Genomic DNA, 49,711 nt, shown 5'->3' on the forward strand with positions numbered 1-49,711 from the left:
ACCGCGCGCAGGCCCGTGCGGCGCACGCCCTCGGCCAGCTGCATCAGGTCGGCCAAGGCCTGCGCACGGCCGACCAGCGGGGCCAGGAAGCGGCGGCGCGCCAACGGGCCGGCGGCCGAATCCTGCAGGCTGCCCACCAGTTCATGGATGTCGACCGGCGCGTCGAAGCCGCGCAGGTTGAACGGGCCGAGTGCGCGCGTCTCGAGCTGTCCGTGCAGCAGCTGCAGCGTGTTGCCGCTGATGTAGGTGCTGGCCGGCGGCGCCAGTTTTTCCAGGCGCGAAGCCAGGTGCACGGGCGCCCCGTCCACGCGGTAGCTGGTCGCGAGATGGCCGCTGCCGGGGCCTGCGATCACCTCGCCCGAATCGATGCCGATGCGCACCGCCATGGGCGCTTGGGCGGAACTTTGCGCCTTCATCGCCTCGGCCATGGCGATGGCGGCCAGACAGGCGCGCAGCGCGTGGTCTTCCTGGGCCACCGGCGCGCCGAACAGCGCCAGCAGCTCGTCGCCCCGCCATTGGACCTGGGTGCCGCCATAGGCATTGACGGCTTCGGACATGAGGCGAAGCGCCTCGTCGAGATAGGCCTGTCCGCCTTCGGCATCGGTGCGCACCACCTGCTCGGTGGAGCCGCACAGGTCGGCCAGCAGCACGGTGACCTGCTTGAGTTCGCGCTGCGCGTCGAGGCGGGCACCGCAGTTGGGACAGAAGCGATGGCTGGCTTCGCGCGCCGCGCCGCAGTTGGGACAGGCGCTCATGGACAGCCTCTTGGGGACAAGCCGTTCGAGCGTGGCGGCACCAGATTTCTCACGTTCTTCTGCTCGAGCAGGGGGCCGGTGGAGGCGGAAACGGCCTAGGCGAATTGTTGCAAATAGTGGCGAGAATGCCAGATGAAGGTTTACATGCGCAAGGCGTCCCACCCGGGAGGATGTTGCGCGGCAACACCTTTCGCTTTTCGGCTACCAGCGCGCCGGCAGGTCGCGCATCAGCACCAGGTGCCGGTCCACCACCGCCAGGTAGCGGCCCGCCTCCAGGTCCTTCAGCAGCCGGCTCACCATTTCACGCGAGCATCCGATTTCGCTGGCGATGGCCTGGTGCGTCAGGCGCTCGGCGACCAGGCGGGTGCCGTCGGCCTGCGGCTGGGCCCGGCGCTCGAGCATGGCGCGCAGACGGCTGTACACGTCCAGCAGGGCGATGCTGCGGGCGCTTTCGGTTGCCAGGCGGGCGCGGCGGATCAGGCGCTGGATCAGGCCCTGGGCGAATTCCGGGTCGTCGCTCACATGCCGCAGCACGGTTTCGCGGGTGACCACCGAGCACACCGTGGGCTCCACCGCCTGCACGCTGGCCGAGCGCAAGCCGCCATCCAGCGACATCTCGCCCACGTACTCGCCCGGCCCGTGAAGGCCCAGCGTGACCTCGCGGCCGCGCGAGTCCGAGACATAGGCGCGCAGTTGGCCGGACACGACGATGTAGATGGAATCGCCCGAGTCGCCCTCCTCGATCAGCACCGTGTTCTTGCGGTAGCGTCGCTGCGTGCCCAGGGCGGCCAGGCGGTCGACCTCGGGAGCGAAGACGGCAAGGTGCGCCGATGGATTCGACGCGGGGCGGCGCAGGGCGGACGACGACGGCATGCACCGACTATAAAGCCGCTCCCTTGCGCGGCCCTGTCGCCCGCGCGGCCACCAGCTTGCCCATCACCCGCGCAGGCCTAGGCGTGTTCCTGGACGCCCATGCGCACCGCCGACACCACCTGCGGCATGCGCGCCAGGCGGTGGACGATCTCGCGCACGCTGCTGGAGCCCGTCTTTTCTCGCACGCTCTTGATGTGAGTGCGCACCGTCGAGACGCGAATGCCCTGCAGCCCGGCGATCTCCTCGGCCCGGTGGCCGTCGCACAGCTGGCGCAGCACGTTCTGCTCGGCGCGGGTCAGGCGGTTGGCGCGGGCGAACATCTGCATGGTCAGGGTGGCGCAGTTCTGGCGCTTGCTGCACATGATCAGCACCGTGTCGATGCGTCCGCCCGGCAGCGAGGCCATGGGGATGAAAGCGAGCGACAGCGGCGTCTCCTGGTGCTCCAGCTCGACGATGCTGCGGCCATCGTGCGCCGCGTCCTTCAGGGCCTGGCGGATCTGGCGGTGGCGGTTGTCGTCGCTGCCCCACAGCATGCCGTCGCGCTCGCACAGCGCCTGGGCCGACGCCAGCTCGAAGCGGGCCGGGTGGTTGGCATGCAGGATCCGGCCGGTCAGGTCGACCAGCACCAGGCCATGGTCGATCTCGTCGAGCACCCGGGCCAGCATGGCGGCCTGCAGTCCATCGGGCGGCGGTGCGGTGACCTTCCCCAGCCCGAATGCCGCGCGGGAGACTTCGATCACGCTCTTTGCTTCCATCACGTTCTCCTCATCCATCTAGATGAGGAAAGTATGGAAATTTGCTGTTCTAGTTGGCGGTAAGTATTGCCGCGAGTTTTGTGATCTATTTACATTCCGCGCGCAACCGTCAACCGACCGGAGCCCGCCTCAGGCGGTCAGGCGCTGCAGGGCTTCGCGGTACTTGGCAGCCGTCTTCTCGATCACCTCGGCCGGCAGTCGCGGCGCCGGCGGGGTCTTGTCCCAGGGCTTGCCGTGGATGCGCACGGCCTCCAGCCAGTCGCGCACGAACTGCTTGTCGTAGCTGGGCGGGTTGGCGCCCTGGGCCAGGGCCTCTTGATAGCCTTCCACCGGCCAGTAGCGCGAGCTGTCGGGGGTGAGCACCTCGTCCATCAGCACCAGCTGGTTGTTCTCGTCCAGGCCGAACTCGAACTTGGTGTCGGCAATGATCATGCCCTTTTGCAACGCGATGGCCGCGGCCGCCTCGTAGATGGCGATGCTGGTCTCGCGGATCTGCTGCGCCAGTTCCGGCCCGACGATCTCCACCACGCGCTCGTAGGGGATGTTCTCGTCATGCTCGCCGGCCTGGGCCTTGGCCGCCGGCGTGAAGATGGGGCGCGGCAGCTTGGCCGCATTGGTCAGGCCTTCGGGCAGCGGCACGCCGCACACCGATCGGCTTTCCTGGTATTCCTTCCAGCCGCTGCCGGCCAGGTAGCCGCGCACCACCGCCTCCACCGGCACGGGCTTCAGGCGCTTGACGAGCATGGAGCGCCCCTGCACCTGCGCCACCTCCTCCGGCTGCACCACGCTTTCGGGCGCTTCGCCGGTCAGGTGGTTGGGGCACAGGTGGCCCAGGCGCTCGAACCACCACAGCGCCATCTTCGTCAGGATCTCGCCCTTGCCGGGAATGGGCTCGCCCATGATCACGTCGAAGGCCGAGAGCCGGTCGCTGGCCACCATCAGGATGCGGTCATTGCCCACCGCGTAGTTGTCGCGCACCTTGCCGCGCGCGAGGAGGGGCAGGCTCTGGATGGAGGAGGTGTGGACGGTGGTCATCAAACCACTTCTTGGGCCAGCTCGCCCTTGGCGTACTTGGCGGCCACGACCTGCAGGCTGTCGCCCTTGATCTTGCCGGCCTGGCCTTCGCAGCCGAACTCGATGTAGCGCTGCTTGCAGATCTGCTTGGCCGCTTCGCGGGCGGGCTTGAGCCACTCGCGGGCGTCGAACTTGTCGGGGTTCTCGGCCAGGAACTTGCGCACCGCGCCGGTCATGGCCAGGCGGATGTCGGTGTCGATGTTGATCTTGCGCACGCCATGCTTGATGGCTTCCTGGATCTCTTCCACCGGCACGCCGTAGGTTTCCTTCATCTTGCCGCCGTACTGGTTGATGATGGCCAGCAGGTCCTGCGGCACCGACGAGGAGCCGTGCATCACCAGGTGGGTGTTGGGCAGGCGCGCGTGGATTTCCTTCACGCGCGAGATCGAGAGGATGTCGCCGGTGGGCTTGCGGCTGAACTTGTAGGCGCCGTGGCTGGTGCCGATGGCGATGGCCAGCGCGTCCAGCTGCGTGGCCTTGACGAATTGCGCGGCCTCTTCGGGGTCGGTCAGCAGGGCCGAGTGGTCCAGCTTGCCTTCGGCGCCGATGCCGTCTTCCTCGCCGGCCATGCCGGTTTCCAGCGAACCCAGGCAGCCCAGTTCGCCCTCGACCGTGACGCCCACCTTGTGCGCCAGCTCGACCACCTTGCGGGTGACGTCGACGTTGTAGTCGAACGATGCCGGCGTCTTGCCGTCTTCCTTGAGCGAGCCGTCCATCATCACCGAGGAGAAGCCCAGGTCGATGGCGCCCTGGCAGATGGCCGGGCTCTGGCCGTGGTCCTGGTGCATCACCAGCGGGATGTTCGGGTAGGCCTCGATGGCGGCGGAGATCAGGTGCTTGATGAAGGATTCGCCGGCGTACTTGCGGGCGCCCGCGCTGGCCTGCAGGATCACCGGCGCGCCGGTTTCCTTGGCCGCTTCCATCACCGCCTGGACCTGTTCGAGGTTGTTGACGTTGAAAGCCGGAATGCCGTAGCCGTTGGCGGCGGCGTGGTCGAGCAGTTCGCGCATCGAAACGAGTGCCATGGGAATACCTCGCGGGGAAATGGTGAAAAGACAGGAAAAACTGTCTCGATTCTACCGAGGGGCCTGCGCAGCAGCCCTCAATGACCACCCCGGCAAGGCAAGCACCGGCCCCGCACTACGCGCTTTCGCGCGCTTCGACTACAGGCGAAGTGGGCTGGCCGGGCGCCCGCCGGGCCCTTGGCTGGCAAGAGCCGCTCAGGCCACCTTGCAGATCTTGAGCATGTTGGTGCCGCCCGGCTCGCCCATCGGCTCGCCGCAGGTGATGGCGTAGATGTCGCCGGTCTGCACGATGCCGCGGCGCTTGAGGTGCGCCTCGGCCTGCGCCAGTGCCGTGTCGCGGTCGGTTTCCGAGTCCATCAGCAGCGGGCGCACGTTGCGGTACAGCGCCATCTTGCGCTGCGTGGCCAGGCGCGAGGTCAGCGCGTACATGGGAATGTGGGCGCGGTGGCGGCTCATCCACAGCGGGGTCGAGCCCGACTCGGTGAGCGCCACGATCGCCTTGGCGCCCAGGTGATGGGCGGTGAACAGCGCGCCCATGGCAATGGACTGGTCGATGCGGCTGTAGCTGCCGGAGAAGTCGGCGTCCAGGCGCTTGTCTTCGGCGGATTCGGCCGCCTCGCAGATGCGGCTCATCTCCTGCACCGTCTCGAGCGGGAACTTGCCCGAGGCGGTCTCGGCGGAGGTCATCACGGCGTCGGTGCCGTCCAGCACGGCGTTGGCCACGTCGCTCACCTCGGCGCGGGTGGGCACCGGGTTGTTGATCATGGACTCCATCATCTGCGTGGCGGTGATGGTGATCTTGTCCATCTCGCGCGCCATGCGGATCATCTTCTTCTGCAGCGCCGGCACCGCGGCGTTGCCCACTTCCACCGCCAGGTCGCCGCGCGCGACCATGATGCCGTCGCTGGCGGCCAGGATCTCTTCCAGGTTGGGAATGGCTTCGGCCCGCTCGATCTTGGCGATCAGGCCGGGACGGTGGCCGAACTCGGCGGCGGCCACGTTGCACAGCTGGCGCGCCATTTCCATGTCGGTGCCGTTCTTGGGGAAGCTCACGGCCACGTAGTCGGCCTGGAAACTCATCGCGGTCTTGATGTCTTCCATGTCCTTGGCGGTGAGGGCCGGGGCCGTCAGGCCGCCGCCCTGCTTGTTGATGCCCTTGTTGTTGGACAGCACGCCGCCCAGGCGCACGGTGGTGTGCACGGCGTCGCCCTTGACGGCGTCCACGCTGAGCACGATCAGGCCGTCGTTGAGCAGCAGGCGGTCGCCGGGCTTCACGTCGCGCGGCAGGTCCTTGTAGTCCAGGCCCACGGCGTTGACGTCGCCCGGCTCGGTGCGGGCGGCATCCAGGATGAACTTGGCGCCGGCCTCCAGGTGCACCCGGCCTTCGGCGAACTTGCCCACGCGGATCTTCGGACCCTGCAGGTCGGCCATGATCGCGACCTCGCGGCCGGCGCGGCGTGCCGCCTCGCGGATCATGGCGGCGCGGTCGATGTGGTCCTGCGCCGTGCCGTGGCTGAAGTTGAGCCGCATGCAGCTCACCTTGTGGTGGATCATCTGCTCGATCAGCTCCATCGTGCTGGTGGAGGGGCCGAGCGTGGCGACGATCTTGGTGGCGTGGCGGGGAAGGCGGACGGCGTCCATGGTGCGATGTCTCCTGGGTGAGTCGTTGTGGCTATCTCATATGGAAATATAGCATTGCACCATGTGAGATTCGTGACGAATAACTGAAATTCCCGCACCGAATAAAGCACCCCGGACCCGCGCAATCCGCCCCTTTTTTTAAGCGGATCGCGAAGGCCCGGCCCGCTTCACTGCGCGCGGCGCTCGAGGATCTCGAAGGCCGGCAGCTGCTTGCCTTCCAGCACCTCCAGGAAGGCGCCGCCGCCGGTGGAGATGTAGCCCACGTCCTTCTCGATGCCGTACTTGGCAATGGCCGCCAGCGTGTCGCCGCCGCCGGCAATGGAGAAGGCGCTGCTCTGCGCAATGGCGCGGGCGATGGTCTCGGTGCCGTGGGCAAAGGCCTCGAACTCGAACACGCCCACCGGGCCGTTCCAGACGATGGTGCCGGCCTGGCGCAGCTGCGCGGCCAGCAGCTCGGCCGTCTGCGGGCCGATGTCCAGGATCAGGTCGTCTTCGGCCACGTCGGCCGCCGCCTTGACGGTGGCCGGCGCATCGGCCGCGAAGGTCTTGGCGCACACCACATCCACCGGAATGGGCACTGCCGCGCCGCGCGCGCGCATGGCCTCGATCACCGACTTGGCCTGGTCCACCAGGTCCGGCTCGGCCAGCGACTTGCCGATGGGCAGGCCGGCGGCCAGCATGAAGGTATTGGCAATGCCCCCGCCCACGATGAGCTGATCCACCTTGGCGGCCAGGCTGTTGAGGATGGTCAGCTTGGTGCTGACCTTGGAGCCGGCCACGATGGCCACCAGCGGGCGCTTCGGGTCGCGCAGGGCGCGCGAGATGGCGTCGATCTCGGCGGCCAGCAAGGGGCCTGCGCAGGCGATCTTCGCGTACTGCGCGATGCCGTAGGTGGAGGCCTCGGCGCGGTGGGCGGTGCCGAAGGCGTCGTGCACGAAGATGTCGCACAGAGCCGCCATCTTCTGCGCCAGCGCCGGGTCGTTCTTCTTCTCGCCCTTGTTCAGGCGGCAGTTTTCCAGCAGCACCACCTGGCCGGGGGCCACCTGCACGCCGTTCTCGACCCAGTTGGAGACCAGCGGCACTTCGCGGCCCAGCAGTTCGCCCAGGCGGGCGGCCACCGGGGCCAGCGAATCTTCGAGCTTGAATTCGCCCTCGGTGGGGCGGCCCAGGTGGGAGGTGACCATCACGGCCGCGCCGGCATCGAGCGCCTGGCGGATGCAGGGCACCGAGGCGCGGATGCGGGTGTCTTCGGTGATGCGGCCGGCGTCGTCCTGCGGGACGTTGAGGTCGGCACGGATGAACACGCGCTGGCCGGCGGCCTTGCCTTGAGCGCACAAGTCGGTGAAGCGGAGGATTTTCATGAGGAAGGTTCTGTGGGGCTGTGGGGCCGGTAGGACCGCGCGCGGCGGGGCGCGCCAGGCCTCCATTCTAGGAGGCGCCTCACGCCGGCCAATGAAGCAACCGGTTTCGTTGAAAAACATTCGCGTTAATATGGCCGCGTGAAATTAAAGAGAGCATTTCCAATTTGCTCCTTTGCTCCGCCAAAAAGGCCTGGAATTTCACCATTGTGAATTAAATTCAATTCACAATAAATCACAAAAAGTCGTGAAAAGCGCATTTTTTCAGGGAGGAAACAATGTTGCGCAAAACTATTCTTGCCAGTGCGTTGCTCGGCCTGCTGGCCGTTGGTTGCAAGGAGGCCGTGCCTGTACAAAAGCCCGCGGCGGCGGCTCCGCCATCGATCAAGAACGAGACGCTGGTCGAGCTCAAGATCCCCGAAATCAAGTTCCTCGAGGGCAACAAGCCCTTGGATTGCCGCCTCTTCCGGCTGCGGATCCTGGATCTGGGGGCGGGCAAGAAAGTGGGCATTCACAGCCATGAAAACCGGCCGGGCGCGCTGAGCATTGCGGGCGGCAAGGGCATGACCGTGTACGCCTACAACCACCAGCCCGTCGACGTGCCCTATGGCGGCTCCTACAAGAGCTACAACGACATCGTCCACTACGCGACGAACTCGTCGGAGACCGAAGTCCTGTCGATCATGACCTCGGATTTCCTGGACGACGGCTCGCCCTGCGACGGCAAGACCTACGCGCAGCACACGCCCATCGCCGACCGGATCAAGGCGGAGAACGACCCGTTCTATGCCAACGCCCCGCAGACCGCCGAAGAGGACGAGGTCAATCACGAGTACTTCCGCACCCACCTGCGCGACCTGAAGCTGCCCGAAGGCAAGGCGCCACTGCAAAGCCGCAGCCTGCGCGTGCGCAAGGTGACCCTGGGCGAAGGCGCGGCCACCGGCGCGCAAGACTTTTCCAACCGGCCGACCTACGTCATGAACCTGCAAGGCACCACCGAGGTGAAGGACGCGAAGGCCGGCACCGCCAAGACCCTCCAGGCCAAGGAAGCGGCCAACCTGACCCAGGCGGGGCAGGTCGAAATAAGAAACGCCGGATCGGGCGAAGCCACTTATTTCCTCATTGAGCTCTGGGATCCGAACGACAAGGAAATTCTCTGATCAAGAAAGGGAGAGAAATGAAAATGAACAACGCATCGACCATCAAATTCCTGATCCTGGCCACATCGGCCCTGCTGCTGTGCAGCCCCACCACCGCGCAAGAAAAGCCCACCATGAAGCAGCAGCCCGAAATCGTCCGGAAGGCGCAAGCCAACCAGTGGAAATGGAAAAGCCCCTATTCCGTCAAGACCACGGTCGACCGGCTGCTGGCCGTGGTGAACCGCTACCCCGAGGTGCTGAAATACGACCGGATCGACCAGCAGGCCGTGGCCAAGATTTCCGGCCACGACATCCGTCCCACCGAAGTGGTGTTCTTCCAGAACAGCAAGCTGGTGGGCAAGCTGCTCACCGCCAACGTGCTGGCGGCGCGCGAGCTGCCCATCAAGACCGTGGTGTGGGAAGACGACAAGGGCCAGGTCTGGCTGCAGACCACCAACATCGACTACCTCGATTCGCACTACGGCCTCAAGGGCGGGGACGGCGCGATCCAGGCCATCTTCGACCTGCTGCCTGGCTGGGTGGAGGAAACGGTGGCCAAGTGATATGGATTCTTTATGAATCCATGAATTGATTTCGTTTGATTCATGGGCGGCTTGGTTTTCCAATGCCGCCCATGAACACCTCTCCCTCATCGCCGACCGGCTCTCCGGTTCCGGTGGGCGGCCTGCACCACTTCGCATGGCGCTGCCGCGACGCCGAGGAAACCCGGCGCTTCTACGAAGACTTGCTGGGCCTGCCGCTGGTGCATGTCATCAAGGCCGACCACGTTCCCAGCACCGGCGAGTACTGCCCTTACGTCCACATCTTCTTCCAGATGCGCGACGGCTCGTACATCGCGTTCTTCGACCTGGGAGACAACGTCAAGGCGCTGCCCTCGCCCAACACGCCGGCATGGGTCAACCACATCGCGTTGCGGGTCGATTCGGTGGACGCCCTGCTGGCTGCCAAGGCCCGGTTGGAGTCGGCCGGCGTCGAGGTGCTGGGCATCACCGACCATCACATCATCGAGTCGATCTACTTCTTCGACCCGAACGGCATCCGCCTGGAGTTGACGACGCCCACGGTGCCGCAAGCGACCATGGATGCGCATGCGGCGCGGGCCCATGCCGAGCTCGATGCGTGGATCGAGGACAAGGCGCGGCTGCTGGCCGGCCAAGGCCATGGAAAGGCACCGAGCCATGGCTGATCTGCAACTCGCCGTCATCGACGTGAAGCCCGGCGCGGCCCTGGAAAGCCAGTCGGGCCTGCAAATGCTGCGCCCGCGCATCTACGGCGCCTTCATGGCGCCGCCGGGCCCGAAGAAGGTCGCCTGCATCGTGATGCACCCGACCAGCAACTTCATGGGGCATTACCTCATCGCCCCGCTGGCCGCGCGCGGCATCTGCTGCATGGGCCTCAACTCGCGCTATGCCGGCAACGACACGGTGCTGCTGATGGAGCGCGCCATCCAGGACCTGGGCGCCGGCGTGCAGTCCCTGCGCAGCCAGGGCTACGAGAAGGTGTTCCTGGTGGGCAACTCCGGGGGCGCGGCGCTGGCGAGTTTCTACCAGGCGCAGGCCGAGAAGCTCACCGCCACCCACTTCGCCGACGGCGACCCCACGCACCTGCATCCCGCCGACCTGCCGCCGGTGGACGGCATCGCGCTGTGCGCCGCGCACCTGGGCCGCTCGCGCCTGCTGCGCGACTGGATCGACCCTTCCGTCACGGACGAGCACGATCCGCTCTCGGTCGACCCCGACCTCGACATGTACGACCCGCGCCACCGCGTGCCCTACGACAGCGATTTCCTCGCCCGCTTCTCCGCTGCGCAGAAGGCCCGGTTGGACCGCATCGAGAACTGGGCGCTGGAGCGGCTGGCCCTGCTGCGTTCCACGCCCGGGGCGCCGCGCGACCAGAGCTTCATCGTCTACCGCACGCATGCCGACCCGCGCTGCGTCGACCTGTCGCTGGACGTGAACGACCGCGCGCCCGGCAGCGTGTGGGGCGATGCGCGGGCAGTGAACTATTCGTGCAATGCCATGGGGCGCACGACGTCGCTCACCGCCTTCCTGTCGCAGTGGTCCTCGCGCTCGCAGGCCGACGGGCCCACCAACCTGGCGCGCACCTCGGTGCCGCTGCTGCTGCTCACCTACACGGCCGACCAGTCGACCTTCCCCAGCACGCGCGACGCGTGGCTGGCGGCCGGCGGTCCGCGCATCCGCAACGTGGACATCGTGGGCGGCAACCACTACCTGGCGGGCCAGCCCCACCTCGTGCCGCAGGCCGCGGAAGCCATTGCGCAATGGGCGCATGCGCTCTAGACGGACCAAGAAGAGACAAGCACAACGATGAGCGAGACCTACACCTTCGCGGCGGCGTACGAGCTGCCGCGCTGGCCCTTCGTGCCACCGCCCGAACTGGAAAGCGGCCTGACGGTTCGCCACCCCATCGTCATCGTCGGTGCCGGCCCGGCCGGGCTGACGCTGGCCTGCGACCTGGCCAGCCGCGGCGTGCGCTGCGTGCTGCTGGACGAGGACGACACCGTGGGCGTGCGCGGCGCCTCCTCGCGCGGCATCTGCTATGCACAGAAAAGCCTGGAGATCTTCGCGCGCCTGGGGCTGTACGAGCGCGTGGCGGACAAGGGCATCACCTGGTCCTTCGGGCGCACCTTCTCGGGCGAGCGCGAGGTGTACAGCTTCAACCTGAAGACCGATTCGGTCTCGCAGCAGCCGCCCTTCATCAACCTGCAGCAGTTCTATGTGGAGTGGTTCCTGGTGGACCGCATCCAGGCGCTCGGCCTCACGGACCTGCGCTGGAAGAACAAGGTGACCGGCGTCACGCCGCTGCAGGACGGCGTAAGCCTCGAGGTCGAGACGCCCGCAGGCCGCTACGCCATCGAGGCCGACCACCTCGTCGACGCCACCGGCGCCAACAGCCCCATCCGCACGCAGCTGGGCATCGACGCCCACACCTCGCGCAGCACCGACCGCTGGTGCATCAGCGACGTGCGCTTCAAGAAGCCCCTGCCGGTGGAGCGCTGGACCTGGGTCGATGCGCCTTTCAACGAGGGTCGGGGCGTGTGGCAGCACCTGATGGCCGACGGCGTCTGGCGCATCGACTACCAGATGCCCGAGGACTGCGATACCGACCACATCAGCAAGCCCGAAGTGGCCGGCGCGCGCCTGCGCGAACAGCTGGGCCCCGATGTGGAGTTCGAGTTCGTCTGGATCGGCCCCTACGGCTATCGCGACCACCTGCTCGACCAGTTCCGCCACGGCCGCATCCTCTTCATCGGCGACGCGGCGCATGTGGTGAGCCCCTTCGGCGCGCGCGGCGGCAACACCGGCATCCAGGACGCGGCCAACCTGGCCTGGAAGCTCGCGCTGGTGACGCAAGGCGTGGCACACGACTCGCTGCTGGACAGCTACCACGACGAGCGCCGGCCTGCCGCGGAGGAAAACCTGCGCGTCACCAGCCGCTCGGCCCGCTTCCTGGCGCCGCGCAGCCAGGCCGAGCACACGATGCGGCGTGCGGTGGTCGACCTGGCCGCGCGCTTTCCCTTTGCACGTGCGCTGGTCAACACCGGCCGCATGTCGGTGGCCAACGCCTACCCGAGCGGCCCGCATCTGCCCGAAGGCGCCTGCACGGTGCAGAACCTGGCGCTGGCCTGGCAGGACGGGCGCCCAACCAGCATCGCCGAGCTGCTGGGCGAAGGCGGTGGCAGCGTCTGCCTGGGCCTGTGGTTCCAGCCCACGCGCTCGCAGGCAGCTGCAGCCGCCGACCTGCCGCCGGACCTGCCATTGCGGCTGGTGGCCGTGGGCGGCGACAGCGCCCTGCCCACGCTGCGGGCCGACGACACCCTGGCCCGCCACCTTGGCAACCCGGCCCCGGGCAGCCTGGTGCTGGTGCGGCCCGACGCCTATCGCGCCGCCTGCCTGGCGCAGCCCGACGCTTCTTCCATCACCCGGCTGCTGCGCACGACCCTGGCGCTTCGCTGAACCACTTTTCCGCTGCAAGAGAACGATGATCACCGACCCCCACATTCCCGATGCCGACGGCTTCTACGACGCCTGGCTGCGTGCCCACGAGGGCCTGAGCGACACGCGGAGCGCCGACCTGAACGCCCGCCTGGTGCTGCTGCTGGCCAACCAATGCGGCGACCAGGGCGTGCTGCTGTCCTGCATTGCCGCCGCCAAGGAGGGCCTGTCCGCATGAATGCTCCCGTCTCCTTCGCCTCCGCCTCCGACACGCGCGAACAGAAGCCCCGCCTGCAGGAACTTGCACCGAACGTCTACGGCTACATCAGCGACTTCGACCCCAACTGCGGCTTCATCGTCGGCGACGACCAGGTGGTGCTGATCGACACGCGCCCCACGCCGCGCATGGCGCGCGACTTCCTCGCCGACATCCGCACGGTGACCGACAAGCCGGTGCGCACCATCGTGCTCACGCACTACCACGCGGTGCGCGTGATGGGCGCCAGCGCCTTCGCCAAGGATGCGCCCACCATCATTGCCAGCCAGGGCACCTTCGACTGGGTGCGCGAGCGCGGCCAGGCCGACTTCGACTCGGAAGTGGGCCGCTTTCCGCGCCTGTTCGCCGGCGTGGAGGAAGTGCCGGGCCTCACCGTGCCGCACATCAGCTTCGAGCGCGAGGTGAGCCTGTGGCTGAACGGACGCGAAGTGCGGCTGATGTGCCTGGGCCGCGGCCATTCGGGCGGCGACACGGTGGCCTGGTTGCCCGATTGCGGCGTGCTGTTCTCGGGCGACGTGGTGGAGAACCACTGCGGCGTGTACGCCGGCGACGCCTACATCCAGGACTGGGCCGGCACCCTCGATGCCGTCGCCGCGCTGAAGCCGCGCGTGCTGGTGCCCGGGCGCGGCGCCGTGCTGCAGGACGCCGCGGCCTGCGCCGAAGCGATCGAACTCACCAAGGCCTTCCTCGGGGCCCTGCTCGCCAGCGTGCGCGAAGGCATTGCCGCCGGCGAAGGCCTGCGCGGCTGCTTCCGGCGCGCCGAGGCAGCGATGACGCCGCGCTTCGGCCAATGGCCGGTGTTCCAGCACGTGCTGCCCTTCGACGTGGCGCGTGCCTTCGACGAACTGAGCGGCATCGAGCACCCGCGCATCTGGACGGCCGAGCGCGACCGCGAGCTCTGGCAGGTGCTCAAAGGCTGACCGCCCTCTTTCCCTTCAACCTGGAGACAAACGATGAAAAGATTCCTGCGGCTGATCGCCGCCGGCCTGACCCTGGCCGCCGCTGCCAGCCATGCGCCCGCACAGAGCAGTTATCCGACCCAGCCGGTGCGCTGGATCGTGCCGTACGTGGCCGGCGGCGGCACCGACAACCTGGCGCGCGCCCTGGCCGAGGCGATGACGCCATCGCTGGGCCAGCCCATCATCATCGACAACCGCCCCGGCGCTTCGACCAACATCGGCGTGTCGGTGATGATGCAGGCCAAGCCCGACGGCTACACCATCATGCAGGCCGAGAACGCCGCGCTGCTCTTCAACGAGCACATGTTCGCCAAGCTGCCCTACAAGCCCGCCACCGACTTCACCTACATCGGCACCATCGGGCGCTTTCCGGTGGCGCTGGTGGTGAACCCCGACTTTCCCGCCAAGACGGTGGCGGAGTTCGTGAGCTACGTGAAGGCGCACCCCGACAAGGTGAGCTACGCCTCGCCGGGCAACGGCTCGCCGCACCACATGGCCATGGAGCTGTTCAAGCAGAAGGCCGGCATCAACATCCAGCACGTGCCGTACAAGGGCGCCGCGCCGGCCATGACCGACGTGATGGGCGGGCAGGTGCCCACCATGATGCTGGACCTGGCTTCGGGCCTGCCGATCATCAAGTCGGGCAAGGTGCGCGTGCTGGCCATTGCGCTGCCGCAGCGCGCCGCCGCCGTGCCCGATGTGCCGACCTTCGCCGAGCTGGGCTACCAGGACGTGAACGCCTATGCCTTCCACGGCCTGATCGGCCCGGCCGGCATGCCGCCCGAGGCGGTGAGCCGCATCAACGGCGAACTGAAGAAGGCGATGCAGGCGCCCAAGGTGGCCAAGCTGTTTGCCGAGTTCGGCTTCGAGCCGTTGCCCGGCACGCCGCAGGACTTCTACAAGCTGTCGCGCTCCGAGAGCGAGCGCTGGGGCAAGGTCATCAAGACCGCCGGCGTGCAACTGGACTGAAAAAGGCGAAAGGCCTCAGCTACCAGGCGAATCCCAGGTGCAGGGGCAGGTACACCGCCATGCCCACCAGCATGGTGCCCAGCACGCCGCGCCGCCAGAAGTAGTAGGCGGCGCCCGCCAGCGCCGCGTAGATGCGCGCGTCGTGCAGGTTGGGCACCAGGTGGCCGCCCGTCATCACGATCTCGGGGATGACCACCGCCGCCAGCGCGGCAATGGGCGCGTAGTGCAGCGCGCGGTGCGCCCAGTCCGGCAGGCCCCAGGGCCGGTCGAGGATGAAGAAGAAGCAGCGCGTGAGCACCGTGACGCCGGCCAGGCCGACGATCACCGCCAGCGTCCACCAGTCGGTGCTGCCCGCCACCGTGTTGGCACCCGTCATGCGTCATCCTCCGTCGCCGGATTCGGCACGAAGCCCTTCTCGATCCAGAAGCACAGCAGCACCGCCACGCCGATGGCCACCACGATGTTGAGCTTGAGCGGCAGCGCAAATGCCGCCACCGCCGTCGCGCCCGCGATCAGGCCGGCCAGCACGCGCAGCCGCGACGTCGCCATCGAGCACAGGATGCCCACCAGGCTCAGCACGCCGGCAAAGCCCAGGCCCCAGCTTTGCGGAATGAGGTTGCCCAGCGCGATGCCGATCAGGCTCATGCCCATCCACGAGAACCAGGTGACGCAGTAGCCGCCCGTCAGGTAGGCCTCCTGCGCGCGGCGCTGCTCGTCGGTGGTGGCCGGCTCGGGGTAGTGGCTGGTGAACATGGCGTAGCTCATGTCGGCGGTGAGGTAGCCGTGCGTCATGCGGCGCCAGCGCGGCATGTGCATGAGGTAGGGCCGCAGGTGCAGGCTGAACACCACGAAGCGCAGGTTGACGCAGAAACCCGTGGCCAGCACCACCCAGAAGGGCGCACCGGCCACCAGCAGCGGAATGGCCGCCAGCTGCGAGCTGCCGGCATACACCAGCAGCGTCATCGCGACCGACTCGAACACGCTCATGCCCGACTTGACCATGGCCACGCCGGTCATCAGGCCCCAGGCGCCGATGCCCATGGCCACCGGCGCCATGTTGCGCACGCCCTCGCCGAAAGTCGGCTCGCGCCGGATGGAGGAAAGAAAGAACATTCGTCGGCTTCAGTTCTCGAAGACCTGTCCGGCCTTCAACTCGAAGCCGCGCAGAAATTCTGCCGCCGGCAGGCGCTTGCCGCCGGGGCGCTGCAGTTCGGTGGCCACCAGGCGCCCGCGGCCGGTGGCCACCACGATGCCCTGGGGCGAGGCCTCCAGCACGGTGCCGGGGGCGGCGCCCGCCTCGTCCGCCTGCACATGGGCGGCCCAGAGCTTGATGACCTCGCCGCCAACAGCGCTGCTCGCACCGGGAAAAGGATCGAAGGCGCGCACGCGGCGCACGAGCACTTCGGCCGGCTGGGTCCAGTCGATCTTCGCCTCGTGCTTCTCGATCTTGTGCGCGTAGGTGATGCCCTCGGCCGGCTGCTTCACCGGCTGCAGCTGGCCCGCCTGCGCCGCGCGCAGCGCATCGACGATGAGCCGCCCGCCCATGCCGGCCAGGCGGTCGTGCAGGCGCGCGGTGCTGTCGTCGCCGATGTCCAGCCGCTCTTCGAGCAGCATGTCGCCGGTGTCCAGGCCTGCGTCCATCTGCATGATGGTCACGCCGGTCTGCGCATCGCCCGCCTCGATGGCGCGGTGGATGGGCGCTGCGCCGCGCCACCTGGGCAGCAGCGACGCATGGATGTTGAGGCAGCCCAGGCGCGGCGTGTCGAGCACCCACTGCGGCAGGATGAGCCCGTAGGCCGCCACCACCATGACATCGGCCTGCGCGGCCAGCAGGGCCTCGCGCGCCGCGGCCGCCTCAGGGTATTTGCCGTCCAGCCGCAGGCTGCGCGGCTGCGCCACCGGCCAGCCGTGCGCCAGCGCGCATTGCTTGACGGGCGAGGCCTGCAGTTTCATGCCGCGGCCGGCGGGCCGGTCGGGCTGCGTGAGCACCAGCACGACGTCGAAGCCGCCGGCGGCGGCAATGGCTTCCAGCGCCGTGCGTGCGAACTCCGGCGTGCCTGCGAAAACGACTCTCACCAGCGGAACCGACGCTCGTCGTAGCGAAGATCGTCACCCACGTGGTAGCGCCGCACGACGCCCTGCGGATCGATGTAGATGTACAGGAAGCGCGGGTTGTTGATCTGCAGGTAGCGCCACGACCAGACGTTGCCGTTGAACGAGGACACCTGCGTGATTTCGTACGGCCGGCCGTAGGTGCGCACCACGTCTTCCACGCGCCACCTGTCGATCAGGATGGTCTGCGCGAAGTAGCGCTCGTCCATCTCCTGGATCACCGACACCACGCGCCCGTTGGCATCCAGGTCGACGTTGTTGACCTCGAAGCCCATCGGCGCGCGTGAGTACTGCAGGCGCTCTCCGCCTTGCGGCAGCGGATACACCGCCGTCGGCGCACCGACGCGCTGCATCACCTCGGTGCGGGTGGCGCCCAGCGGAACGTTGTAAGGGTCGCTCGCGCAGCCGGCCAGCACCGCCAGGGCGGCCGCAACGACCAGCGTGGAAGCAAGGCGCAGGCGAGTGGTCATGGCTTGGCTCCGGTCAGGCCCGGCGCGCGTCGCGCTGGTCTTCGCGCTGCTGCTTGAGCAGCTTGCTCTTGATGCGGTTGCGCTTGAGCGGCGACAGGTATTCGACGAACACCTTGCCCAGCAGGTGGTCCAGCTCGTGCTGGATGCACACCGCCAGCAGGCCCTCGGCCTCGATGTTCTGCTCGCGGCCCTCGGCGTCCAGCGCCTTGACCTTGACCAAGGTGGAGCGCTCCACGCCGTCGTAGATGCCGGGCACCGACAGGCAGCCTTCCTCGTTCACCACCTTCTCGTCGCTGGCCCAGGTGATCTCGGGGTTGATGAGCACCAGCGGCTCGTCCCGCTCTTCGGAGGTGTCGATGACGACCACGCGTTCGTGCACGTCGATCTGGGTCGCGGCCAGGCCGATGCCGTTGGCCGCGTACATGGTCTCGAGCATGTCCGCCGCCAGCGTCTTGATGCGCTGGTCGATCGCCTGCACCGGCTTGGCCACCGTGTGCAGGCGCGGATCGGGGTAACTAAGAATGTTTCGTTTCGCCATGGAAAAACTGCAGGTTGTCGCTATTTTCGCCACTTCCAGGGGTTGACGCGCCTGCCGAGGGCGATAAACGTTGCCCCCTCAAGGGCTTCAGCGCAGAATTCGTTGCAAATTGTGAGGATTTGTTCGAAGGGCAGCCCTGCCCAGCGCATGCACATCATCCCAGCCATGAAGACATTCAGCTCCGGCTCCGGCCGCCTTTCTCGACCACGCTCGCGCCCGAACCTGCTGGCCTGCCTTGCGGCGCTGGCAGTGCTCGGCGCCGGCGTGCAGGCGGCCCATGCGCAGAAGTACCCCATCACCCCGCAGCAGCGCGCCACCGCCCAGGCCACGTCCCAGGCGGGCATCCCCGTGAGCGAGCTGGCTCCCGGCGCGCCGGACGAATACACCGTCAGGCGCGGCGACACGCTGTGGGGCATTTCCGGCATGTACCTGCGCCGGCCCTGGCGCTGGCCGGAGCTGTGGGGCATGAACATGGCGGACATCAAGAATCCGCACCTGATCTACCCCGGCCAGGTTCTGTACCTGGACAAGACCGATGGGCGCGCGCGCCTGTCGACCCGCGCCGGCAGCGGCTCGGGCGGCACCATCAAGCTGTCGCCGCGCACGCGCTACGAGTCGCTGGCCGGCATGGCCCTGCCCACGCTCAAGCCCAGCCTGATCGAGCCCTTCCTGAGCGAGCCGGTCGTGGTGGACGAAAACACGCTGGCCAATGCGCCGCGCATCGTGGCGGGCAACGACAACCATGTGCTGCTGGCCCGCGGCGACCGCGCCTATGCCATCGGCGGCGCCGAGGGCGAGCTGATCGAGCAGTCCGGCCCGATCAAGCAGTTCCGCGTGTTCCGCAATGCCACGCCGCTGGTCGACCCGGCCACCGGCGAGGTGCTGGGCTACGAGGCGCAGTACCTGGGCCGCGCGCAACTGCAGCGCAGCCAGTCGATGGAATCGCAGATGCAGGACGGCAAGATGGTGACCAACGTCGTGCCGGCCACCATCGACCTCATCTCGGCCAAGGAAGAGGTCCGCGCCGGCGACCGCCTGCTGCCCGAGCCGCCGCGCCAGCTGGTGAGCTATGTGCCGCGCGCACCGGCCGGCCCGATGGATGGCGGGCGCATCATCTCGGTGTACGGCAACGCCGTGACCTTTGCGGCGCAGAACCAGGTGGTGGCCATCAACAAGGGGCTGCGCGACGGCATCGAAAGCGGCAACGTCCTGGCCATCCTGAAAAATGGCGAGGTCATCACCGACCGCACCAACGGCGGCAAGGAAACGCTCAAATTGCCCAATGAGCGCATCGGATTGCTGATGGTGTTCCGTCCCTTCGAAAAGGTGTCGTACGCTCTGGTCCTCGAGATCAGCGATGTGCCGAAAGCCGGTGACCTGCTGGTCAATCCGTAGGCACATCAATTCACCTTTCCTTGGGTTCCTTTTCCCGCGACGAACTTCAACACTGGCTGCGACTGACGCTGACCCCCGGGGTCGGCGACGGTTCATCCCGCAAGCTGCTGGCGGCCTTCGGGCTGCCTGAGGCGGTCTTCGCGCAGCCGCGCGCCGCGCTGCTGCAGGTGGTGTCGCAGGCCCAGGCCAATGCGCTGACCGAGCAACCGCCGGAGCTGGAACTGCTCACCGAGCAGACCTGGCAATGGCTGCAGGCGGCACCTGGGCGGCACCGCATCCTGACGCTGGCCGACGCCGGCTACCCCGCCTCGCTGCTCGAGACGGCCGATCCACCCCTGCTGCTCTACCTGATGGGTCCGGAACAGTTCGACCTGTCCCAACTCGGGCGCAGCCTCGCGGTGGTGGGCAGCCGCAATCCCACGCCGCAGGGCGCCGGCAATGCGCGCGCCTTCGGCCGTGCACTGGCGGAAGCCGGCGTGACGGTGGTGTCAGGCATGGCGCTGGGCATCGACGGCGCGGCGCACGAGGGCGCGCTGGAGGGCGCCGCCGGCAACGCGTCCTTCGTGGCCACAGTCGCGGTCGTCGGCACCGGGCTCGACCGGGTCTACCCCGCGCGGCATCGGCAACTGGCGCACCGCATCGCCCAGCAGGGCCTGCTGGTGAGCGAGCTGCCGCTGGGCACGCCGCCGCTCACGCAGAATTTTCCGAAGCGCAACCGGATCATCGCCGGGCTCACGCGCGGCACGCTGGTGGTGGAGGCCGCGCTGCAATCGGGCTCGCTGATCACCGCACGGCTGGCCGTCGAGCAGGGCAAGGAGGTGTTCGCCATCCCCGGCTCCATCCATGCGCCGCAGTCGCGCGGCTGCCATGCGCTGATCCGCCAGGGTGCCAAGCTGGTCGAGACGGCGAAGGACATCTTCGAGGACCTGGACCTGCGCGTCGAAACCGCACAGGTGAAACAGGCCGCTTGCGCCGATGCACAGGCCGCCCGCGAGGAAGCGCCATTGCTCGCCGCCATAGGGCACGATCCCGTCAGCCTCGACGCCCTGGTGGCCCGCACAGGCTGGCCGGCCGCGCAGCTGCAGGCGCAGTTGCTGGAGCTGGAGTTGTCCGGCGAGGTGGCACGCCTGCCGGGAGGGTTGTTTCAACGCGTCGATCACGCCTGATACCGATTGCCTCGAAACGTCACTCCGGTATATTGGGCCCATGTATGACGTGCTTGTGTTCGTTTACGAAAACTACTGGCGCGGCGACGCTTGCCCCGAGGCCGAACAGCTGGGCCGCAAGCTCAGTGCCAACGGCTTCGAGGACGAGGACATACGCGACGCGCTTCAATGGCTCGACGGGCTGAGCCTGGCGACCCAGGGCATCCAGCTCACGCGCAACGAGGACGACGGCAGCGTCACGGTCGGCGCGCCCCTGGCGCCCACCGAACTGGCCTTCGATCCGTCGCCTGACGCCATGCGCGTGTACTCGGTGGCCGAGCAGGACCACCTGGGCGCCGAGTGCCTGGGCTTCCTGACCTTCCTGGACAGCGCGCAGGCCCTGCCTGCGGGCATGCGCGAGGTGGTCATCGAACGGGCCATGGCCGCGCCGGGCGATCCGCTCGCGCTGGAAGAGCTGAAGATCATCCTGCTGATGGTGCACTGGAGCACCGGCATCGAGCCCGATGCGCTGGTGCTGGACGAACTCTGCGACGACCCCGAGGATCGCCTTCCTCACTAGCCGACTGGCTAGTCGAGCAGGCGCTCCGGGTTGGCGTCGAGCTTGGCCAGCGCCTCGCGCGTGGCGCGCGCCGTCAGCGTTTCCTCTTCGGCCGGCACCAGCAGGCCGGCCTGCAGGTAGGAGGCCAGGCGGCCAGCCTGGATGAGGAAGCTGCGCCCGCCGGGCGCGGCGAACAGATGCAGCTGCTTGCGGTCGCTGCGCCACACGAACTGCACCTGCGTCGGGCGGTTGTTGTGATCGAGCATGAACCAGTTGCCCACCTGCAGCTCATGCGCCCAGGTCAGCATCTCGTCGCTGACCTTGACGCCGGTATCGGGCACCACTTCGATGGAGGCGGCGTCCACGCCCAGCAGCAGTTCAATGCTGGCGGCGTCCAGCGGCAGGTCGGTGGCGCCTTCGTCGCTGACGAAATCTTCCAGGTTGGCCAGGCGCTTGGCCATGGCGTCGATCTGGGCCGACGGGATGGCGTCGGTCTTGGACATGAAGGCGTCGGCCAGGGTCTGGCCGATGGTCTTGATGTGCTGCTCCTGCGGATCGCCCTCGATGCCCAGCAGGGCCATGCCCTGGCGCAGGCGCTGCAGCAGGTTGGGCAGGTCCTGGATGACGCGGGCGCGGTCGTTGCGGTTGGGCTTGGCGCTGGCCGCCCACACCAGGTCGGCGGCCGCGCGCTTGAGCGTCACGGTCTGCTGGTCCTGGGCGCCGTAGCGCAGGGCCGCCAGCGCCAGCGCCTCGGCCCACACCTTGAACAGGAACTCCCGGATCTCCTCGCGCACCGGGATGTCGTTGAGCATCTTGCGCAGCTCGATGGTGTACTGGATCGCCATCGTCTCCTTCTGCTCGACCTGCTGGGCCACGCTCATCAGGCGCTGGGTGGCATCGCTTTGCGTGAGGTACTTGGAGAGGAAGGCGACGAATTCGTCGTACACCAGCTTGAACACGCGCTGGCCGGTTTCCGGGTACTGCTCGATGACCTGCACCACGCGGCGGATCTCGCCTTCGAGCGCGCTGCCGGAAATGGCCGCCGCGTCGAAGCCCATCACGCACGAGCCCATGCGGTCGATGAGCATGCGCGCCGGATGCTGCAGCGTGCCGAAGAATTCGGGCTCGGCAATGGCCACCCGCAGCACCGGCATCTGCAGGCGCGCAAACCACACGCGCGCCGAGAACGGAATGCGCTCCTCGGCCAGGATGGCCTGGAACATGAGCGCCACGATCTCCACCGTGGCCTTGTCGGCGGTGGTGGGGGCCTTTTTCTTCAGCTCGGCCGCGCGGCGGCGCATGTCGACCGCGCTTTGCTGGATGGCCGTGGCCTCGTCGCCCACCACGTATTGCGACGAGGCGGCGCGGTAGGCCACCTCGGCGTCCATGATGGCCTGCACGAATACCGGGGACGCGGCACCCGGCGCGACGCCGCGCAGGCCGCCCGCGCCGCCGCCGGCCGCATTCGCAGCCATGGCGCTGCTCCCGCCGACGAAATCGGTCCCGATGCGCGCCGTGACGAAGCGCTTGAGGCTGCTCAGCACGCCCTGCGCCCGCTGGGCCGCAATCATCAGCGGCGTGCCGATCAGGGGGAAATCGCCTGCGCCCATCGGGGCACCGGGCCGGCTGGCGCCGACCGGGTTCTGCAGGCCGATGGCCGCCGGCGCGAACCCGCCGCCGCCGTGCAGCGGTGCGTCCATCGTCATGCCGCGGCCGGTGAAGCCCATCGGCACTGACGAAGGAGCGCCGTGGGCACGCTTGACGAAGCCCTTGAGGTCGATCTCCGGCATGATGCCCCGGCTCACCAGGAACGCGTTGGCGTCCTTGTAGGCCTTCAGGATCACGTCCAGCATCTGCTGCTGCACCACGTCCTGCACCTTGGTCCACAGGGCCCGCGTGAGGCCGGCCGCCAGCCACTGGTCGACCAGCAGCTTGGACAGCACCTCGGGACGCAGCACGTCCTTGGCATTGAGTTCGCCCGTGTTCTCGAGGTACTGCATGCGCAGGCGCAGGTCGTTCAGCTCGAAGCTGGCCTTGTCCTGGATCACCAGCGCCAGGCGGGACGACAGGATGTTGTTCTCCACCACCTCGTCGCCAATGAGTTCCAGGCCGCCGCTGAGCGACTGCAGCGTGGAGCCGGTGGACTGCATGCTCTGCAGCGCCCGGCGCCAGCCCGAGGCGGTCAGGTTGACCCAGCGCGACTCCTGCTCGACGAAGGCGACGAAGTCGTCCCGGTTCTGATGCATCTCGCGGGCATTGCCGCCCTGCGAGGAAAGCGAATTGAGCCGCTCGCGGATGGCATGGGCGGTGGGCGCGATCACCCCTTCGGTGGCGGCAACGAAGCGCTCGCGCGTCTCGCGCGCGAGTTGAACGGAAGATGCGCTGGAACGCTCTGTGCTGCTCATGGAAGGTCAGGTCGGCTGGACACCGGCGACAGCGCCGAGCTTGCCCTGCGCGCGCGATCCGCACAAGTATCGCAGCATGCTCGGCAACCCCAACGTCGCGTGCGGCCCACGGCGGGTCAGACCACCGCGCCGGCGTTCGGGTCGTCCGGGTCGCCGTCCCGTTTCGTGGAACCCTTGACCAGGTCTTCGCGCTTGACGCCCAGCCACATGGCGATGGCGGCGGCCACGAAGGCGGAAGAGTAGATGCCGAACAGGATGCCGATGGTCAGCGCCAGGGCGAAGTAGTGCAGCGTCGGGCCGCCGAAGAAGAACATCGACAGCACCACCAGCTGCGTGGAGCCGTGGGTGATGATGGTGCGGCTGATGGTGGAGGTGATCGCGTTGTCGATGATCTCCACGGTGCTCATCTTGCGGTAGCGCCGGAAGTTCTCGCGGATGCGGTCGAAGATAACCACCGATTCGTTCACCGAATAGCCCAGCACCGCCAGCACCGCCGCCAGCACCGCCAGCGAGAACTCCCACTGGAAGAAGGCGAAGAAGCCCAGGATGATCACCACGTCGTGCAGGTTGGCCAGCACCGTGGCCAGGGCGAATTTCCACTCGAAGCGGAAGGCCAGGTAGATCATGATGCCCACCACCACCATGCCCAGGGCCTTCAGCCCGTTGGTGGTGAGCTCGTCGCCCACCTGCGGGCCGACGAACTCGTTGCGGCGCAGTTGAACCGACGGATCGACGGCCTTGAGCGCGTCGATCACCTGCGTGCTCTGCTGCGAAGAGCTCACGCCCTTTTGCGCGGGCAGGCGGATCATCACGTCGCGCGAGGTGCCGAAGTTCTGCACCTGCACATCCTGGAAGCCCAGCTTGCCGATGGCCTCGCGAACCTTGCCGAGGTCGGCCGTCTGCTGGTAGGCCACTTCCATGACCGTGCCGCCGGTGAACTCCACCGACAGGTGCAGCCCGCGGTGGAACAGGAAGAACACGGCCAGCACGAAGGTGATGACCGAGATGGCGTTCAGCACCAGCGCGTGGCGCATGAACGGGATGGTGCGGTGGATGCGGAAGAATTCCATGGCGCGTCCTGCCCTTCTTACTTGTTTTCCACCACGGCCGCGGTGTCAGGCCGCCACACGGTGCCGATGGACACGCTCTTGAGCTTCTTCTTGCGGCCGTACCAGAAGTTGACCAGCCCGCGCGAGAAGAACACGGCCGAGAACATCGAGGTGACGATGCCGATGCAGTGCACGACGGCAAAGCCGCGCACCGGCCCCGAGCCGAAGGCCAGCAGCGCGATGCCCGCAATGAGCGTGGTGACGTTGGAGTCCAGGATGGTGCCCCAGGCGCGGTCGTAGCCGGCGTGGATCGCCGCCTGCGGCGAGGCGCCGTTTCGCAGCTCTTCCCGCACGCGCTCGTTGATCAGCACGTTGGAGTCGATGGCCACGCCGATCGCCAGCGCCATGGCGGCAATGCCAGGCAGCGTGAGCGTCGCCTGCAGCATCGACAGGATGGCCACCAGCAGCAGCAGGTTGACGGCCAGCGCAATCGAGGAGAACAGGCCGAACAGCGCGTAGTAGGCGCACATGAAGACCATGATCGCCAGGAAGCCGTAGGCGACGCTCTTGAAGCCCTTCTCGATGTTGTCGGCGCCCAGCGTCGGGCCGATGGTGCTTTCCTCGATGATTTCCATCGGGGCGGCCAGCGAGCCGGCGCGCAGCAGCAGGGCCAGGTCGTTGGCTTCCACCACGTTCATCGAGCCGGAGATCTGGAAGCGGGTGCCCAGTTCGCCGTTGATCGAGGGCGCCGTCAGCACCTCGCCCTTGCCCTTTTCGAAGAGCAGGATGGCCATGCGCTTGCGGAAGTTCTCGCGGCTGACGTCGCGCATGATGCGGCCGCCCTTGGCGTCCACGGTCAGGTCGACCTTGGGCTGCTGGGTCTGCGAATCGAAGCCGGGCTGCGCGTCGGTCAGGTTCTCGCCGGTGATGATCACCTGCTTCTTGACGATGACGGTGCGGCCTTCGCGGTCGTTGAATTTCTCCGAGCCGAAGGGCACCGGGCCGCTGCCCGTTTCGGCGGCGCGGCCCTCGGCCGATTCATCCACCATGCGCAGCTCGAGCGTGGCGGTGCGGCCCAGGATGTCCTTGGCCTTGGCCGTGTCCTGCACGCCGGGCAGCTGCACCACGATGCGGTCGATGCCCTGCTGCTGGATCACCGGCTCGGCCACGCCCAGCTCGTTGATCCGGTTGTGCAGGGTGGTGATGTTCTGCTTGAGCGCCGCGTCCTGCAGGCGGCGGGCCGCCTCGGGCTTGAAGGTGGCGGCGAGCTTCCACTCGGCGCCGTCCTGGCTCGCGGTGGCGGCCAGGTCGGTGAACTGGTCCTGGAGGATGCGCTGGGTGGCTTCAAGAGCAGCCTGGTCGCGGAAGCGCACTTCCACCGTCTGGCCGTTGCGGCTCACCGCGGTGCCGCGGATGCCCTTGTCGCGCAGCGCCTGGCGCAGGTCGCTGGCCATGGTCTCGGCCTTCTTGTCCAGGGCGCCCTTCATGTCGACCTGCAGCATGAAGTGCACGCCGCCGCGCAGGTCCAGGCCGAGGTACATGGGGTAGGCGTGCAACGCCTTCAGCCAGTTCGGCGAGCGCGACACCAGGTTCAGCGCGACCACGTAGGGCGGATCGGTTGCGTCCGGCACCAGCGCGTGCTGCAACACGTCGCGGGCCTTGAGCTGGTCGTCGGTGCTGACGAAGCGGGCCCGCACCGAGGTGCCGTCCAGCGTGAGCATGTCGGGCTGCAGGTTGGCGGCCTTCAGGGCCGCCTCCACGCGGGTGCGGGTGCTGTCGTCCACCTTCACGGTGGATTTGGCGGCCGACACCTGCACCGCAGGCGCTTCACCGAAGAAATTGGGCAGGGCGTAGATGAGCCCCACCAGCAGCACGATCACGATGATCGCGTACTTCCAGACCGGGTAACGGTTCATGATCGCGCTCGCGCGGCGGCGTTGTCCGCCGCCGCCTCAAAAGACAAAAACTGCTTGCTTCTTACTTGACGGTGCCCTTGGGCAGGACCTGGACCACGGCGTTGCGCTGCACGCGCACGTTGACGCCGGCGGCGATTTCCAGCGTCATGTACTGGTCGCCCAGCTCGGTGATCTTGCCCAGCACGCCGCCGGCGGTGGCCACTTCGTCGCCCTTGGCCAGCGCGGCCAGCATGTTGCGGGTTTCTTTCTGGCGCTTCATCTGGGGGCGGATCATGACGAAGTACAGCACCACGAACATGAGCAGCAGCGGCAGCATGCTGCCGATGGAGGACATCATGTCGCCACCGGCTGCGGGGGCGGATTGTGCGAAGGCGGAAGAAATGAACAAGGGGGTTCTCCAACAGGGGATCGACAGGCCGCGGGCGTCGCCCGCGTTTTTCCAGGTGGCTGCCACTCGGATCGCAGCCACGCGGCGCGGACCGGAGCCCGCGCACATCAACCGCGCATTGTAGGGCGGCCCCCGCGGCCTGAAACCCGCTAACCCGGCGCCCGTACCCGGGTTTTACCCCCGGTCAAGCCGCCGCCCGAGGGGCGGCCTCGGGATGACGCCACTTTTCCATCAGCGCGCTCCAGCGCACGCGGGCTGCCGCCAGGTTGCGCTCCTTCACATGGCCGTAGCCGCGGATCTGCTCGGGCAGGCTGGCGATTTCCAGCGCCAGCGCATGGTTGCCGGCATTCAGGCCGCGCAGCACTTCCTCGATGCTGGCGCGGTATTCGCCGATGAGGGCGCGCTCGGTCTTGCGTTCCTCGGTACGGCCGAAGATGTCCAGCGCGGTGCCGCGCAGGCCCTTGAGCCTGGCCAGCAGCTTGAAGCCCTTGAGCATGGACGGGCCGAACTTCTGCTTGACCAGCTGGCCCTTCTCGTTGTGCTTGGCGATGATGGGCGGCGCCAGGTGGTAGTTGAGCTGGAAGTCCTTGCCCATCTCGCCCTCGAACATGCCGGCCACCTTGGCCAGGAAGGCCGGGTCGGCATGCAGGCGGGCCACCTCGTACTCGTCCTTGTAGGCCATCAGCTTGAACAGGTAGCGGGCCACGGCCTCGGCCATGCTGCTCTTGCCGGTGGCCTGGGCCTCGGCCTCGCGCACCTTCTCGACGAAGGTGCGGTACTGCTCGGCGTAGGCGGCGTTCTGGTAGCCGGTGAGGAACTCCACCCGGCGCGCCACCAGGCTCTGAACACTGTCCCGCTTCTTGAACTCGATCACCGTGCCGGGCGCGGCGATCTTGTTCAGCGACGCCAGGTCGTGCGCCGCGCGGCGGCCCCATTCGAAGGCGGCCTTGTTGTTCTCCACCGCCACGGCATTGAGCTCGATGGCGCGCATGAGCGACTCGTGCTCCAGCGGCACCCAGCCCTTCTGCCAGGCGTAGCCCAGGATCATCGGGTTGACATAGATGGAGTCGCCCATCAGCGCCGTGGCCAGCTGGTCGGCGTCGAAGGTACCCAGGCCCTGTTCGCCGACCGCCCTGGCGATTTCCTCGGCGCAGGCGTCCTGCGGGTTCTGCCAGTTGGCATTGCGCACGAAGGCGGCCGTGGGCGCACCGTGGCTGTTGAGGGCCACATGCGTGCGGCCTTCGCGCATGCGCGCCAGGGTTTCGGCGTTGACGGCCACCAGCGGATCGCACGCCAGGATCAGGTCGGCGGCCGCCGTGCCCACGCGGGTGGTGCGGATGTCGCCCTGCGTGGCGCCAATGAGCACGTGGCTCCAGGTGGCGCCGCCCTTTTGCGCGAGGCCGGCCGCGTCCTGCGTGACGATGCCCTTGCCTTCCATGTGCGCCGCCATGCCCAGCAACTGGCCGATGGTGATGACGCCGGTGCCGCCCACGCCCGCCACCACGATGCCCCACACCTGCGAAGCCGCCAGCGCCGGCACGGCCGGCTCGGGCAGCGCGCCCAGCGACGAAGGCGCGGGCACCTTGGCCTTGTCCTTCTTCTTCAGCTTGGCGCCTTCGACGGTGACGAAGCTGGGGCAGAAGCCCTTCAGGCAGCTCATGTCCTTGTTGCAGCTGCTCTGGTTGATGGTGCGCTTGCGGCCGAACTCGGTCTCCAGCGGCTCCACCGACAGGCAGTTGCTCTGCACGCTGCAGTCGCCGCAGCCTTCGCACACCAGGTCGTTGATGACCACGCGCACCGCCGGGTCCACCATCGTGCCGCGCTTGCGGCGGCGGCGCTTCTCGGTGGCGCAGGTCTGGTCGTAGATGATGGCGGTGGTGCCTTCGATCTCGCGGAATTCGCGCTGGATCGCATCCAGTTCGTCGCGGTGGCGCACGGCCACCTTCTGTCCGCCGTAGGCGCCGGGGATGGCCACGCCGTCGTACTTCTCGGGCTCGTCGGTGACCACCACCACCTTCTTCGCACCCTCCGCATGCAGGCTCTCGGCGATCTGCAGCACCGAATGGCCTTCGGGCCGCTCGCCGACGGTCTGGCCGCCGGTCATCGCCACCGCGTCGTTGTAGAGGATCTTGTAGGTGATGTTCACGCCCGCGGCGATGCTCTGGCGGATGGCCAGCAGGCCGCTGTGGAAGTAGGTGCCGTCGCCCAGGTTGGCGAACACGTGCTTCTCGTTGGAGAAGGCCTGCTGGCCCACCCACGGCACGCCCTCGCCGCCCATCTGCGTGAAGCCGATGGTGGAGCGGTCCATCCAGGTGGCCATGAAGTGGCAGCCGATGCCGCCCAGCGCGCGCGAGCCCTCGGGCACCACGGTGCTGGTGTTGTGCGGGCAGCCCGAGCAGAACCAGGGCATGCGGCCCTCGCTCACCCCGCCGGTGGTCAGCACCTGCATGGAGCGCTCCTTGGCCTCCAGGATGGCCATCTGCGACTCCAACCGCGCCTTCATGTCGGCGCCGGCGGCTTCCAGGATGCCGGTCTTCTGCAGGCGCTGGACGATGGCCTTGGCGATCAGCGCCGGGTTCAGGTCGGCGTTGGCGCGCAGCAGGGTGTTGGCCGTCGGGTTGGGCATGGCCCATTCGCCGCCGGAGTAGTCGCCCTCCAGCTCGTTGAACTTGCCCAGCACGTTGGGGCGCACGTCGGCGCGCCAGTTGTAGAGCTCTTCCTTGAGCTGGTATTCGATGACCTGGCGCTTTTCCTCCACCACCAGGATCTCCTGCAGGCCGGTGGCGAAGTCGCGGGTGAGCTGCGCCTCGAGCGGCCAGACCACGCCCACCTTCTGCAGGCGGATGCCCAGCTGGCGGCAGGTGGCGTCGTCCAGGCCCAGGTCGATCAGCGCCTGGCGGGTGTCGTTGTAGGCCTTGCCGCTGGCCATGATGCCGAAGCGGTCGTTGGGACCTTCGATGACGTTGCGGTTCAGCCGGTTGGCGCGGATGTAGGCCAGGGCCGCATACCACTTGTAGTGCATGAGCCGCGCTTCCTGCTCCAGCGCGTGGTCGGGCCAGCGGATGTGCAGGCCGCCGGGCGGCATCTCGAAGTCGGTGGGAATGACGATGTCGACGCGCTCGGGGTCGATCATGGCCGTGGCGCTGGACTCGACGATTTCCTGGATGGTCTTCATGCCCGCCCACACGCCCGAGAAGCGGCTCATGGCGAAGGCGTGAATGCCCAGGTCCAGGATTTCCTGCACGTCGACCGGGAAGAACACCGGCGAGCCGCAGGCCTTGAAGATGTGGTCGCTCTGGTGCGCCGCGGTCGAGCTCTTGGAGATATGGTCGTCGCCCGCCACCGCGATCACGCCGCCCCAAGGGGTGGTGCCGGCCATGTTGGCATGCTTGAACACGTCCGAGCAGCGGTCCACGCCCGGGCCCTTGCCGTACCAGATGCCGAAGACGCCGTCGAACTTGTTGCTGCCCGCCGGCGCAAAGCCCATCTGCTGGGTGCCCCACAAGGCGGTGGCGGCCAGCTCCTCGTTCACGCCGGGCTGGAACATGATGTTCTGGCTCTTCAGGAACTTGCTGGCCTTCCACAGGGCCTGGTCGTAGCCGCCCAATGGCGAGCCCCGGTAGCCGCTGATGAAGCCGGCGGTGTTCCTGCCGGCCAGCGCGTCGCGCTGGCGCTGCAGCATGGGCAGCTTCACCAGGGCCTGGACCCCGCTCATGAAGGCACGTCCGTAATCGAGGCTGTATTTGTCGTCGAGCGTGACGGTCTCTAGCGCCTTGCGGATGTGCTCGGGCAGCGGGGCGTTCATATTCGTGGTCTCCGTGGGTGGCTCTGATGCCTTGTGGGCATGGCGTGGGCGCAAGTGGCGCCCCGGTCAGGACACCTTCCGCCATGATTGCACGCGGAGTTTATGCCTGCCCGCCAGATAGGTGTTTGCGTTCTGTGCCCTGAAAACACCTGTTTGAGAAAGCTTCTTTCCTAGAATGCCACCTTGTGGAAAGCATCGACAAGTTTGACCTGGCGATCCTGCAAGAGCTGCAGGCCGACGCACGCCTGACCAATGCCGAGCTGGCGCAGCGCGTGGGCCTGTCGGCCGCGCCCTGCTGGCGGCGCGTGCGCGCGCTGGAGGCCGCCGGCATCATCCGCGGCTACCACGCCGACATCGACCGCCACAAGATCGGCCTGGACGTGCTGGCCTTCGTGCGGGTCGACACCGAGCGCGTGAGCAACGAGGCCACCCGCAAGCTGGAAGACGCGATCCGCAAGATGCCCGAGGTGGTGGCCTGCCACTACATCAGCGGCACCGGCACCTTCGAGCTGCAGGTGGTGGCGCAGGACCTGAACAGCTTCTCGGCCTTCGCCCGCCAGCACCTGATGAACCTGCCCAACGTGAAGGACCTGCACACCAGCTTCTCGCTGGGCGAGGTCAAGTCCAGCCACGCGCTGCCGCTGTCCCACCTGGGCCAGAAGAAGAGGTAGTACTTAGGCGCCACCTAGAATCCTGCTGCTGCCGTTCGGCCGCTTCTGCACAACGAACCCCACAAGACAACCGCCATGAACCGCATCCGCCGCGCCTTCACCCTCGGCCTGGCCGCCGCCACCTTTGCCCTGGCCGGCCACGCCCAGGTGCCCAATCGCGAACTCATCGTGGCGTCCAGCGCCACCTATGCGCCCTTCGCCTTCGAGAACAAGGACAAGCAGATCGTCGGCTTCGACATCGACATCATCAACGCCATCGCCAAGCAGCAGGGCCTGAAGATCAAGATCGTGAACACGCCCTTCACCGGCATCTTCGGCGCACTCAACAACGGCGACGTCGACCTGGTGATCTCGGGCGTGACCATCAACGAGAAGCGCAAGCAGAGCTACGACTTCACCCCGCCGTACTTCGCCGCGCGCCAGCTGATCGCGGTGCCCAAGAGCAGCACCGTCACTTCGCTGAAGGACCTGGCCGGCAAGAAGATCGCAGTGGTCAGCGCCTCCACCGCCGACGACATCGCCTCGCGCGAGTTCGGCAAGACCAGCCCCAACATCCGCCGCTTCGAGAGCACGCCGCTCATCATTTCCGAGCTGGCCGGCGGCGGCGTCGATGCCGCCATGGGCGACAACGGCGTGATCGCCTACCGCGTCTCGCAGACGCCGGGCCTGAAGACGGTGGACGACAAGTCCTTCCCCGAGGAAGGCTTCGGCATCGTGGTGAAGAAGGGCGACAAGGCCCTGCTCGACAAGCTCAGCAGCGGCCTGGCCGCCATCCGCGCCGACGGCAGCTACGCCACCATCTACAAGAAGTGGTTCAACAAGGAGCCGGACGCTCGCTGAAGCGGCCCGGCAGGATTGCCGCACACACGGCCGCCCTCGCGCGGCCGTTTTCATTCATGGACAACGATAGAAGAGAACTGAGGAGGTCGACATGGACCAACCCGTGACGCTGTTCGGCTGGTTCCGCTGGGACATCCTGGTCGAATACAAGGACCTGTTCTGGCAGGGCGCCTGGATGACGCTGCGCATGACGGTGGCCTGCGTGCTGCTGGGCATCACCGGCGGGCTGCTGCTGGCGCTGGCGCGGCTGGCGCAGGCGCGGCATGCGCCCTGGACCTGGGTGGCGCGCTACCTGCTGCGCTGGCCTTCCACCGTGTACGTGAGCTTCTTTCGCGGCACGCCGCTGTTCGTGCAGATCCTGCTCATCCACTTCGCGGTGATGCCGGTGTTCATCCACCCGGCGGACGGGCTGATCATCAGCGGCGAGCTGGCGCGCACGCTCAAGCAGGAGCACGGCGCGCTCATCTCGGGCGTGGTGGCGCTGTCGCTCAATTCGGCCGCCTACATCTCGGAGGTGTTCCGCGCCGGCATCCAGTCGATCTCGCGCGGGCAGTTCGACGCCGGCCGCTCCCTGGGCCTGACGCCGCCGCAGGTGATGCGCTACGTGGTGCTGCCGCAGGCCTTCAGGCGCATGCTGCCGCCGCTGGGCAACAACATGATCGCGCTGCTCAAGGACACCTCGCTGGTCTCGGCCATCGGCCTGGCCGAGCTGGCCTACGCCGCGCGCACCGTGGCCGGCGCCTATGCGCGCTACTGGGAGCCGTACCTGGCGATCTCGGTCATCTACTGGCTGATGACGCTGGCGCTCACCACCGGGCTGCGGCGGCTGGAGCATCGGCTGGCGCGCAGCGACAGAGGTTGACGGCGACGGCGGGCAGGGCTCGCACGGCGAGAAGCGGAGTTTGATTGAAAATCGCATGACTTGCAGAAAAGTAATGCGGTTATTAAACTTCCATTCTCATGAACCAATCCGAGCACATCCTCGCACTGGCAGGGCGGCGACGCGTGCTGCGGGCTGCCGATGTGCGCGAACACGGCTGGTCGCCGCAACTCCTGCTCCGGCTTCACCAGACCGGCAAACTGCAGCGGCTCGCACGCGGCCTGTACGGGCTGCCCGACGCAGAGATCACCGAGCACCAGACCCTGATCGAGGTCTGCCAGCGCGTGCCCAAAGCGGTGCTGTGTCTGCTGAGCGCCCTGCAATTCCACGGCATCGGCACGCAACTGCCGCACGAAGTCTGGGTCGCCCTGCCGGAAGGAACGCAAACCCCGGTGCTGAGCTACCCGGCGCTGCGCATCACTCGGCTGCGCGGTGCGGCCTACAGCGACGGCATCCAGACAGTGACCGAGCACGGCGCCGCCATTCGTGTGTACTGCGCGGCCAAGACGGTGACTGACTGCTTCAAGTTCCGCAACAAGATCGGCCTGGACGTGGCACTGGAGGCCCTCAAGGAAGCCTGGCGCAGCCGCAAGGTCACCACGGCCGAACTCCATCATTTCGCCAGGATCAACCGGGTCGAGCGCGTCATGCAGCCCTACCTTGAGGCGGTGACGCAATGAGCGCCAATCTCCCGGCATCGATCCTGGCCCGCCTGTTGACACTCGCCAAGGAACGAGGCGACGACTACAGCCTGCTGCTCAACCGCTTCGCAACGGAGCGCCTGCTGGCTCGCATCAGCGCATCGAGGCATGCCGACCGGTTCCTGCTCAAGGGCGCGCTGCTCTTTGCGCTGTGGTACGACACCCCGCACCGGCCGACGCGCGATGCCGACCTGCTCGGCTTCGGCCCCGATGATGCGGCGAACCTGATCGCCACGTTCCGCGAAGTCGCCGCCATGGACATGTGCGATGGCATCGCGTTCGATCCCGCGTCCGTGAAGGCGCAGGCCATTCGAGAGGACACCACCTACGGTGGCATCCGCATCACGCTGGCGGCGCGCATAGGTTCCGCGCGCTGCGCCCTGCAGATCGACGTGGGCTTTGGCGATGCCGTGACGCCGCAGCCTCAGACCATGGCATATCCCACCTTGCTGGGCGACTTCCCGGCCCCTACGCTGCGCGTCTATCCGGTCTACACGGTGATCGCCGAGAAGTACCAGGCCATGGTGATGCTGGGTCAGGCCAACAGCCGCATGAAGGACTTCTTCGATCTCGCCGTGATTGCACGGCGCACGACGCTGGATGGCGCCACGCTGGCCGCTGCCATCGCCGCCACCTTTGCCCGGCGGCAAACCGCGCTGCCTGCCGAGCGCCCGCTTGCACTGACGAAGCAGTTCAGCGAAGACGCTGCCAAGCTGCGCCAATGGCAGGCGTTCTTGAACAGGAACCGCATCAGCGCCGCCAGCCTCGGCGACACCGTCACGCTGCTCGACCACTTGCTGTGGCCTGCGACGGAGGTGGCGGCCGCCAACAGCCAGGCGACGGCCACCTGGCGCCCCGACGCCTTGCGCTGGGCTTGAGTTCGCCGGGCCGCGTCACAATCGGGGGCCGATGCCGCCCCTCTCCACAGAAGAAGCCCCCCTCGCCGCGCCGCCCGCCCGCGTCGGCGCCCTCGAACCGCTGAGCATCCCCGTCTTCCGCATGCTCTGGAGCACCTGGCTGATCGCCAACGTGTGCATGTGGATGAACGACGTGGCGGCGGCGTGGATGATGACCACGCTGAACAACTCGCCGATCTGGGTGGCGCTGGTGCAGTCGGCCTCCACGCTGCCGGTGTTCCTGCTGGGGCTGCCCAGCGGCGCGCTGGCCGACATCCTGGACCGGCGGCGCTGGCTCATGGCCACGCAGTTCTGGCTGGCCGGCACGGCGGTGGTGCTGTGCGGCGCCATTGCGCTGGACCTGATCACCGCGCCGCTGCTGCTCGCCCTGACCTTCGCCAACGGCATCGGCCTGGCGATGCGCTGGCCGGTGTTCTCCGCCATCGTGCCCGAGCTGGTGCCGCGCACGCACCTGCCTTCGGCCCTGGGGCTGAACGGCATTGCCATGAATGCCTCGCGCATCATCGGGCCGCTGCTGGCGGGCGTGCTCATCGCCGGCGCCGGCAGCGTGTGGGTGTTCGCGCTCAATGCGGTGCTGTCGGTGATCTCCGGCTTCGTCGTGGTGCGCTGGCGGCGCGAGCACACGCCCAGCCCGCTGGGTCGGGAGCGGCTGGTCAGCGCCATGCGGGTGGGCGTGCAGTTCGTCTGGCAGTCGCAGCGCATGCGGGCGGTGCTGCTTCGGGTCGCGATCTTCTTCCTGCATTCCACCGCCCTGCTGGCCCTGCTGCCGCTGCTGGCGCGGGGACTGAAGGGCGGCGACGCGGGCACCTTCACACTGCTGCTGGCGGCCATGGGTTCGGGCGCCATCGTGGCGGTGCTGCTGCTGCCGCGCCTGCGCCAGGCCATGGGACGCGACGCGCTGGTGCTGCGCGGCGCCATCCTGCAGGCGGCGGCCACGGCCGTGATGTCGGTGGCGCCCAACGCGTGGGTCGCGGTGCCGGCCATGTTCATGGGCGGCATAGCGTGGATCACCTCTGCCAACTCGCTGTCCGTGTCGGCGCAGCTGTCGCTGCCCAACTGGGTGCGTGCGCGCGGCATGGCCACCTACCAGATGGCCATCATGGGTGCGAGCGCCTTCGGCGCGGCGCTGTGGGGGCAGGTGGCCACTGTTTCCAGCCTGCGCACCAGCCTGCTGGCGGCGTCGGTGAGCGGCGTGCTGCTGATGCTGCTGGCCCTGCGCTACGTGAACGACCCGCAGGACGAGGACGACGTGAGCCCCGCGCACGAGGGCTGGGCGGCCAGCCCGCCGTCCATCAAGCCCGGTGAAGAAGGCCGCGTGCTGGTCACCATCGAATACCACATCGACCCGGCGCGCGCGGACGCCTTCAAGCAGGTGATGGAAGAGACCCGCCGCGTGCGCCTGAGCCAGGGCGCCATCGAATGGGCGCTGCTGCACCACGTGGGCGAGCCCAGCCGCTACGTGGAGCAGATCCTGGACGAGTCGTGGACCGAACACCTGCGCCGCTTCGGCCGCGCCACCGCGGCCGACATCACCCTGCGGGAGCGCCGGCTGGCCTTCCACGTGGGCGAGGGCGGGCCGCAGGTCAACCGCTACATCGTGCAGCGCTAAAAGCCGCCGCCAACCCTTACCACCCGATCAAACTTGACTGGCGCCTTGGCGCCGGTACACACGCACTTGCAATCCTGACGGCTTCCCGGGGGTAAACACCGACACCTCATTTTTGACCACATGGATAATTTAGGCTCCGCCGCCCCACCCTGCCCGCGAAAGGCCTGCCTGATGAATCCGCCCCGCCTCCGCAGCCGTTTCTGGTCCGACCTGACCAGCGAAGAGTTCTCCCGCCTTGACCGCTCCCGCCTGATCGCGGTGCTGCCGGTGGGCGCCACCGAACAGCACGGCCCGCACCTGCCCATGTCCACCGACACCGCCACCATCGACGGCATGGTGGCGGCCAGCCTGCCCCACATCCCCGATGAACTGCCGGTGCTCTTCTTGCCCACCGTGCCCTACGGCAAGAGCAACGAGCATTCGCGCTACCCCGGCACGCTCACCGTGTCGGCCAGCACGCTCATTTCCATGTGGACCGACATCGGCAACTGCGTGGCCCGCGCCGGCGTGAAGAAGCTGGTGCTCTACAACAGCCACGGCGGCCAGATGAGCGTGATGGACATCGTGGCGCGCGACCTGCGCGAGGCGCACGGCATGATGGTGGTGGCCGCCAACTGGTACACCCTGGGCCTGCCCGAGGGCCTCTTTACCGCGCACGAAGGCAAGCACGGCGTGCATGCCGGCGACCTGGAAAGCTCGGTGATGCTGCACCTCACGCCCGACTATGTGCGGCCCGACCAGTTCCGCAATTTCCGCTCCATGACCGAGGACCTGGCGGCGGAGAACAAGTTTTTGTCCATCAGCCCCAGCGGCAAGCTCGGCTGGCAGATCCAGGACATGAACCCGATGGGCGCGGCCGGCGACGCCACCCGCGCCTCGGCGGACAAGGGCAAGGCGGTGCTCGACCACGTGGGCAAGCGCTTCGTCGAGCTTCTGCAGGAAGTGGACCGCTTCCCGCTCGAGCGCCTGGCCAACGAGCCGGCCTGGCGCTGAAGCGCGCAAGGAGCCACCCTCATGAGCAGCACCGACTCCACCGCCGCGCTGGTCAGCCTGCGCAACGTCAGCAAGCGCTTTGCCAACGGAACGCTCGCCCTGCAGGGCATGTCGCTGAACGTTGGCGAGCACGACTTCATCAGCTTCCTGGGCCCCTCGGGCTGCGGCAAGAGCACGGCGCTGCGCCTCGTCGCCGGGCTCACGCGCATCAGCTCGGGCGAGATGCAATGGTCGACCGGCGCTGCAGCCGGCCAGGGCGCCGGCAAGATCGACCGCGACCTGGGCTTCGTGTTCCAGGAGCCTACGCTCATGCCCTGGGCCAAGGTGTTCGACAACGTGTGGCTGCCGCTCAAGCTCACGGGCGTTTCTCGCGATGCCGCCGCGCCGGTGGTGAAGCAGGCGCTGGAGATGGTGGGCCTGTCGCGCTTTGCCGATGTGTACCCGCGCGAACTCTCGGGCGGCATGAAGATGCGCGTGTCCATCGCCCGCGCGCTGGTCACGCGCCCGCGCCTCTTGCTCATGGACGAGCCCTTTGCCGCGCTCGACGAGATGACGCGCATCAAGCTCAACAACGACCTGCTGGCCATCTGGCGCGAGCACCGCTTCTCGGTCATCTTCGTCACGCACAGCGTGTACGAGTCGGTGTATCTGTCCAACCGCATCGTGGTGATGGCCGCGCGCCCGGGCCGCGTGATCGACGAGATCCGCATCGACGAGCCCTATCCGCGCGGCGAAGCCTTCCGCACGTCCAGCCGCTACAACGCGCACTGCCAGGCGGTGTCGCAATCCCTGCACGGAGCCCTCCATGACGTCGATCACTGAAGCAGCCTCTGCCGCCACCGCCGCCATGTCCGACGCCGACCAACGCGCTCCCACCACCGAAGAACTGAAGGCGCGCGAAGACGCCCTCTACCGGCGCGACGCCATGCTGCGCGTGGCCGTGCCGGCCGCCGTCATCCTCGGCATCCTGCTGCTGTGGGAAGCGGTGGTGCGCATCCACCAGATTCCGCACTACATCCTGCCGGCGCCATCGCTCATCTTCACCACGCTCATCGAGAACTGGGACACGCTCTCGGGCGCGCTGTGGTTCACCGTCAAGCTCACCCTGCTGGCGCTGTTCGCCGCCATCGTGGGCGGCGTGCTGCTGGCCGTGGCCTTCGCGCTGTTCAAGTGGGTGGAGATCGGGCTCTTTCCGATCGCGGTGATCCTGCAGGTGACGCCGATCATCGCCATCGCGCCGCTGATCCTGATCTACGTGTCGAGCACCACGGCGGCGCTGCTGCTGTGCGCCTGGATCGTGGCCTTCTTCCCGATCCTGTCGAACACGGTCATCGGCCTGAAGAGCGCGGACAGCAACCTGCGCGACCTGTTCACGCTGTACAAGGCCTCGCCCTGGCAGACCTTCCGCTACCTGCTGGTGCCCAGCGCCCTGCCCTACTTCATGGCGGGCCTGAAGATCGCCGGCGGCTTGAGCCTGATCGGCGCGGTGGTGGCGGAGTTCACCGCCGGCACCGCGGGCCGCGAGACGGGCCTGGCCTCGCGCATCCTGGAGTCGAGCTTCCGCACCGAGATCCCGATGATGTTCGCGGCGCTGTTCCTCGTGTCCCTGCTGGGCATCGTGATCTTCCTCGTGTTCGCCGGCCTCTCGCGCGCGGTGCTCGGCCACTGGCACGAGAGCGAAATGAAGAAGGAAAGATGACCCACCCCCGAATCTCCGCGCACTTCGTGTCGCTCCGGACCCCCCCTCAAGGGGGCGACTCCAGCGGCCCGGCAAAGCCGGTTCCGCGGAGTCTCCCGCTTTGGCCCAAGGAATGCATGCGATGAGTGCCTTGCCAACGTTTTCATCCCAACAGCCGGACTGGGACGCGGTGCGCCGCGACCTCGCCGGCCTGAACATCATCGACTCGCGCGGCCAGCGCAAGCAGCTCTCGCGCGACTTCTACTGGTACAGCCCCATCCTCAGCGCGCAGCTGGACAGCTGCATCGCCGAGCTGGTCGTCAAGGTGTCCACCGAAGACGACGTGCGCCAGGTGGCCGCCACCGCCGCGAAGCACAAGCTGCCGCTCACCGTGCGCGGCGGCGGCACCGGCAACTACGGCCAGTGCGTGCCGCTGGAAGGCGGCCTGGTCATGGACGTCACCGCCATGTGCCGCGTGCTCGACCTGGCCGAAGGCCGCATCCGCGTGCAGGCCGGCGCGCGCATGCACGACATCGACCTGGCGGCACGCGAGACCGGGCAGGCGCTGCGCATGTGGCCCTCCACCTGGCATGTGGCCACCATCGGCGGCTTCATCGCGGGCGGCTTCGGAGGCATCGGGTCCTTCCGCCACGGCATCCTGCGCGACACCGGCAACCTGCTGCATGCCCGCGTGATGACGGTGGAGCGCGAGCCGCGCATCATCGAGCTGCATGGCGACGAGATCCAGCAGGTGCAGCATGCCTTCGGCACCAATGGCGTGATCCTCGACGTGGAGGTGGCGCTGTCGCCGGCCGTGGACTGGGTGCACTGCACCGTGCTGTTTCCGCAGTACCGGCAGGCGCTGGACTTCGGCATCGCCGCGGCCTCGCCCGCGCTCGACCTGTTCCTCTTCACCACGGTGGAGAAGCGCTTCTCGCCCTACTACACCGCGATGGGCGACCGCTTTCCGGCAGACCGGCACGCGGCCTTCGCGATGGTGTCGCCCGAATCGATGGACGCCTTCCGCGAGTTGGCGGCGCAATTCGGCGGCACGATCTCCGTGGCCGGCACCGAGGAAGAGCTGCTCGCCCAGGGCCTGCCGCCCGCCTACGAGTGCGCCTTCAACCACACCACGCTGCAGGCCCTCAAGCTGGACCGCAGCTGGACCTACCTGCAGATCGCGTACGCGCAGCCTTTCGACCCGGCCGTGGTCGAGCGCCACCTGGCCATCTTCGGGGGCGACGTGCTGCAGCACCAGGACTTCGCCCGCGCCGGCGACGCGGCCGGCACCTTCGGCATCCTGCTCGTGCGCTGGAAGGGCGAGGCCCACCAGTACGAAGTGATCCGCGAGATCGAGTCGCAGGGCGGCTGCCAGGTCTTCAACCCGCATGTGTTCACCATCGAGGACGGCGGCATGAAGACCATCGACGACGCGCAGATCCAGTTCAAGAAGCGCAGCGACCCGATGGGCCTGATGAACCCCGGCAAGACGCGTGGCTGGACGCCTGACATGGCCCGAGAAACATGAGCCCCCCGGCTTTTCACTCCGCTTCGCTGCGTGTAACTCCACCCCCCGAGGGGGAGGCGCGGCTCGCCTTGGGGCGGCCCGGCGGCGGCCGCCTCTCCCCCTTTTGACCTTTCCCCCACCAAGGATCCCACCATGAAACTCAACGCTCCCTTCGCCGCCCGCGGCCTGCTCGCCGCGCTGCTGGCCGGCACCGCCCTTGCCGCCATCGCCCAAGACAAGGTGGTGATGGCCACCAACTGGCGCGCGCAGCCCGGCCACGGCGGCTTCTACCAGGCGCTGGCCGACGGCACCTACAAGAAGTACGGCCTGGAGGTGGACATCCAGCAGGGCGGCCCGCAGGTCAACAACCGCCCCATGCTGCCGGCCGGCAAGGTCGACTTCCTGATGACCGGCAACATGCTGATGGCCTTCGACAACATCAAGCAGAAGGTGCCCACCGTGGTGGTCGCCGCCTACTTCCAGCGCGACCCGCAGGCCATCATCGCCCACCCCGGCCAGGGCATCGACAAGTTCGCCGACATCGCCAAGGCCAAGACGGTGCTGCTGGCCAAGGACGGCCAGATCAGCTACTGGCAGTGGATGAAGAAGGCCTACGGCGTGCGCGACGAGCAGGTGCGCCCTTACAACTACAGCCTGTCGCAGTTCCTGGCCGACAAGCAGTCGGTGCAGCAGGCCTATGCCACCTCCGAGCCGCTGGCGGTGGAGAAGCAGGCCGGCTTCAAGCCGGTGGTGCTGAGCCTGGCCGATGCCGGCTGGTCCACCTACGGCATGGTCATCGAGACCCGCCAGGACCTGGTCAAGACCAAGCCCGACGTGGTGCGCCGGTTCGTCGAGGCGACCAACATCGGCTGGGTGAACTACCTGTACGGCGACCACAAGGCGGCCGACGAGATGATCAAGAAGATCAACCCCGACATCAGCGACGAGTACGTCCAGAAGTCCATCCCGATCCTGCGCGCGCACATCGACGTGGGCGACGCCCGCACGCAGGGCATCGGCGCCATGAGCGACGCGCGCATGAAGGACTTCTACGAGAAGACCGTGGAAGCGGGCCTGTACAAGCCCACCGACTTCGACTACCGCCAGGCCTACACGCTGCAATTCGTGAACAAGGGCACCGGCGTGGACCTGCGCAAGTCGCTGGCCAAGGACTGAGCGAGGCACAGGCGATGGTGGAGCGCACCCTGACCGTGCGTGTCGCGCGCATCCGGCGCGAGACGCCGGAGATCCTCTCCTTCGAGCTGGCGCACCCATGGGGGCGCGAGCTGCCCGGCTTCGAGGCAGGCGCGCACATCGACGTGAAGATGCCGGGTGGCTTCGCCCGCCAGTACTCGCTGGCGCGCGCGCCGGGAGTGAGCAGCGACGGGCGCTACCTCATCGGCGTGAAGCGCGAAGGCGCCAGCCGCGGCGGCTCGGCCAGCATGCACGAGCGGGTGCGCGAAGGCGACCTGCTGCCCATCAGCGCGCCGCGCAACACCTTCCCGGTGCAGGCCGATGGGCGGCGCCACCTGCTGCTGGCCGGCGGCATCGGCATGACGCCGCTGTTGGCGATGGCGCAGCACCTGGCGCGGCGCGGCGCCGACTTCACGCTGTGCGTGTTCGCCCGCAGCCGCGAGCACCTGGCCTTTGCCGATGCGCTGGCCGCGCCGGACCTGGCGCCGCATGTGCGCCTGCACCTGGACGACGGCGCATCGGCCAACGAGAAGATCGACCTGGCCGCGCTGCTGCGCGCGCACGAGGACGGCACGCACCTGTACATGTGCGGCCCGGCCGGCTTCATGGCCGCGGTGCGAAAGGCCGCATCGCACTGGCCCGAAGAGGCCGTGCATGCCGAGTACTTTGCCGCACCCAGCGACAGCAGCGTACCGGCCGGCCGGCCCTTCAGCCTGCGCCTGACGCAGCGCGGCTTCTCGGTGCCGGTGGCCGCCGACCAGACCGCCGTGGATGCGCTGCACGACTTCGGCATCGACATTCCCGTGTCGTGCGAGCAGGGCCTGTGCGGCACCTGCGTGGTGCCCGCCGAAGGCGCAGGCGCGGAGCACCGCGACTTCTGCCTGACCAGCGCCGAGCGCCAGCACAAGGTGGCGCTGTGCTGCTCGCGGGCGCGCGAGCAGGAGCTGGTGGTTCATCTCTGACAGAGGGGCGGCTCTGGCACCATCCGCATTTCCATGATGACGACGAGCACCGGCACCACGACAGGCGAGATTCCGGACGAGGCCGAGGCCCCCGCCTCGCCCACGCGCGGGCGCTCGCGCAAGTACACGCAGATGCTGGCGGTGATCTACCAGGCCGCCATCGAGGTGTTCGCCGCCGACGGCCCGCAGGGCGCGACCACGCAGGCCATTGCCGACAAGGCGGGTCTGTCGAAGGCGCAGTTGCACTACTACATCGAGAGCAAGGACGCGCTGTACGCCCAGGTGCTGCAGGACATCATCGACGACTGGATCGGCGTGTTCGGCTTTGCGGACGAGGCCTTCGGCGCGCGCCGCGTGCTGTCGGACCTGATCCGGCGCAAGATGCTCTTCTCGTTCGAGCAGCCGCTGCGCTCGCGCATCTTCGCCGCCGAGATGATGCGCGGCGCGCCGGTGCTCAAACCCATGATGGCGCTGCAGAGCAAGCGCCGCACCGACCAGGCGGTGGCCGTCATCCGCAACTGGATGAACCAGGGCCAGATGGGGCCGGTGGACCCGTTGCTGTTTCTCTTCCACCTGTGGGCCGTCACGCAGTTCTACGCGGACCATGCGACGCAGGTGAATTTCTTTCGCGAGGGTGCTTCGATGGATGATCCGAAGGAGCGCGACTACCTCATCGCGCAGGTGACGGAGTTCCTGCTGCGCGGGGCGGCGGTCAAGTAGCCCTCAGTGGAAGAACAGCATGCGCGTCAGGAAGGTGTGCCCGCCCTCCAGCGCCATCAGCCCCACCAGCACCAACAGCGCCAGCGGCGGCAGCAGGATGGCGTACACCAGCGCCAGCCGCTCCCAGGCCATGTGCATGAACACGGCCACGATCAGCCCGGCCTTGAGCAGCATGAAGGCGATGATCAGCGCCCAGCGCAGGAGCCCCTGGAGCTGGAAATAGTCCACCATGTACGAAAAGGCGCTGAGCACGAACAGCAGCCCCCACACCAGCAGGTAGAGCTTGATCGGGTGCTCCTGGTGCCCGCTGTCCTTGCTTGCCGGCAGCTGTTGTTGTTCGGTCTGCATGATGCCCGCGCCTTTCATCGTCATCGTCACCACAGGTAGAACAGCGCAAAGATGAACACCCACACCAGGTCGACGAAGTGCCAGTACAGGCCCGCGATCTCCACGATCTGGTAGTTGCCCGATTTTTCGTAGTCGCCGCGCAGCAGCCTGAAGGCGACCACGAAGAGGTAGATCACGCCGCAGGTCACGTGCAGGCCGTGAAAGCCGGTGATCATGAAGAAGGCCGAGCCGAACTGCGCCGCGCCCATCGGGTTGCCCCAGGGCCGCACGCCCTCTTCCAGGATGAGCTTGGACCACTCGAAGGCCTGCATGCCCACGAACACCTCGCCCAGCGTGGCCGTGACGATCATCAGCGTGGCGGCGTTGATGCGGTCGCGCCGGTAGGCGAAGTTGACCGCCATGGCCATGGTGCCGCTGCTGCTGATCAGCACGAAGGTCATGATGGCGATGAGCAGCATCGGCACCTCGGCCCCGCCCACGTGCAGCGCGAACACCTCGCTGGGGTTGGGCCAGCCGACGGTGGTCGACACCCGCACCGTCATGTAGCCGGTGAGGAAGCAGCTGAAGATGAAGGTGTCGGACAAGAGGAAGATCCACATCATCGCCTTGCCCCACGAGACCTTGAAGGTCTGGCGGTCGCCCGACCAGTCGGCGACCAGCCCGCGCAGTCCGCCGGCCGCCCCATCGGCGCCTCGGCGGGCATGGGGCACCGACGACGGCGACACCAGTGGGGGCGCTGCGGCCTCCGTGCGCGGCATGGACGACGGTTCGATGGTGGTGCTGCTCATGGCGATCCCTTCTTGTTCTTGGGCTCCGCTCAGGCCACGCCGCAGATGAAGCGTGCCGCTTCCGGCGTCAGCCAGTGCAGCAGGGCATACAGGCCCAGCCATACCGCCAGCATGAAGTGCCAGTAGCGCGCCACCAGGCCGATGCGCCAGGCCGTGGCCGCCGGCTGGCGCCAGGCTCGGTGCACCGTCCAGACCCAGCCGATCAGGCCGCCGGCCAGGTGCAGGCCGTGCATGGCCGTGACCAGGTAGAAGAAGCTGCCGGCCGGATGCGAGGCCAGCCTGACCTGTGCCGACAGCATGGCCTGCCAGGCCCACAGCTGCGAGGCCAGGAAGGCCACGGCGCACAGCCCGCCGGCCAGCAGCAGGCGCTGCGCGCGGCCGATGTTGTCTGCGGTGGGCACCAGGTCGCATTCGCGCGCCACGCCGTGCGCCAGCTCCAGCGCGACGCTGCCGGCCAGCAGCAGCGCGGTGCTCAAGAGCAGTTGCCGCGGCAATGCCAGGGCCACGGCATCGCCCTCGCTCATGCGCATCACATAGGCCCAGGCAAACAGCAGGAACAGCGAGGTCGCCACGCCCATGAAGACCCACAGGCCGATGCTGGCGGCCCGCATCCGCGGCTCGCGCGGCGGCGGACCGCCATGGGCCACGCGCGGCACGGTGGCGGAAACGGGAATGACCGCGCTCATCGCGTATCCCTCCAGCAGCGCGCTGCGGTGCGAAGAACGTCTTTCAACCTGGTCTTCCTTGCGGTGTTGTTCATGCTGTCACTCCCTTGCCCTCATGCCCGCGATGGTCCGGCTCGATTCCGCCGGCCTCGGGCGGCGCGTTCTGCGCGATGTAGTCATGCGGTCCGCCGTTGGCGCCGTAGGCATAGGCCCAGCGATACACCACGGGCAGCTTCTCGCCCCAGTTGCCGTGCACCGGCGGGGTCTGCGGGGTCTGCCATTCCAGCGACGCGGCGCGCCATGGGTTCGGCCCGGCCGCCCGGCCGTACTTCAGGCTCCAGCCCAGGTTGAAGATGAAGATGAACTGCGCCGTGGCCACCACCAGCGCCATGACCGTGATCCACTCGTTGAGCAGGTGCGCCGAGGGCGGAATGAAGGCATAGCCCTCGAAGTGGTGGTAGCGCCGGGGCATGCCCAGCACGCCCAGGTAGTGCATGGGAAAGAAGATGAGGTAGGTGCCGATGAAGGTCACCCAGAAGTGGATGTGCCCCATCCGGTCGTCGAGCATGCGGCCCGTCACCTTCGGGTACCAGTGGTAGATGCCGCCGAAGATCACCAGCAGCGGCGCCACGCCCATCACCATGTGGAAGTGCGCCACCACGAAGTAGGTGCCCGACAGCGGAATGTCCACGCTCACATTGCCCAGGAAGAGACCGGTGAGCCCGCCGATGACGAAGGTGCACAAAAAGGCGATGGCGAACAGCATCGGCACCGTGAGATGGATGTCGCCGCGCCACAGCGTGAGCACCCAGTTGTAGACCTTGATCGCCGTGGGCACCGCGATGATCAGCGTGGTGGTGGCGAAGAAGAAGGCGAAGTAAGGGTTCATGCCCGCCACGAACATGTGGTGCGCCCACACCACCACGCTCAGCAAACCGATCACCACGATGGCCCACACCATCATCCGGTAGCCGAAGATGCTCTTGCGCGCATGCACGCTGATCAGGTCTGACACGATGCCGAAGGCCGGCAGCGCCACGATGTAGACCTCCGGGTGGCCGAAGAACCAGAACAGGTGCTGGAACAGCAGCGGGCTGCCGCCCTTGTAGCCGGTCACCTGCCCCAAGGACACCAGTGCCGGCATGAAGAAGCTGGTGCCCAGCGTGCGGTCCAGCAGCAGCATCACGCCGCTGACGAACAGCGCCGGAAAACCGATGAGCGCCAGGATGGTGGCAATGAAGATGCCCCACACCGTGAGCGGCATGCGCAAGAGCGTCATGCCCTCGCAGCGCGCCTGCAGCACGGTGGTGACGTAGTTCAGGCCGCCCATGGTGGTGGCCACGATGAAGATCAGGAGCGACACCAGCATCAGCACGATGCCCGCGCCATGCCCCGGCGTACCCGGCAGGATCGACTGCGGCGGATACAGCGTCCAGCCCGCGCCGGTGGGCCCGCCAGGCACGAAGAAGCTGGCCAGCAGCACCACCACCGAGAGCAGGTAGACCCAGAAGCTCAGCATGTTCATGTAGGGAAACACCATGTCCCGCGCCCCCACCATGAGCGGGATCATGTAGTTGCCGAAGCCGCCCAGGAACAGCGCGGTGAGCAGGTAGATCACCATGATCATCCCGTGCATGGTGATGAACTGGTAGTAGCGCTCGGCGTTGATGAACTCGAACAGGCCCGGAAAGCCCAGCTGCAGCCGCATGAGGTTGGACAGCAGCACGCCCACCACACCCACCGCGATGGCCACGCAGGTGTACTGCACCGCGATCACCTTGTGGTCCTGGCTCCAGACGTAGCGCGTCCAGAAGCTCGGCGGTGGATGCGCATCGTCGTGTGCGTGCAGATCGAGCGTGTCGGCGTGGGCCATGGCGTCGTTTCCTTCAGCGCTGTGCCTTCTGCTCTCCTGCGGCGGGGGCTCCGCCCAGGGTCTGGATGTAGGCCACGAGGGCCGAGACTTCCTCGTCCGTGAGCGGCAGCCTGGGCATCACCGGCTGGAAGCCCTTCACCCGCTTGGCCTGCGGGTCGAGGATGAAGTTGCGCAGGTAGGCCTCGTCCACCTTCTCGGTCGAGCCGTCGGCCATGGTTTCGTTCTTGCCGTACAGGCCCTTCCAGGTGGGGCCCACGCGCGGCGAGCCGTCGATGGTGTGGCAGGCGACGCAGCCCTTGGAATCGGCCAGCTGGCGGCCCTTGTCGACCAGCGGGTTGCTCGCTGCGATGGCTGCCGGCACCGGCTTGCTGGCCACCGCGAAGTTCACCAGGCCCTGCTGCCAGGCGGCGTACTGCGCCGGCTCTTCCACCACCACGTAGCCACGCATGTCGGGATGGCCCACGCCGCACAGCTGCGCGCACAGCGCCTCATACCGTCCCGGCACCGTCGGCGTGAACCAGAAGCGGCTGACCTGCCCCGGCACGGTGTTCATGCGCGCGCGGAACTGCGGCACGAAGAAATCGTGCAGCACGTCGTGCGAACGGGCCACCACCACCACCGGCTTGCCCACCGGCAGGTGCACTTCGTTGCCGAGCACCAGCAGGTCGTCCTGCCCGCGCGGGTCGTTCGGGTCCAGCCCGAAGGGATTGGCGCCCGACACGAAGCGGGCGTCGCTCGCGCCCAGTTTTCCGTCGGGCCCGGGCAGGCGATAGCGCCACTGCCACTGCTGGCTCACCACTTCGAGCAGCAGCGCGTCGCGCGGCTCGTTCACGTAGTTGGCATAGACCAGCAGGCCGGGCGCCAGCAGGGCGGCCACGCCGACGCTGGTGCCGCCGATCAGCCAGCGCTCGAGCTTCTTGTTGTCAGGCTCGGCCTTGGCGTGCGGTGCGCCGTCGCGATGGCGGAAGCGCAGCAGCGCATACACCACGAACAGGTTGATGGCGACGAAGAACAGGCCCGTGATGACCACCGTGATGGTCAGCGTGTCGTCCATCGTCTTCCAGTTGGACGCCAGCGGCGTGACCCACCACGGGTTGAAAACGTGGAACAGCACCGAGCCGACGACGACGGCGAGCAGCACCCAGGCCATGATCATTGGTGCCGCCCTTCTCTGCCATCAGAAGGCCGGCAGTGCATCCTCGCCCTCGAAGTGGGCCTCCGGATGCGTTGTCGCCAGCAGGGTCTCGATCGCCCGCACGCGCTCGGGCGGCAGGTCCACCATCAGCAGGATCTGGCCGGCTTCCAGCGCACCGGCAAAGCGCTCCAGCCGCTGGCTCGGGATGGAGATGCCGATCATGCTGGCCGACCAGGCGCCCATGAGGCCGCCCAGCAGCGCCAGGATCGCGCTCAGCTCCCACGTGATGTCGTCTTCCACCAGCGGGTACAGCGCGGCGGCCACCAGGCCCACGAAGGCGCCCAGCCCGCAGCCGATGAGCAGGCCGTTCTTGGCCGCGCGCACGACGTCGGAGGTTTGCCAGATGTTGGCTTCGTGCAGATCCGCCAGGTCGGCACCCTCGGCGGCCGCAAAGTGAATGCACGCACTGTCCACGCCTGCCTCGAACAGGTCTTGCATGACCCACCTGGCGCTCGCCAGGTGCGGCATGAGCCAGTAGATGCGTCGCTTCACGCGCCCTCCTTTTCTTGGCTCCTCTCGCGTTCGAGGAGCCGGCAAAGGAAAACTGCTGCTACTTATAGGTCAGGCCGGTGCCCCTGGCAAGCCCATGGGTTCAGCGCGCCTGGAACAGCAGGCGCAGCAGGCCCTGGGCGCTGACGAAAGCGCTCGGGTCCTGGCTTTCGTCGAGCACGCCGGCCAGGCGCGCCAGCAGGGCGGGGCTGCGCCGGGCGCGCCACACCGTCAGGTCGACCATCCAGGGGTACTCGTTGAAGCGGTTCGCCAGCTCGTAGGCGGCGAAGCGGGGCTTGAGCGAAGCCAGGGCCGATTCGTAGGCGGTGCGCACGCCGGCATCGCTGCCGCTTTCCTGCACGATGGCCTGCGCCGCCGCCATGCCGCTTTCCATGGCCTTGCCGATGCCTTCGCCGGTGAAGAGGTAGGTGCTGCCCGCCGCCTCGCCCGCCACCAGCAGGCCGGGGCGCGACTTGCGGGCGCCGCCGAGCGAGCAGCGCAGCGGCGCGCCCTTGAGCTCGCCCAGCGCCGCCCCGCCCTCCTGCAGCAACGCTTGCGCCGGCGGGTGCACGCGTGCGAAGGCGGCCAGCAGTTCGCGCAGGTTGGGTGCGCCTTGATGGTCCCGCTCGGCCCCCCGGCGATGCAGGTAGCCCACGCCGATGTTGAAGCGCCCGCCCCCGGCCGGAAAGATCCAGCCGTAGCCGCCGCGCAGGGCCTTGTGCCACACCACCTGCAGCCCGCCGATCTGCCCTGCCATGTCGGGCCGGTGCGCGTAGCCGCGCAGGGCCATGCCGCTGGGCGCACGGCGCTCGCACATGCCGGCGGCTTCCAGCGCCCTGGCGTCGGCGCCGGTGGCCAGCACCGTCCAGCGCGCCCGCACCTCGCACACCGATTCGCCCTCGCGCAGGCGGGCGCCGATCACCCGGCCGGCGGCATCTTCCAGCAGGGCTTCCAGCCGAAGCGGTGACTGCCAGCGGGCGCCGGCTTTCAATGCCGCCTGGCGCAGCATCTCGTCGAGTTCCCGGCGCCGCAGCACGGCAAGCTGCGCCGGCACGGCCAGCGTCCCGCCGCGCGGGGCGAAGCAGTCGAGCCGGCTC

48 protein-coding genes are annotated in these 49,711 nt (G+C 67.7%); 24 read left to right on the forward strand and 24 right to left on the reverse strand.

Features of this window, described 5'->3' with window-relative positions:
- From VSO01S_RS11625 to VSO01S_RS11655, 7 genes are all read right to left on the reverse strand, one after another.
- Positions 1–755, reverse strand: a 755-nt coding sequence (locus tag VSO01S_RS11625) for an adenylate/guanylate cyclase domain-containing protein (RefSeq protein WP_153305233.1), incomplete at its 3' end; no start/stop codon positions are given.
- A gap of 201 nt (positions 756–956) precedes the next feature.
- Entirely contained in the window at positions 957–1,628 is a 672-nt protein-coding gene (locus VSO01S_RS11630) for a Crp/Fnr family transcriptional regulator (RefSeq protein WP_068642486.1), read from the reverse strand.
- Between the two features lie 77 nt (positions 1,629–1,705).
- Entirely contained in the window at positions 1,706–2,383 is a 678-nt protein-coding gene (locus VSO01S_RS11635; protein ID WP_153305234.1) for a helix-turn-helix transcriptional regulator, read from the reverse strand.
- A gap of 129 nt (positions 2,384–2,512) precedes the next feature.
- A complete protein-coding gene (locus VSO01S_RS11640; RefSeq protein WP_068642491.1) occupies positions 2,513–3,418 on the reverse strand; it encodes a phosphoribosylaminoimidazolesuccinocarboxamide synthase in 906 nt (301 codons plus the stop codon).
- Entirely contained in the window at positions 3,418–4,482 is a 1,065-nt protein-coding gene (gene fba, locus VSO01S_RS11645; RefSeq protein WP_068642493.1) for a class II fructose-bisphosphate aldolase, read from the reverse strand. The genes VSO01S_RS11640 and fba overlap by 1 nt, the downstream gene beginning before the upstream one ends.
- Before the next feature lie 195 nt (positions 4,483–4,677).
- Positions 4,678–6,123, reverse strand: coding sequence for a pyruvate kinase (gene pyk, locus VSO01S_RS11650; protein ID WP_068642495.1), 1,446 nt, complete (start codon positions 6,121–6,123; stop codon positions 4,678–4,680).
- Between the two features lie 167 nt (positions 6,124–6,290).
- Positions 6,291–7,484 (reverse strand): phosphoglycerate kinase, encoded by a 1,194-nt coding sequence (locus tag VSO01S_RS11655; RefSeq protein ID WP_068642497.1) that lies wholly within the window; start codon positions 7,482–7,484, stop codon positions 6,291–6,293.
- A 341-nt stretch (positions 7,485–7,825) separates the two neighbouring features.
- Here VSO01S_RS11655 and VSO01S_RS11660 point away from each other — a divergent pair, with 341 nt between their 5' ends.
- The 8 genes from VSO01S_RS11660 to VSO01S_RS11695 all read left to right on the forward strand — a co-directional run bounded on the left by VSO01S_RS11660 (position 7,826) and on the right by VSO01S_RS11695 (position 14,802).
- Positions 7,826–8,641 (forward strand): hypothetical protein, encoded by an 816-nt coding sequence (locus tag VSO01S_RS11660; RefSeq protein WP_153305235.1) that lies wholly within the window; start codon positions 7,826–7,828, stop codon positions 8,639–8,641.
- Positions 8,642–8,664: 23 nt separating this feature from the next.
- Positions 8,665–9,183 (forward strand): DUF302 domain-containing protein, encoded by a 519-nt coding sequence (locus tag VSO01S_RS11665; protein WP_068642501.1) that lies wholly within the window; start codon positions 8,665–8,667, stop codon positions 9,181–9,183.
- A gap of 71 nt (positions 9,184–9,254) precedes the next feature.
- Entirely contained in the window at positions 9,255–9,827 is a 573-nt protein-coding gene (locus VSO01S_RS11670; protein WP_373282891.1) for a VOC family protein, read from the forward strand.
- A complete protein-coding gene (locus VSO01S_RS11675) occupies positions 9,820–10,941 on the forward strand; it encodes an alpha/beta hydrolase family protein (RefSeq protein ID WP_068642504.1) in 1,122 nt (373 codons plus the stop codon). The genes VSO01S_RS11670 and VSO01S_RS11675 overlap by 8 nt, the downstream gene beginning before the upstream one ends.
- Before the next feature lie 27 nt (positions 10,942–10,968).
- Positions 10,969–12,618, forward strand: coding sequence for an FAD-dependent oxidoreductase (locus VSO01S_RS11680; RefSeq protein ID WP_068642506.1), 1,650 nt, complete (start codon positions 10,969–10,971; stop codon positions 12,616–12,618).
- 25 nt (positions 12,619–12,643) lie between these two features.
- Positions 12,644–12,835, forward strand: coding sequence for a DUF2783 domain-containing protein (locus VSO01S_RS11685; RefSeq protein WP_068642508.1), 192 nt, complete (start codon positions 12,644–12,646; stop codon positions 12,833–12,835).
- Positions 12,832–13,794, forward strand: a complete 963-nt coding sequence (locus VSO01S_RS11690; protein ID WP_068642510.1) for an MBL fold metallo-hydrolase — start codon at positions 12,832–12,834, stop codon at positions 13,792–13,794. Before VSO01S_RS11685 ends, VSO01S_RS11690 begins: the two co-directional genes overlap by 4 nt.
- A 33-nt stretch (positions 13,795–13,827) precedes the next feature.
- Positions 13,828–14,802, forward strand: coding sequence for a Bug family tripartite tricarboxylate transporter substrate binding protein (locus VSO01S_RS11695; protein ID WP_068642512.1), 975 nt, complete (start codon positions 13,828–13,830; stop codon positions 14,800–14,802).
- 19 nt (positions 14,803–14,821) lie between these two features.
- Here VSO01S_RS11695 and VSO01S_RS11700 read toward each other — a convergent pair whose 3' ends face one another.
- From VSO01S_RS11700 to def, 5 genes are read right to left on the reverse strand one after another with little or no spacing between them, the layout of a single operon-like run.
- Positions 14,822–15,178: an AzlD domain-containing protein gene (locus VSO01S_RS11700; RefSeq protein WP_068642514.1), complete on the reverse strand. Its 357-nt coding sequence runs from the start codon at positions 15,176–15,178 to the stop codon at positions 14,822–14,824.
- Entirely contained in the window at positions 15,175–15,915 is a 741-nt protein-coding gene (locus VSO01S_RS11705; protein ID WP_068642517.1) for an AzlC family ABC transporter permease, read from the reverse strand. The genes VSO01S_RS11700 and VSO01S_RS11705 overlap by 4 nt, the downstream gene beginning before the upstream one ends.
- Before the next feature lie 9 nt (positions 15,916–15,924).
- Entirely contained in the window at positions 15,925–16,878 is a 954-nt protein-coding gene (gene fmt, locus VSO01S_RS11710) for a methionyl-tRNA formyltransferase (RefSeq protein WP_068642519.1), read from the reverse strand.
- Positions 16,875–17,384 (reverse strand): hypothetical protein, encoded by a 510-nt coding sequence (locus VSO01S_RS11715; RefSeq protein WP_068642521.1) that lies wholly within the window; start codon positions 17,382–17,384, stop codon positions 16,875–16,877. Before VSO01S_RS11715 ends, fmt begins: the two co-directional genes overlap by 4 nt.
- A gap of 13 nt (positions 17,385–17,397) precedes the next feature.
- Positions 17,398–17,922: a peptide deformylase gene (def, locus tag VSO01S_RS11720; protein ID WP_068642523.1), complete on the reverse strand. Its 525-nt coding sequence runs from the start codon at positions 17,920–17,922 to the stop codon at positions 17,398–17,400.
- Positions 17,923–18,087: 165 nt separating this feature from the next.
- Here def and VSO01S_RS11725 point away from each other — a divergent pair, with 165 nt between their 5' ends.
- Genes VSO01S_RS11725 through VSO01S_RS11735 form a run of 3 tightly spaced genes read left to right on the forward strand, consistent with a single transcriptional unit; the run spans position 18,088 to position 21,042 of the window.
- The gene (locus VSO01S_RS11725; protein WP_068642525.1) at positions 18,088–19,317 is read left to right on the forward strand and encodes a LysM peptidoglycan-binding domain-containing protein; all 1,230 of its coding nucleotides are present in this window, start codon (positions 18,088–18,090) and stop codon (positions 19,315–19,317) included.
- 20 nt (positions 19,318–19,337) lie between these two features.
- On the forward strand, positions 19,338–20,483 hold the full coding sequence (dprA, locus tag VSO01S_RS11730) for a DNA-processing protein DprA (RefSeq protein WP_068642527.1): 1,146 nt from the start codon (positions 19,338–19,340) through the stop codon (positions 20,481–20,483).
- A gap of 40 nt (positions 20,484–20,523) precedes the next feature.
- Positions 20,524–21,042, forward strand: coding sequence for a Smg family protein (locus VSO01S_RS11735; RefSeq protein WP_068642529.1), 519 nt, complete (start codon positions 20,524–20,526; stop codon positions 21,040–21,042).
- Between the two features lie 8 nt (positions 21,043–21,050).
- Here VSO01S_RS11735 and VSO01S_RS11740 read toward each other — a convergent pair whose 3' ends face one another.
- The 5 genes from VSO01S_RS11740 to VSO01S_RS11760 all read right to left on the reverse strand — a co-directional run bounded on the left by VSO01S_RS11740 (position 21,051) and on the right by VSO01S_RS11760 (position 30,584).
- Positions 21,051–23,426, reverse strand: coding sequence for a DUF1631 family protein (locus VSO01S_RS11740; protein ID WP_068642531.1), 2,376 nt, complete (start codon positions 23,424–23,426; stop codon positions 21,051–21,053).
- Positions 23,427–23,542: 116 nt separating this feature from the next.
- A complete protein-coding gene (gene secF / locus VSO01S_RS11745; RefSeq protein WP_068642533.1) occupies positions 23,543–24,496 on the reverse strand; it encodes a protein translocase subunit SecF in 954 nt (317 codons plus the stop codon).
- 17 nt (positions 24,497–24,513) lie between these two features.
- Entirely contained in the window at positions 24,514–26,391 is a 1,878-nt protein-coding gene (gene secD, locus VSO01S_RS11750) for a protein translocase subunit SecD (protein ID WP_068642535.1), read from the reverse strand.
- 61 nt (positions 26,392–26,452) lie between these two features.
- A complete protein-coding gene (gene yajC, locus VSO01S_RS11755; RefSeq protein WP_068642537.1) occupies positions 26,453–26,779 on the reverse strand; it encodes a preprotein translocase subunit YajC in 327 nt (108 codons plus the stop codon).
- Positions 26,780–26,963: 184 nt separating this feature from the next.
- Entirely contained in the window at positions 26,964–30,584 is a 3,621-nt protein-coding gene (locus VSO01S_RS11760) for an indolepyruvate ferredoxin oxidoreductase family protein (protein WP_068642539.1), read from the reverse strand.
- Positions 30,585–30,769: 185 nt separating this feature from the next.
- On the opposite strand from VSO01S_RS11760, the gene VSO01S_RS11765 reads away from it, so the two are divergent.
- The 13 genes from VSO01S_RS11765 (at position 30,770) to VSO01S_RS11825 (ending at position 43,256) form a co-directional block, all read left to right on the forward strand.
- Positions 30,770–31,255: an Lrp/AsnC family transcriptional regulator gene (locus VSO01S_RS11765; protein ID WP_068642541.1), complete on the forward strand. Its 486-nt coding sequence runs from the start codon at positions 30,770–30,772 to the stop codon at positions 31,253–31,255.
- Positions 31,256–31,330: 75 nt separating this feature from the next.
- The gene (locus VSO01S_RS11770) at positions 31,331–32,095 is read left to right on the forward strand and encodes a basic amino acid ABC transporter substrate-binding protein (RefSeq protein WP_068642543.1); all 765 of its coding nucleotides are present in this window, start codon (positions 31,331–31,333) and stop codon (positions 32,093–32,095) included.
- A 91-nt stretch (positions 32,096–32,186) separates the two neighbouring features.
- Positions 32,187–32,957: an amino acid ABC transporter permease gene (locus VSO01S_RS11775; protein WP_068642545.1), complete on the forward strand. Its 771-nt coding sequence runs from the start codon at positions 32,187–32,189 to the stop codon at positions 32,955–32,957.
- A 98-nt stretch (positions 32,958–33,055) separates the two neighbouring features.
- Positions 33,056–33,655 carry a type IV toxin-antitoxin system AbiEi family antitoxin domain-containing protein gene (locus VSO01S_RS11780; protein ID WP_068642547.1) on the forward strand — a complete coding sequence of 200 codons (600 nt, stop codon included), beginning with the start codon at positions 33,056–33,058 and terminating at the stop codon, positions 33,653–33,655.
- Positions 33,652–34,554, forward strand: a complete 903-nt coding sequence (locus VSO01S_RS11785; protein WP_068642549.1) for a nucleotidyl transferase AbiEii/AbiGii toxin family protein — start codon at positions 33,652–33,654, stop codon at positions 34,552–34,554. Before VSO01S_RS11780 ends, VSO01S_RS11785 begins: the two co-directional genes overlap by 4 nt.
- Positions 34,555–34,585: 31 nt before the next feature.
- Complete coding sequence (locus VSO01S_RS11790) at positions 34,586–36,202, forward strand: MFS transporter (RefSeq protein ID WP_068642551.1); 1,617 nt, start codon at positions 34,586–34,588, stop codon at positions 36,200–36,202.
- Positions 36,203–36,373: 171 nt separating this feature from the next.
- The gene (locus VSO01S_RS11795; protein ID WP_068642553.1) at positions 36,374–37,195 is read left to right on the forward strand and encodes a creatininase family protein; all 822 of its coding nucleotides are present in this window, start codon (positions 36,374–36,376) and stop codon (positions 37,193–37,195) included.
- A 21-nt stretch (positions 37,196–37,216) separates the two neighbouring features.
- Positions 37,217–38,017 carry an ABC transporter ATP-binding protein gene (locus tag VSO01S_RS11800; protein ID WP_068642555.1) on the forward strand — a complete coding sequence of 267 codons (801 nt, stop codon included), beginning with the start codon at positions 37,217–37,219 and terminating at the stop codon, positions 38,015–38,017.
- Positions 38,001–38,894 (forward strand): ABC transporter permease, encoded by an 894-nt coding sequence (locus VSO01S_RS11805; RefSeq protein WP_174544725.1) that lies wholly within the window; start codon positions 38,001–38,003, stop codon positions 38,892–38,894. Before VSO01S_RS11800 ends, VSO01S_RS11805 begins: the two co-directional genes overlap by 17 nt.
- 121 nt (positions 38,895–39,015) lie before the next feature.
- Positions 39,016–40,401: an FAD-binding oxidoreductase gene (locus VSO01S_RS11810; protein WP_068642559.1), complete on the forward strand. Its 1,386-nt coding sequence runs from the start codon at positions 39,016–39,018 to the stop codon at positions 40,399–40,401.
- 132 nt (positions 40,402–40,533) lie between these two features.
- On the forward strand, positions 40,534–41,556 hold the full coding sequence (locus tag VSO01S_RS11815) for an ABC transporter substrate-binding protein (protein WP_068642561.1): 1,023 nt from the start codon (positions 40,534–40,536) through the stop codon (positions 41,554–41,556).
- 14 nt (positions 41,557–41,570) lie between these two features.
- On the forward strand, positions 41,571–42,536 hold the full coding sequence (locus VSO01S_RS11820) for a PDR/VanB family oxidoreductase (RefSeq protein WP_068642563.1): 966 nt from the start codon (positions 41,571–41,573) through the stop codon (positions 42,534–42,536).
- Positions 42,537–42,569: 33 nt separating this feature from the next.
- Positions 42,570–43,256, forward strand: coding sequence for a TetR family transcriptional regulator C-terminal domain-containing protein (locus VSO01S_RS11825; RefSeq protein ID WP_245684186.1), 687 nt, complete (start codon positions 42,570–42,572; stop codon positions 43,254–43,256).
- A 3-nt stretch (positions 43,257–43,259) separates the two neighbouring features.
- Here VSO01S_RS11825 and VSO01S_RS11830 read toward each other — a convergent pair whose 3' ends face one another.
- The 7 genes from VSO01S_RS11830 to VSO01S_RS27535 form a co-directional block, all read right to left on the reverse strand.
- Complete coding sequence (locus VSO01S_RS11830; RefSeq protein WP_068642576.1) at positions 43,260–43,604, reverse strand: cytochrome C oxidase subunit IV family protein; 345 nt, start codon at positions 43,602–43,604, stop codon at positions 43,260–43,262.
- A 26-nt stretch (positions 43,605–43,630) separates the two neighbouring features.
- Complete coding sequence (locus tag VSO01S_RS11835) at positions 43,631–44,392, reverse strand: heme-copper oxidase subunit III family protein (protein WP_084241827.1); 762 nt, start codon at positions 44,390–44,392, stop codon at positions 43,631–43,633.
- Positions 44,393–44,421: 29 nt separating this feature from the next.
- Entirely contained in the window at positions 44,422–45,078 is a 657-nt protein-coding gene (locus VSO01S_RS11840; RefSeq protein ID WP_153305236.1) for a cytochrome c oxidase subunit 3, read from the reverse strand.
- 70 nt (positions 45,079–45,148) lie between these two features.
- Positions 45,149–46,930 (reverse strand): cytochrome c oxidase subunit I, encoded by a 1,782-nt coding sequence (locus VSO01S_RS11845; RefSeq protein ID WP_068642565.1) that lies wholly within the window; start codon positions 46,928–46,930, stop codon positions 45,149–45,151.
- Between the two features lie 13 nt (positions 46,931–46,943).
- Entirely contained in the window at positions 46,944–48,086 is a 1,143-nt protein-coding gene (locus tag VSO01S_RS11850; protein WP_068642567.1) for a cytochrome c oxidase subunit II, read from the reverse strand.
- A 21-nt stretch (positions 48,087–48,107) separates the two neighbouring features.
- Positions 48,108–48,617 (reverse strand): hypothetical protein, encoded by a 510-nt coding sequence (locus tag VSO01S_RS11855; protein ID WP_068642569.1) that lies wholly within the window; start codon positions 48,615–48,617, stop codon positions 48,108–48,110.
- Between the two features lie 100 nt (positions 48,618–48,717).
- Positions 48,718–49,711: geranylgeranyl reductase family protein (locus VSO01S_RS27535; protein ID WP_068642572.1), on the reverse strand; the 994-nt coding region annotated here is incomplete at its 5' end.

It is taken from the genome of Variovorax soli NBRC 106424 (genome assembly GCF_001591385.1).
In the GTDB taxonomy this organism is placed as follows: domain Bacteria; phylum Pseudomonadota; class Gammaproteobacteria; order Burkholderiales; family Burkholderiaceae_C; genus Variovorax; species Variovorax soli.

Excerpts from the sequence above, each read along its gene's own strand:
- VSO01S_RS11630 (WP_068642486.1), bottom strand. The coding sequence starts at position 1,628 with ATGCCGTCGTCGTCCGCCCTGCGCCGCCCCGCGTCGAATCCATCGGCG.
- VSO01S_RS11635 (WP_153305234.1), bottom strand. The coding sequence starts at position 2,383 with ATGGAAGCAAAGAGCGTGATCGAAGTCTCCCGCGCGGCATTCGGGCTG.
- VSO01S_RS11640 (WP_068642491.1), bottom strand. The coding sequence starts at position 3,418 with ATGACCACCGTCCACACCTCCTCCATCCAGAGCCTGCCCCTCCTCGCG.
- fba (WP_068642493.1), bottom strand. The coding sequence starts at position 4,482 with ATGGCACTCGTTTCGATGCGCGAACTGCTCGACCACGCCGCCGCCAAC.
- pyk (WP_068642495.1), bottom strand. The coding sequence starts at position 6,123 with ATGGACGCCGTCCGCCTTCCCCGCCACGCCACCAAGATCGTCGCCACG.
- VSO01S_RS11655 (WP_068642497.1), bottom strand. The coding sequence starts at position 7,484 with ATGAAAATCCTCCGCTTCACCGACTTGTGCGCTCAAGGCAAGGCCGCC.
- VSO01S_RS11665 (WP_068642501.1), top strand. The coding sequence starts at position 8,665 with ATGAACAACGCATCGACCATCAAATTCCTGATCCTGGCCACATCGGCC.
- VSO01S_RS11670 (WP_373282891.1), top strand. The coding sequence starts at position 9,255 with ATGAACACCTCTCCCTCATCGCCGACCGGCTCTCCGGTTCCGGTGGGC.
- VSO01S_RS11675 (WP_068642504.1), top strand. The coding sequence starts at position 9,820 with ATGGCTGATCTGCAACTCGCCGTCATCGACGTGAAGCCCGGCGCGGCC.
- VSO01S_RS11680 (WP_068642506.1), top strand. The coding sequence starts at position 10,969 with ATGAGCGAGACCTACACCTTCGCGGCGGCGTACGAGCTGCCGCGCTGG.
- VSO01S_RS11685 (WP_068642508.1), top strand. The coding sequence starts at position 12,644 with ATGATCACCGACCCCCACATTCCCGATGCCGACGGCTTCTACGACGCC.
- VSO01S_RS11690 (WP_068642510.1), top strand. The coding sequence starts at position 12,832 with ATGAATGCTCCCGTCTCCTTCGCCTCCGCCTCCGACACGCGCGAACAG.
- VSO01S_RS11695 (WP_068642512.1), top strand. The coding sequence starts at position 13,828 with ATGAAAAGATTCCTGCGGCTGATCGCCGCCGGCCTGACCCTGGCCGCC.
- VSO01S_RS11700 (WP_068642514.1), bottom strand. The coding sequence starts at position 15,178 with ATGACGGGTGCCAACACGGTGGCGGGCAGCACCGACTGGTGGACGCTG.
- VSO01S_RS11705 (WP_068642517.1), bottom strand. The coding sequence starts at position 15,915 with ATGTTCTTTCTTTCCTCCATCCGGCGCGAGCCGACTTTCGGCGAGGGC.
- VSO01S_RS11715 (WP_068642521.1), bottom strand. The coding sequence starts at position 17,384 with ATGACCACTCGCCTGCGCCTTGCTTCCACGCTGGTCGTTGCGGCCGCC.
- def (WP_068642523.1), bottom strand. The coding sequence starts at position 17,922 with ATGGCGAAACGAAACATTCTTAGTTACCCCGATCCGCGCCTGCACACG.
- VSO01S_RS11725 (WP_068642525.1), top strand. The coding sequence starts at position 18,088 with ATGAAGACATTCAGCTCCGGCTCCGGCCGCCTTTCTCGACCACGCTCG.
- VSO01S_RS11735 (WP_068642529.1), top strand. The coding sequence starts at position 20,524 with ATGTATGACGTGCTTGTGTTCGTTTACGAAAACTACTGGCGCGGCGAC.
- VSO01S_RS11740 (WP_068642531.1), bottom strand. The coding sequence starts at position 23,426 with ATGAGCAGCACAGAGCGTTCCAGCGCATCTTCCGTTCAACTCGCGCGC.
- secF (WP_068642533.1), bottom strand. The coding sequence starts at position 24,496 with ATGGAATTCTTCCGCATCCACCGCACCATCCCGTTCATGCGCCACGCG.
- secD (WP_068642535.1), bottom strand. The coding sequence starts at position 26,391 with ATGAACCGTTACCCGGTCTGGAAGTACGCGATCATCGTGATCGTGCTG.
- VSO01S_RS11760 (WP_068642539.1), bottom strand. The coding sequence starts at position 30,584 with ATGAACGCCCCGCTGCCCGAGCACATCCGCAAGGCGCTAGAGACCGTC.
- VSO01S_RS11770 (WP_068642543.1), top strand. The coding sequence starts at position 31,331 with ATGAACCGCATCCGCCGCGCCTTCACCCTCGGCCTGGCCGCCGCCACC.
- VSO01S_RS11775 (WP_068642545.1), top strand. The coding sequence starts at position 32,187 with ATGGACCAACCCGTGACGCTGTTCGGCTGGTTCCGCTGGGACATCCTG.
- VSO01S_RS11780 (WP_068642547.1), top strand. The coding sequence starts at position 33,056 with ATGAACCAATCCGAGCACATCCTCGCACTGGCAGGGCGGCGACGCGTG.
- VSO01S_RS11785 (WP_068642549.1), top strand. The coding sequence starts at position 33,652 with ATGAGCGCCAATCTCCCGGCATCGATCCTGGCCCGCCTGTTGACACTC.
- VSO01S_RS11790 (WP_068642551.1), top strand. The coding sequence starts at position 34,586 with ATGCCGCCCCTCTCCACAGAAGAAGCCCCCCTCGCCGCGCCGCCCGCC.
- VSO01S_RS11795 (WP_068642553.1), top strand. The coding sequence starts at position 36,374 with ATGAATCCGCCCCGCCTCCGCAGCCGTTTCTGGTCCGACCTGACCAGC.
- VSO01S_RS11800 (WP_068642555.1), top strand. The coding sequence starts at position 37,217 with ATGAGCAGCACCGACTCCACCGCCGCGCTGGTCAGCCTGCGCAACGTC.
- VSO01S_RS11805 (WP_174544725.1), top strand. The coding sequence starts at position 38,001 with ATGACGTCGATCACTGAAGCAGCCTCTGCCGCCACCGCCGCCATGTCC.
- VSO01S_RS11810 (WP_068642559.1), top strand. The coding sequence starts at position 39,016 with ATGAGTGCCTTGCCAACGTTTTCATCCCAACAGCCGGACTGGGACGCG.
- VSO01S_RS11815 (WP_068642561.1), top strand. The coding sequence starts at position 40,534 with ATGAAACTCAACGCTCCCTTCGCCGCCCGCGGCCTGCTCGCCGCGCTG.
- VSO01S_RS11820 (WP_068642563.1), top strand. The coding sequence starts at position 41,571 with ATGGTGGAGCGCACCCTGACCGTGCGTGTCGCGCGCATCCGGCGCGAG.
- VSO01S_RS11825 (WP_245684186.1), top strand. The coding sequence starts at position 42,570 with ATGATGACGACGAGCACCGGCACCACGACAGGCGAGATTCCGGACGAG.
- VSO01S_RS11830 (WP_068642576.1), bottom strand. The coding sequence starts at position 43,604 with ATGCAGACCGAACAACAACAGCTGCCGGCAAGCAAGGACAGCGGGCAC.
- VSO01S_RS11835 (WP_084241827.1), bottom strand. The coding sequence starts at position 44,392 with ATGAGCAGCACCACCATCGAACCGTCGTCCATGCCGCGCACGGAGGCC.
- VSO01S_RS11840 (WP_153305236.1), bottom strand. The coding sequence starts at position 45,078 with ATGAGCGCGGTCATTCCCGTTTCCGCCACCGTGCCGCGCGTGGCCCAT.
- VSO01S_RS11845 (WP_068642565.1), bottom strand. The coding sequence starts at position 46,930 with ATGGCCCACGCCGACACGCTCGATCTGCACGCACACGACGATGCGCAT.
- VSO01S_RS11850 (WP_068642567.1), bottom strand. The coding sequence starts at position 48,086 with ATGATCATGGCCTGGGTGCTGCTCGCCGTCGTCGTCGGCTCGGTGCTG.